The organism is Herpetosiphon geysericola (assembly GCF_001306135.1).
Classification (GTDB): Bacteria; Chloroflexota; Chloroflexia; order Chloroflexales; family Herpetosiphonaceae; genus Herpetosiphon; species Herpetosiphon geysericola.
On the sequence record NZ_LGKP01000022.1, the window covers coordinates 1 to 57,671 of the forward strand.

A 57,671-nucleotide genomic window follows, 5' to 3' on the forward strand; every position below is an offset into this window, starting at 1 on the left:
GGTCGCTACACGATTTGAGAAACTGGCGCTCAACTATCTCGGATTCGTCCATCTGGCCATGATTCAACGCGTGGTTCGGCTCCTTGCCCCATCCACACCAGTATCCTGAATTATCAGACAGAGCCTAAAAAAACATTTGTTGAATTCCCGTATGGGAAGCATATTGAATTTGATGAATTTAATGTATCAGATCGGATGTTTGTGGCAGTCGCTTTAACCCATCCTGAACATCCGCCAATTGTTAATGCAACTGATAGTGATTGGACTGAGATTGAAGACATTCTGCGTGATGATTATCAAGTGCAAGTCATTCAATTATGCCCTAAATCAACCGAAGAGCCTGCAATTAAGCAATCACGCGGTAGAAAGCCTAGACCTATTTTTGATGAAAGCTCTCCAATAATTGAACAAAAACCTAGAAAACGTAGACCCACTTTGGAATAAATAATATGCACCTAAGTGTTTGGTGAATCGCAGCTAATCATGCTATGGTTTGGCGTTGATTTCGATCGGCCAAATCTAGGCCTCAATCTGTAGAACAAGGAAGATCCAATAATTAGAAGTGGTTTGGCGCATCCTGAACATCCGCCAATTGTTAATGCAACTGATAGTGATTGGACTGAGATTGAAGACATTCTGCGTGATGATTATCAAGTGCAAGTCATTCAATTATGCTCATAAACTGTGAAATTTGGCTATGCTTAGCCTAAATTTTGAATCCTCGATCATTGAGAGAAACGAGAACTTCCATGAATTCATCAATTATTCACTTGCGCGTTTCACGGCGCTTACTAATCTTGGTTAGCTTGGTTTGGCCTCTGGGCTTAATGTTTGGCCTAGGAGCTTTGAGTCATTTTGCGTTTTGGGCAAAGCTCTGTTTTCTTGGCTGGTATTTGTTGATATTTGTGCGTTTTGGTTTATTAACCTGGCAACATGTCTATTTGAACGATCAGGGTATTCGTATCCAAACCTATCGCGCTGATTACACGTTTGCTTGGGATAAACTCCACGCGCTTGAATTGGTTGCAGAGCCAGCAGAGCCAAAATTTATGGATCGCGATTTACGCTATCTGGCGGGCAAATATCAAATGCGCTTTTCTGATGCCAAGCAATCAATGATTGTGCATACACGCTTTACTGAGCAACAGAGAGAATTATTTAAAACCAAGTTAGCTCACTATCACCAGCTGTATTCAATTCCCACCAAAACGATTGAAACTGTGCTTTATCCAACGATTTACCCTGAGCGGTTAAGCCTGTGGCAAAAAATGCTCCGCTTGCATCAGCCACCATTAACTAAAATTCCCGCTGCTTTGTGTCGGTTCGGCTTGCTGCTTTTAATCGGGACGCTTGGCTATCTGGCTTTCTCTCAATTGCCTTTTGTGTTTGGATTAGCAGCTTTTGTATTCTATCAAGCGTTCAAATTGAGTTTGGCGCTGCTACCTAATGCCATCAACCAACCTGAAGTATTACTCCATTCGCAAGTGCAGCAATTATATGTACCCAAGCTAGTTAATAAAATGCTATTTGGGCGATTGTTCGTATTGTATTTGGTGATTCTAATAGGTATCTCAATCTACTACCACTTTTTAGGTATTTAATAATGTATAAACAACGAAAAACTATCTATTTTCCATTGATCGTTGCTGTGGTTTTACTTAGCATTACGCTAATTCTATTAATTAATGGAATATCAAGTTTTGTAATATTTATAGGATTTATTACAATATTATGTTTGTATCTATTTTATCTACAAAAACGATCATTTATCACGATTGATGCTGAATATATTCGGTTTCGTTCATTAGTAAAGATAGTGACGATCCAATGGCAATGGATGCGATTAGTGACGATTGAATCGTACAATTATCATGAGCAATCAATACCTCAATCTGCAAATTATTTGAAATTCAAATTTATTTATAATAATGGCACAATTATTGAAGCAGGAATCTCTGGTATGCTCTTTAATCCAACGTATTGCATTGCAATTGAGCAAAAGTTGTATCAATACTGTCAACAATACAATATTAAATTACGCAAACAATTTTATAAGCATACAGGTAGAAATCAATTTAGCTTCGAGCGGGAAGAATTTTTAATTGGCAGTGAAGATTAATTAACCGAATGTGCTGATTGATTGACGTTTTAACCTCGTCGTATAGAGCAAAAAGCTTGGTTATGCACCTGTGTGTTTGGCAAATTGCTGCTCGCCATGCTATGGTTTGGTGTTGATTTTGAGCTGCTCAAATCACATTGCTTCAATTGGTAGAGTAAGGGAGTTTCTGTGATGATCAAACGTGGCTTGGTCGCTTTGGCGTGGCTTGGGGTATTGCCATGCAGTTTGTGGTCGCTATTGCGCTGGACAGAATTAGCAACCACGCCGCAAGGTATGTTGCTGTTAGTTTTTGATGCTTGGGTGTATGCGAGTTTGTTGCCAATCGCACTTTTCGCAAGCCTTGCCCGTCGTGGTCGCTTGTTGCTGTTGGTTGGCTTGAATTTATTAGTGGTTTTGGGCATTTATGGCGGGCGTTGGTGGCCCCAATCTACTAATCCAACTCCGCAGGACGTGCGGATTATGACTTGGAATGTCTATTACGATACCCGCGATATTGCTGGCTTGGTGGCTACAATTCGCACGCAACAAGCAGATATTGTGGTATTGCAGGAATATAATTTTCAACTTGACCCGCAACTGCCCGAAGCCTTGGCCGATTTGTATCCCTATGCGGCGCTTAATCCGCATTCGGGGGCTGGTGGTTTGGCGACGCTGAGCCGTTGGCCAGTGACCGAATTGGCTCCAGTGGCGCGTGGCGTTGATAGTTGTGGCTGCCAATATTTGGAAATTGCCACCCCAAGCGGCCCAACCCGCTTGATCAACACTCATCCGCATATTCCGTTGGCCAGTTTCAAGGGCGTTTATACCAAAACCCAACAAGACCCAACCTTTGATCAGTTGCTAAAATTGATTGCCGATCAGAGCCAGCCCTTGATTTTGGCAGGCGATTTGAATACGACCGAACGCCAGCCCAATTATTTGCGTTTGCGCCAACAACTTGGCGATGCCTACCAGCAAAAAGGTTGGGGCTTGGGCTATACCTTTCCAAGCAACTATACTATTCCCAAGGCAGTGCGTTTGGATTATATTATGCCCAACCTGCATTGGCAGCCCTTGCGAGCATGGACTGGCACGGCTAATTTGTCGGATCATGGTTTTGTCGTCGCCGATTTGCAGCGTTCAACCGAATAGTTTGAGGAGTACAGGGATGACGGTTTATAAATCTGCTGCTACAAAGTATGCAATTCCATTTGTGGTTATTTTGGTTGCGGCAACAATTGTCTTGATCAATGAGCAAAAATTTTTTGATGCAACGATTTGCTTTATCCTCGCGTTAATGCCAATTGGCTTTATAGGGTTGTCGTATAAATGGTGTTTTGTTACAGCTGATAATTATATGCAGATTGATTCGATTGTCCTAGGGAAAAAGATTAATTGGAATGATATTATCGCAATTGAAGATATGCAGTATGGAAATGGCCTCTATCTACTGCGAGCAATTACTCAAACTCAAATGTTTGAAATTCCTGTTTCAATGTTGAAACGTCAACATATTATTGAAATTGTACAATATATGCAACACAAAGCTGAACAATATAAGATACCGTTTAATCATAATATTCCATATTTAAAATCGATATACTATCAATATAATCCAAAGCCAATTACATTAATAAGCAGATTTTTGCCACTATTAAGCTCAAAAACTAGGATGCCAATTTTTGGCTCATTTGTTGCCTGTGTTATTGGTTTTCGTATCCTATTAAGGGCGATTGATCGAAATATTTCAGATAATGCTATGCTGGATTTATTGTTATTATTTATAATCATGCTATTAATGTATGGTTGGATATATTTGCTGTTTGCCCAATTTTCGCAAAATCTACGGGCAATTGAGCATAATCAGCGCGAGCAGCACGATCAGATGTTTGTGCCAACAGTCGCATCAGCCCAGCCCTACCGTTTGCCATTTGTGTTGGTTTCGGTGGCTTTGATGGTAGTGCTTACAGGAGCTTATTGGTATTTGACCAATTGAGGGAATGCAGCGCCAGCTTAATTTCAACTGGCGCTGCTGCTTATTTTAGCTGCGAATGCTGGCAAAGGCCGCTTGGGCAGCTTTGATAGTTTGGGCCACCAATTCATCGCTATGCGCAGTTGAGACAAAGGCGGCCTCGAATTGCGATGGCGCAAGATACACGCCCTGTTCAAGCATGGCATGGAAGAATTTGCCGAACATGACCGTATCCGCCCGTTTGGCCGACGTGAAATCGTAAACTTCATCGCCAGCGAAGAAGAAGCCCCACATGCTGCCTGCTTTGTGGGCTTGGAAGGGAATGCTATTTTTGAAAGCAGCCTTCCAAAAGCCTTGGCAGAGCGTCGAGGTTACGCCAGTCAAGCGCTCGAAAACTTCGGGCTTGGCAATTTCGCGCAGCGTTTGAATACCCGCAACCATCGCCAATGGGTTGCCCGAAAGCGTGCCTGCTTGATACATGTTGCCTGCTGGCGCGACCATTTGCATAATTTCACGCCGCCCCCCATAGGCTGCTGCTGGCAAACCACCACCAACCACCTTGCCCAAACAGGTCAAATCGGGCATCACGTTGAAATAGGCTTGTGCTCCACCGTAGGCTACACGAAAGCCCGTCATCACTTCGTCGAAAATTAATAACGCGCCATGCTGATCGCAGAGTTGGCGCAAGCCTACAAGATAGCCTTCGCGTGGTAGCACAAAGCCCATATTGCCTGCGACTGGTTCGATTACCAAAGCGGCAACTTGACCAGCATTGGCTTTAAACAAGGCTTCGACTGCATCAAGATCGTTGAATGGCGCGGTTAATGTGTTGCTGGTGGCGCTTTTCAACACGCCTGGGCTATCGGGCAAGCCAAGTGTCGCCACGCCCGAGCCTGCTTGAACCAAAAATGGATCGGCATGGCCATGATAGCAACCCTCGAATTTGATAATTTTCTCGCGTTGGGTGTAAGCCCGCGCCAAGCGAATTGCGCTCATTGTAGCTTCAGTACCCGACGAAACAAAGCGCACCATCTCAACACTGGGCACGGCAGCAATCACCAACTCGGCCAATTCGCTTTCAAGCTCGGTTGGTGCGCCAAAGCTTGTGCCACGTTGAGCTTGGGCACAAATTGCCTCAACGACCGCTGGATAGGCATGACCAAGAATCAACGGTCCCCACGACAAGACATAATCGATATATTGATTGCCATCAATGTCGTAGAGATAGGCTCCTGCGCCCCGATCGATAAAGCGTGGCACGCCGCCAACGCCGCGAAAAGCCCGCACTGGGCTATTAACTCCGCCTGGTAAAAGTGCTTGGGCGCGTTCAAAAGCCGCGCTGGAAGCATCATTGATCACGTTTTGTATCTCCATATGTCTTGGGGATCGGGGATCGGGGCTGGGGATCGGTTTTGAAATCACGAAGCCACGAGATTTTAACCACGAAGAACACGAAGAGCACGAAGGATGTTTGTATGTTCTATGCTCTATGTTCTATGGTCTACCTGCTGCGCTCAATCCAATCCCTAATCCCCAACAGCTGATCCCCAATCTTATGTTCTATGCTCTGCATCCCTAGCTATTTAACCACTTTGCGGCATCTTTGGCATAGTAGGTGATGATCATTGTTGCGCCAGCGCGTCGAATTGCCAACAAGCTTTCGAGTGCCACTCGTTGCTCGTCGATCCAGCCATTGGCGGCGGCAGCTTTGATCATCGCGTATTCGCCACTGACTTGGTAGGCAGCCAAGGGCAGATTAAATTCATCGTAGACTGCGCGAATAATATCCAAATAGGCTCCTGCTGGCTTGACCATCAGCCAATCGGCACCCTCGGCCACATCGAGCGCAACTTCGGCGATCGCCTCGCGCGCATTGGCCGCATCCATTTGGTAGGAGCGGCGGTCGCCAAATTGGGGCGTTGATTCGGCTGCTTCGCGGAACGGGCCATAGAATGCTGAGGCAAATTTGGCAGCATACGACAGAATAATCGTGTCGTGATAGCCTGCTTGGTCAAGGCCATGGCGAATTGCGGCAATTTGGCCATCCATCATGGCGCTTGGCGCAACCACATCAGCGCCTGCTTCTGCATAGGCAACCGAAGCGCGGGCTAATAATTCTAAGGTTGGGTCATTATCAACTGTGATTGTTTCTGGCTCGCCGCTGGTCAAAATACCACAATGGCCATGGTCGGTATATTCGCACATACACACATCGGCAATGACCACCAAATGCGGCGCTTGTTGCTTGATTGCTCGAATTGCGCTGGGCACAGGGCCATTTGCATCCCAGGCTGCGCTCCCTTGGGCATCTTTGTGCAAGGGAATGCCAAACAACAACACCGAAGGAATTTGGGCTGCGACCAATTCGTCGATTTCAGCACCAAGCTGATCGAGCGAAAGTTGAAATTGGCCAGGCATCGAGCTAATTGGCTTGCGAATGTTCTGGCCTTCAACAATAAACAACGGGGCAATTAAGTTATCGACAGTTAATTGGGTTTCGCGCACCATGCGCCGGAGGGTTGTGTTGCGTCGCCCACGACGTAAACGCCGATTGGGGATTGGCCCAGCTTCAAATTTACTCATGCCAGTTCCTTTTCGGCGTTGGCCCACTCAACCAGAGCTTCGACTAAGCCTTGAGTTGAATGTTCCGCTGCCTCAATATCAACATGCAAGCCCAAATCAAGCGCGGTTTGGCTGGTGATTGGGCCGATGCTTGCAATAATGGTTTGGTTCAAAAATTCTTGCGAATTGCGCATGCCTGCCGCATGCAAGGCCTCGATGGTGTAGCGCACGGTTGAGCTTGAGGTGAAGGTTACGACATCAACGTGTTGTTGGCGCAGCAGCTCAGCCAATTCAACCACCTGTGGATCAGGCACAGTTCGATAGGCGACCAACGCCGTGACTTCAGCGCCCCGCGCAGTTAATGACTCGCGCAACAGTGGGCGGGCAATATCAGCCTGCGGCAAAAAGATCCGTTGGCCTGCAACGTCTTGAAATTCGGCCAAAAATTGCTCAGCAACATAGGCATGGGGCACAAAATCGGGCGCATGGCCAAAATCGGTCAAAAGTTTGGCTGTTGCTTTGCCAATTGCTGCAATTTTCAATTGATCTAAGGCATTGCATGGCAAGCCCAAAACGCCATAGCGCTCGAACACGGCGCGAACTGCATTGGTGCTGGTGGCAAGCAACCAATCAAAGCGTTCGATTTGGCTCAGTGCCCGATCAAAGGCCTGCCAATCATCTGGTGGCAAGGTTTGAATTGCCGAACAATATAGAACTTCAGCTCCATTAGCTTCTAAGAGTTGAGCGAACTCGGTCATCTGTTCACGGGCGCGGGTCAATACAATTCGCTTGCCCGCTAAAGGTGTGCGCATCGTCATCGTTGCAATCCACAATCTGTTGCTAGCACATGGCTATGGGCGGCTATTCAATCTGCAATTAATCAATTGTCGGCCTTGGTAGTATACAAGATTATGGCTTGCATGGCCGAAATTCAAGCGTAATCGGCTATGCCAAAAGCGCTGCAAATCACCACCGATTTAGAGTAAATCACGCCCACCTTGATCAAGTAATTGCTGGGCTAAATTGGCTCCAAGTGTTTGGGCTTCGCTCGCCGCGCCAGTTAATTCGCCACGGACTAAGCGACCATCAAGCGCGCCAATCATGCCGATTAAGTGCAATTGACCAGCTCTATAGGTGGCAAACGCGCCAACTGCAACTTGGCAACCACCACCAATCGTGGCCAAAAATGCTTTTTCGGCTTCAGCAGTCGCTCGCGATTCAGCGTGATCGAGCACCTTGAGCAACTCGGCCACCCGTTGATCGCTCGCTCTGGCTTCGATGCCCAAAATGCCCTGCGAGACCGCCGGAGTCATTTCGTAGGGGTCGAAAAATTGGGTTACGCGATCCAATAATCCTAAGCGTTGCAAGCCTGCTGCTGCCAACACAATCGCCTCGTATTGGCCTTCGTCGAGCTTGCGTAGCCGCGTATCAACATTGCCGCGAATATCGATAATTGTGAGATCGGGGCGTAAGTTACGCAATTGCGCGGCGCGGCGTGGGCTGCTAGTGCCAACTTTTGCCCCATGGGCTAAATCTGCCAGCGTGCGGCCTTCTGCTCCAACCAAGACATCGCGTGGGTCGGCACGCTCTGGGTAAGCAGCAATCGTCATGTCGGGAGCCAAAATTGAAGGTAGATCTTTGGCGCTGTGCACTGCCAAATCGACCTTGCCACTGCGCATGGCATCCTCAATTTCGCTGACAAACAGGCCTTTATCGCCAATCGCCGCCAATGGGCGATCCAAAATCGCATCGCCTTTGGTCGTGATATGCTCAAGCTCAATCGTCAAGTGCGGATGCGCTGCCAACAAGGCGTCGCGCATGGCGTGAGTTTGCACCAAGGCCAATTGGCTTTTGCGGGTTCCAATGGTTAATCTATTCATGCTGTTCATTCTTGCTAGCGTAAGCGAATACTTAATGTAGGCCTTGAAGCCTGCTTGTTGATCAGCAGTTGCCGGAGCCTGATCCCTGATCCCTGACCGCTGGCCCCTCGGTTCTCCACCCTTCCGTCCCGCCAGCGGGAGACGCAGGGGGCTTTAATCCCCCTGCACCCCCTCAAGGACAATTTGGGCTTGGTAGGATACTCCCGATGAACCTGAGAATCAGAGGTTTTCAGCCGCAACTGATCCTTCGCAATCTTCGCGGTTGCTGAACCCTGAACCCTAATCCCTGGCTCTTTTTATTGGCCAGTCACAACGGTTTTGAGCAAATCGACAAAGGCAGGATCATCGTTGAGCAAGCGAATGCGCTCAAGTTGCAAGCCTAGTTCATTGGCTTTGTGTTTGCCCTCGATATCAATATCGTAGAGAATTTCGAGGTGATCGCAGACAAAGCCAAACGGCACTTGTAGCACATACTTTTTGCCTTCAGCAGCCAGTTCGGCCAAGGTATCGAGCACATCGGGCCCAAGCCATGGCTCACCGGTTTCGCCTTGGCTTTGGTAGGTAAAACGCCAATCATGCAATTCGAGCATTTCGGCGATGCCTTTGGCGCTGCCCAACAACTCCTCAGGATAGGGATCGCCCCAAGCCAGCACTCGTTGCGGCAAGCTGTGGGCGCTAAACAGCACCGTTACCTGATCGCGCACGTCGGCGGGAAATAATGCCAGGGCTTCGCTGATGCGACTGGCAATCAAATTGCGAAATTTTGGCTGTTCCTGCCAGCTATTGATCATCTGCAATTCGATGTTGGTGTTAAATTCTTCGTTGGCGCGATCAACTTGTTTTTGATAGCCGCCAATGCTGATTTTGGAATAATGGGGGGCGAGCGCCAGCCCAATCACTTTGCTAATGCCATCAGCATGAATTTGCTTAACCACATCGGGAATTAATGGATGCCAATATTTCATGCCAAAATACACTTGGTATTGGTCAGGAAATTCTGCATCAAGTTGGGCTTGCAGTTGGTCGGTTACCGATTTGGTTAGGGTCGTCAATGGAGTATGGCCCCCAACCGCCCGATAGCGAGCTGAAAGATTTTCGACTTGCTCAGGCGTTGGCATGCGGCCACCACGCACATTGATGTAGTATTGCTCAACTTCATCGATAGCGTTGGGCGTGCCATACGCCATCAGCAAGACCGCTGTTTCGGCTGACATGGATTACCTCTTATCTGTTAATGATCCACAAAGAAACCCGAAGGCTTAAAACCGCGAAGATCACGAAGATCGCGAAGGTTTCTCTTTCCAAAGCCTTACAATTCATCCCTCATCCTTCATTCTTTCGTGCTCTGCGTCTCTGCGTTAAAGCACGATTACGAAGGCTTGAAACTGCAAAGAGCACTTTAGCCACAGATTTCTGGGATTATGTTCTTATGCAAATGACCGATCCCTAGCTCCCGACCCCTATGCTCTCTGTTCTATGCTCTCTGTTCGTGAATAAACGCTACTAAACGTTCGAGATTGGCAACCGGAGTTTGTGGGTGAATGCCATGGCCAAGGTTGAAAATGTGGCCTGGCCGACCGTCGATCCGGCGCAAAATATCGGCTGCTTGTTCGCGCACATATTCCCAAGGCCCGAGCAATACAGCAGGGTCAAGATTGCCTTGGATCGCTTTGTCATCACCGATTAATTGCCAAGCTTCGTCGATTGGAATCCGCCAATCGGCCCCGAGAACCGAGCCACCATCGTTGCGCATCAATGGCAACAAATTGGTTGTGTTGGTGCCAAAGTGAATCAATGGAATATTGGTTTCTTCACGCAAGGTTTTGAGAATGCGCGCGGTGTAGGGCTGCACAAAGGTTGCATAATCGTGGGGGCTTAAACAACCAACCCAGCTATCGAATAGCTGCAAAGCATCAACCCCAGCTGCAAGTTTCACTCGCAAATAGCTAATCGTTAGGTCTGCCAAGCGTTCCATGAGCGCATGCCACACGTTGGGGCTGCCATACATCATGGCTTTGGTATTCAGAAAATTCTTCGAGCCTTTACCTTCGACCAAGTAGGCTGCCAAGGTAAAGGGTGCGCCAGCAAAGCCAATTAACGGAGTTTGGCCCAACTCTGCTTTGAGCAAATGAATCGATTTGCTAATGTAGGGCACATCAACTTCTGGCTCGATTGGGCGAATTCTGCTGACATCGGCCATCGTGCGAATCGGGTTGGCAACTACGGGGCCGATGCTTTCGACCAAATCAACGCCCACACCAGTGGCAATCAGCGGAGTCATAATATCGGCAAACATAATCGCTGCATCAACGCCCAAGCGGCGCACTGGCTGCAAGGTTACTTCAGCACATAATTCTGGCTGATAGCAAATATCCATAAAGCCATATTGCTCGCGGATGGCGCGATATTCGGGCAGCGCACGGCCTGCCTGTCGCATAAACCAAACTGGGGTCGTATCCACAGCTTCACGGCGACAAGCCCGTAAAAATCGATCTTGCATAATTTGTGTTCTATCCTTTGATGGTTGATGAATCGTTGCATTCACAAAGCCGAGCCAGCATTGCGCATTGCGCGCCAACGCTGACTCGGCTTACCCACTAAATCATTGCCAAGGCTTCGCGAATTGGCCGATTGACCCCGGTGATAATTGGCGTGTCGTTGAGCGTATAGCGGCGAGCTTCGGTCGAGCGCAGCGCAATTACCAATTCTTCAAAGCGGGGCAAGCTATCGGTTTCGTAGGCCACGATAAATTCATGGTCATCGATGCCAGTGGTGTAGAGCAACACTTGGCGCACATCTGCATACTCGTGACCAACCCGAATGTGCTCATTCATCATGCCTTGGCGGGCATCGCGGCTCATCAGATACCATTCTTTGGTTTTGCTGAAGGGATAAACAATCAAATATGGTTCACGATCTTCGAGGTCGATCGCTTGCTCTTGGGTAGTTGGGCGCTTGGTGTAATTGGAAGTACGGGTAAAGCCATAGTAGAGGTTGGTTTGCTCAAAATAGGCGCCGATGCCAGTTTGCAACAAGCGGCTGGTCATCTCTTGCATCGCAATTGGCGAAGTGCCTTTGCGCCACAGCAACAAATCGGAATTGAGCTTGAAGCCAATCGTGCTATACGCATAGGTCACAATTGAAGGATAGGCCTCTTCGACCACTTGGGCAAACTGTTCGCGCAAGTCTTCGCGGGCTGCTGCTGGCAAGCGTCGCCATTCTGGTGCAGCCTTGAAAGTGGTATATTGAACAAACAATTGGCCTTCGGTTGAATTTGGCAATTTAACGTCTTCCATGGAAGTTTAAATCCTTTATAACAGTGATGGCCCTAACCATCTGAAGCTTATGCGATTGCCTCAAAATCGAGGCGAAACAATTGCTGTGCGGCGTGTGCCAGCTGTGGGCTGGCAGCAGTATCTTTAATCGCTCGCATCGGCTGATGTAATAATTTATTGACAATTGCGCTGGTCAAGGCGGAAACCGCAGCCTGTTCTTGCTCGGAAAGATCCAAGCGTGCCAAAGCTCGTTCAAGCTCGGCCAGCCGAATTGCTTCGGCATGGGCGCGTAAGGCGCGAATCGTTGGCAAGACAGCTTGGGTTGACCACCACTCCTGCCATTTGACCAATTCGCGTTCGACGATTGTTTCTGCTCCGGCAACTTCTGCTGCTTTGCTGGCGCGATTGCGCTCGCAGATTGCCTGCATATCGTCGACATCGTAGAGCCACACATCGGCCAGCGCGCCAATATGGCGATCAATATCGCGAGGCACTGCCAAATCGAGCAATACCCATGGGCATTGACGTTGCGCTTGCAAGGCTTGGGCCTGTTCCAAATCAAGCATCAACTCAGGAGATGAAGTACAGCTAATCACCACATCGCTTGCTTGTAAGGTTGCCATCAGTTCGCTCATCGGTTTGGCAACAACCTTATGATGCTCAGCCAAACGGGCGGCGCGTTCAAAGGTGCGGCTGAGCACGGTGATGTTGCTGGTATGTTCGAGATAGTGCTTGAGTGCCAACTCGCCAGTGCGGCCAGCCCCAATAATTACCACCGACCGATTGCTAAGCTCGATGTGTTGGCGCGCTAGGCTAAGGCCAACTGAAACCACTGATAATTGAGCATGAGCTAATTGAGTTTCAGTGCGCACCAGCTTGCCGGTGGTCAGCGCTGCCTGAATCAAGCGATGCATGGTTGTGCCCAACAGCTCGGTTTGCTGAGCGGCGTTATAGGCAGTTTTGATTTGGCTTAAAATTTGAGCCTCGCCCAATGCCATTGAATCTAAGCCCGAAGCCACCCGAAACAGGTGGCGCACTGCATCGTCATCAATATAGGTATACAAATGGGGCATCAATTCATCAAGATCGATGAAACGTTGCTGGGCTAAAAATTGGCGCAACGAACGCCCGCCATCAGCCTCGGCCACCAGCGCATACAATTCAACCCGATTGCAGGTTGAAAGGATAAAGCCCTCAACGGCAATTTGGCCAAGGGTATTTAGGGCTTGAGCTAAATCGGCCTCGGCAAAGGCGATTCGCTCGCGAATTGAAATTGGGGCCGTGCGTTGATGTGCCCCCACAACCACCAGTTGCACAGTAAACTCCCAGTAAAAAGCAAAGCGCTAGTTGCATCGAGCGCAATCATCATAAAACGCTAGAACGTGAATCGATGCTCTATGACTTTGCACTTACGAGCCTGCTTGTTCAAAACCTTCGATTGTTCCGAGCAGCGTTGCATCCATAAACAAATCGAGGCGTGTCCGCAGTTCTACGACGGTTGCCACATCGATTGGACGGGTCGATTGTGGCTTGGCCAACTGGGCAAACGCCCGCCGAAAAAACAGAAAGGCCTCAACCGTATCGTGCATCGAAACCCCCATTTCGCGGGCTTCGCGCCCATAGGTGGCCCCGACCGCCTTGGCTTCAGCCAAAATCCGCTCATCAAGCTCATTGCTGTTGACATATTGCATCAACATCCCAAACAAGCGCTGGCCTAAGCCACGCATGCGCTCGGTGGTTGGGTTGGTGTCAAAGCGGGCATGCCAGCCTTGGCCCATCAACTCGCGCGTATCAAGATGCCAATGGCGGGTTTGGCCCAATTCGGGCACTGGCTGATGATCAGGCTGTTGCTGATTGACCATGCGTTCAACTGCTGCCCGCTGAAAACGGCGATGGCCGCCAAGCGTGCGTTTGGTTGGCACTAAACCAGCATCGCCCCAACGACGAACCGTTGAAGGCGCAACCCCCAGCAAATCGCTGGCCTCGCTCAGTGAGATCCATTCAGGATCGATGTCGATGCTTAATTCTGTCATGAATCTATAAAATCTACCAAATCTACCATTGAAAATCTATCACTGGTATTGTATCTAAAAGCCGCTTGAGTGTCTAGTTGACAAAACACGCAATTAACGACACATCACCCTTGCTAACAATTGTTGCAACCTTGGGCTAAGTAGCGCGTAAGGCTCTCAGCAATTGGGATGAGCGGAGTACTAGTAGGGGCTATAAATTTGGCATATTGTCGATTTGGCAGGCCTGCTGGTATAATAGACCCTTGTAGAGGAGAACCGACTCTCCCCACTTTTAACTGAAATGAGTGAGGCACCGTATGCAACGAACCGTTCGCATGGGGTTGCTGTTGCTGTTAGCGTTTGGATTCATGCCATTGATTCAACGCCCAGCCCAAGCAGCATCCTTCGATGATCAGATTATTGCCGATGAGATTTTGGTAACGTTTAATGATGGCTATCGCGTCAGTGCGAATGGTGCATTCTTTGAGGGTTCGAAGGCTTTAAAAAATGGGCTAGGCATTGGCCCATTATTGGCAACCAACCAGCTTGATGGCGTTGGCCAAGTTGCCATGCTGAAACTGCCTGCTGGCAGCAATGGCGATGCCAAAATCGCCCAATTGCTCAAAAATCCAGCAGTGCGCTATGCTGAATACAACGCAGTGCGCAAAACACTCGTCGACCCCAACGATGAATATTATTCAGAACAATGGGGCTTACCTAAAATTGGCGCCAATGGCGCTTGGGATATGACCCAAGGTAATGGCTTAGTGATTGCAATTATTGATACTGGGGTTTCAGTAACCCACCCCGATTTGGCAGGGCACGTATTGCCTGGCTATAACGCCTTAGAAAATAATGCCAATAGCCAAGATGATGAAGGCCACGGTACAGCTATGGCAGGGATTGCCGCCGCCGTAACCAATAATGGTCAAGGCGTGGCTGGGGTTTGCTGGAACTGTCAGATCTTGCCAGTAAAAGTGCTCAACAGCGATGGCGAAGGCACCGCAGCCGATATTATTGAAGGCATGTATTGGGCTGCTGATAATGGGGCGCGGATTATTAGCATGAGCTTGGGTGGCCCTCGGGCTGTGCAAGCAGAACAAGATGCTGTCAATTATATTTATAACAAAAATATTCCGCTGTTTGCTTCAGCTGGCAACTCAGGCAACCAAGGCAATCCAACGATCTATCCTGCGGCCTTCGACCATGTGATTGCGGTTGGGGCCACCAATACCCAAGATAAAGTTGCAAGTTTCTCCTCATATGGCAATTATGTTGATATTGCCGCTCCAGGCGTAAATATTGCCAGTACAGCCTTGGCTCGTGATGGCTACGAAATTGGTAGCGGTACTTCGCCTGCTTGTCCGTTTGTAGCTGGTACGGCTGCGCTCGCCTTGAGCGTTTGGCCTGAATTGACCGTTGATCAAATTGAAAAATTGATTACTGGCAGCGCAGTTGATATTCTGACTCCTGGCAAGGATGTGTATAGCGGGTATGGGCGGCTTGATACCTACAAGACCGTGCAAAACGCTGTGTTGCGCACCATTCCTGGTGAACCACAACCACAGCCACCAACCCCGCCAGCTCCACAGCCACCAACTCCAGAGCCACAACCAGGCAATCCTGCGTTTGTGCCCGTTGGTGCGCCACCGTTGCCAGCTCCAGTTGGTGAAGTATACTTCCCTGAAACCGGCCATAATTTGCGTGGTGAATTCAAAAACTATTGGGATCGCAACGGCGGTTTGGCTGTATTCGGCTACCCAATTAGCGAAGAATTTACCGAACAAACCCCTGAAGGCTCGTTTACAGTGCAATATTTCGAGCGCCAACGTTTTGAGTTTCACCCTGAAAAAGCTGCCCCATACAATGTATTGTTGGGTCGCTTAGGTGATTCAGTCTTGCGCGATCGCGGCGATGATTGGTTTAATTTTCCCAAAGGCCAACCAGAAGCTAGCTGTCTCTACTTTGAGCAAACCCAACACAAAGTTTGTGGCGAGTTCCGCAAATATTGGGAAAACAATGGGTTGAATGATCCTGCTTTGAGCAAATATGATCGCAGCTTACAATTGTTTGGTTTGCCATTATCTGAGCCAACCACCGAAACCAACCGCGATGGCGCAACCGTCACTACCCAGTGGTTTGAACGCGGGCGCTTCGAGTATCACGAAGGTAGCGGTGTGCTGCTTGGTTTGCTGGCCAAAGAATACGCCAACAATCGTAATTGGCGCTAAAGTAGCTTATAATGGCTGAAGCCAGCAGATCTCTTGGGCTGGCTTCAGCATCTCATCCATGGGAAACGCCACTCGATTCGGTTGTGAGAGAACAACTGCCAATGGCATACAACTTGATGAAGAGTTGCGTTAAGTAGGTTTTAGGCTGCCGAGAGCAGCATATTTGGAGGACTTTGTGGTTTTACGTCGGATTTTAGGAATCGTGACTGCAGCCCTTGCAGTGGTTACCCTCTCTGTTCAACCTCGCTCAACCGTCGCTGCCGAACCAATCAAGCTTGATACCCAATGCTTTGATGTCCCCGGCATCACCAACTGTCTCAGCGATACATTCCTGACCTATTGGAATGGCAATGGTGGCTTGCCAGTATTTGGCTATCCAATCACCGCTGCTGCTAATGAAGTTAATCCTGATACCCAGCAAAGCTACTTGACCCAATGGCTCGAACGCAATCGCTTTGAGTTGCACCCAGAAAATGCTGGTACGCCCTATGAAGTCTTGCTAGGTTTGTTGGGCAAAGAACGGCTTGCCCAATTGAATCGCCAAGTCGAGCCACGCGAAGCTGGTCCAGTTGATGGCTGTTTGTGGTTTGAAGAAACTGGCCACAATGTCTGTAATCAAGCAGGCGACTTGGGCTTCAAGAGCTACTGGCAATCGCATGGTTTGAAGATCGATGGCTTGGATACCTATGCTCGTTCGTTGCAATTGTTTGGTTTGCCCTTGACCAGCGCCCAAACCGAAACCAACGCCAACGGCGATACCGTGGTAACCCAATGGTTCGAGCGTGCTCGTCTCGAATGGCACCCAAGCAACCCTGATGAGTTTAAGGTGCTTTTGGGCTTGTTGGGCAAAGAAATCATTGATGGCCGCAGCCAACCAATGCCAACCCCAACCCCAGCGCCGATTCCAAGCCCAACTCCAACTCCAGCGCCAAGCCCAACCCCAACTGATCCTTGTGCTAGCACGCCTGATCCCGTTTCAGCCCGGATCAGCCCAGCCAAATGTGGCCCTGCTGGAACTGTCTTCAGCTTCGATTTGTATGGTTTCCAAGCAAATGAAGATGTTGGCTTCTGGTTTACTGATCCAGATGGGATTAACGTTGGAACAGCAGACACTTTGAATATTGGACCACAAGGTGCAATCAATGGCCTTCCATTCAACACCCGCGGTCTCTACCCTGGTACATGGCAATTTACCATGCAAGGTGTATCAAGTGGCCACGCTGCAGTCGTTTACTTCACGATTACCCAATAAGTTTAGTTGATTGAACTGCCTGGTTGGTTTAGAATCCCAGTTGATTGCTTGTAGCAATCAGCTGGGATTTTGTTATGATGAGCTAACCCCAGTGATTTAGATGCTGTTCGCAGCATGTTTGGAGGAATTTGTGAGTCTAATCCGTCGAATGTTTGGTTTGGCGACTGCAACCCTCGCAGTAGCAGCCTTGACTGTGCAGCCACGCCCAACCGCCGCCGCCGAACCGATCGTGCTTGAAACCCAATGTTTCGATGTGCCTGGCATTACCGAATGTTTGGCCGATGATTTCTTGGCATATTGGAAGAACAATGGTGGTTTGCCAGTTTTTGGCTATCCAATCACTGAAGCCGCTGATGAATATAATGTCGATAGTGATGCTGATTATTGGACCCAATGGCTCGAACGCAATCGCTTTGAGTTACATCCAGAAAATGCTGGCACGCCCTACGAAGTCTTGTTGGGTTTGTTGGGCAAAGAACGGCTGGCGCAACTTGGTCGCGACGCTGAACCACGCGAAGCTGGTCCAGTTGATGGCTGTTTGTGGTTTGAAGAAACTGGCCACAACGTTTGTGATCAAGCAAGTAACTTGGGCTTCAAGAGCTACTGGCAATCGCATGGCTTGAAGATTGATGGCTTGGATACCTACGCTCGTTCGTTGCAATTGTTTGGCTTGCCCTTGACCAGCGCCCAAACTGAAACCAATGCCAATGGCGATACTGTGGTAACCCAATGGTTCGAGCGCGCTCGGCTCGAATGGCACCCAAGCAACCCTGACGAGTTCAAGGTACTTTTGGGCTTGCTCGGCAAAGAAATCATTGATGAATGGTCGCAGCCAGTGACACCAGAACAACAATGTGAAAACACGCCTGACCCACGATCAGCCAATATTCGGCCTAGCAAATGTGTTCAAGCTGGCACGGTCTTATTCTTTGATTTTTATGGCTTCCAACCAAACGAAGAAGTTATTTTGTGGATTACTGATCCAGCAGGCGAAACCTATAAATTTGATGATGGTACATCAATTGGGGCAACCGGCTCGCTTGAAAACGCCGAGTGGCCAACCGATGGCTCAGAAACTGGGCTGTGGTTGATTTCGTTGGAAGGCAAAACCAGCAAGCATATTGCTGATGTCTTTTTCACGGTTCTGCCATAATCTGACCTCTTAGCCTCAAAAGCTCCACAGCTACTGAACGCTGTGGAGCTTTTTTTATTACTTTGCGTAGTACTAAGGTAGGCTAGCATTCGCGGTTGGTTGCTGCTAGGCTATCGGCCATGGTTTCGCGCAATTGGTGTTTACTCAACCACTCCTGATTCGATGCTGCCACCTGAGTGCTATCAATTTTTCAAGCATTAGAGTACCATCCTTTGACCTTCGATCTGCGTAGAAATGCTAGCGGTAGCTAAATCGACAGCGGAATGAGAGGTTTTGACAGCTTTTTGACTAGGTTTGCACTGCGTCACATGCTACACTTCAGCCGTCTACACCATGCTTACCTAATTTTGGCGCCAGAGGAGCTTCGTTCTGATGAAAGCAAAAAATAGCCGTTTACAAGGATTTTACCAACTTTCGCCGCTTGATCGGTTGCAAGCCGTAGGGGCTTTTGATGGCTTGAACAACGATGATTTGCGGGCGCTGCATGGCGCTGGCAGCTTAACGATTGAACGCGCCGATAAAATGATTGAAAATGTGGTTGGGACTTATAGCTTGCCTTTGGGCATTGCGACCAACTTTCAAATTAATGGCAAAGATACACTCGTGCCAATGGTTGTCGAGGAACCATCGATTGTGGCTGGCGCTTCGTTTGCGGCCAAACTGGCTCGCGAAGGCGGCGGTTTTACCACTAGCAGCACCGAATCGTTGATGATTGGCCAGATTCAATTAGTCCATATCGCCGATCATGCTGCTGCTAGCGAACTTATTTTGCAGCACAAGGCCGATTTGCTGGCAATTGCCAATCGCCAAAGCACTTCGTTGGTTGGCTTAGGTGGCGGGGCCAAAGATGTTGAAGTTCATTCCTTCGCTGCTAGCCCAATGGGACCAATGTTGGTTGTGCACCTGATTGTCGATTGTTTGGATGCAATGGGTGCTAACGCGATTAATGCGATGGCAGAAGCTGTTGCGCCACGCTTAGAAGCCCTAACTGGCGGTCGCGCCTATTTGCGAATTCTCTCCAACTTGAGCGATCGCCGTTTGGCAACTGCACGCTGTGTCGTTCCAGCCCGTGCGTTGGATCGCTCGGATCTGCGTGGCGAAGATGTGATCGAAGGGATTTTGTGGGCCTATGCCTTCGCCGCAGTTGATCCCTATCGCGCAACGACTCACAACAAAGGCATTTTGAATGGCATCGACCCAGTGTTGTTGGCAACTGGCCAAGATTGGCGCGCAATCGAGTCGGGAGCGCATGCCTATGCCGCCCGCGATGGCCGCTATACCTCGTTGACGACGTGGGAACAAGATGCTGAAGGTAATTTGGTTGGCACATTGACCATGCCATTGGCGGTTGGGATTGTTGGGGGCGCAGTTAAGGTGCATCCAACGGCGGCAGCGGCCTTGAAGTTATTGAATGTTCGATCCGCTCGCGAATTGGCTGAAGTCTGTGTTTGTGCTGGTTTGGCTTCAAATTTGGCAGCAATGCGGGCTTTGGCAACTGAAGGTATTCAACGCGGCCACATGAGCTTGCACGCTCGCCAAATTGCCATGAGTGCCGGTGCTCCACCAGCCTTGGTCGAGGAAGTGGCTGAACGTTTGATTGCTGAACGGTGTATCAAACCAGCGCGAGCAGCAGAAATTGTGCGCGAAATGCACGAAACCTATGCCTTGCAACGCATCGAGGTCGGCGTTCCCTGCTAAACAACCCGCTCCTTAAGCCAAAAAGGCCAGCACCTCGTAGACAAGGTGCTGGCCTAATTTTTTAAGCCTCGACAATTTCGGTTTGAGCTTGGCGAAAGCGCCCGATTGCCCGATATTTGGCGTAGCGTTGGTCGAGCAATTGATCGAGCGTGAGTGCGCTGAGCGTGCTAATTTGCTCGCGCAGGGCATTGCCAACCGCATGCACAATCGCTGGTACATCCATATGCGCGCCGCCCTCTGGCTCAGGAATAATCAGATCGGCAATGCCAAAGCTGTGCAAATCTTGGGCGGTGATTTTCATGGCTTTGGCTGCTTCCGAGGCTTTGCTCGAATCGCGCCAGAGAATTGCCGCGCTCGCTTCTGGCGAGGCAACTGAATAGACAGCATGTTCAAGCATCAACAAACGGTCGGCAACCCCGATAGCCAAAGCACCGCCAGAACCACCCTCGCCAATGACCGTGGCAATAATTGGCACTGGCAAATCGGCCATAACCAACAAATTACGGGCGATGGCTTCTGCTTGGCCACGCTCTTCGGCGGCCATGCTTGGGTGCGCGCCAGCAGTATCAATCAGGGTTAAGATGGGCATGTTGAATTTTTTGGCATGCTCCATCACTCGCAAGGCCTTGCGATAGCCCTCTGGATGCGGCGAGCCGAAGTTACGGCGCACGTTTTCTTTCGTATCGCTGCCCTTTTGATGGCCAATGATCGCAACGCTGCGGCCATCAATTTTGCTAATACCACAGACCAGCGCTTGATCGTCGCCATGATGGCGATCGCCACGGAGTTCAAAAAAATCTTCACACAGCACTCGAATATAATCAAGTGTGCGTGGGCGTTGGGGATTACGGGCAATTTGCACCTTATCCCAAGGCAATAATTCAGTTAACGTTGTCACGTTTTGACCTCTGCGTGGGGCTTATTGGTGGCCCGCTACGACATGTTCGCGATGATCAGCCGATGATGTGGGTCGTTCATAGAGGCGCAGCAAGCGCCCAATGGTGGCCCGCATGTCCGAGCGTGGCACAACTGCATCGATCATGCCATGTTCAAGGAAAAACTCTGCGGTTTGGAAGTGTGGTGGCAATTTCTGGCGAATGGTTTGCTCGATGACCCGTCGCCCAGCAAAGCCAATATTTGCGCCTGGCTCGGCCAAAATAATATCGGCAACCGAGGCATACGAGGCTGAAACGCCACCATAGCATGGGTCGACCAACAGCGAGATATGCGGTTGGCGGACGCGGGCCAAACGAGTGAGCGCCACCGAAACTTTGGCCATTTGCATTAACGCAAAAATGCCTTCGTGCATGCGCGCCCCGCCTGAAGCGTTGATCGTCAAGACGGGCACACCGCGATCGGCGGCACGTTCGACGGCACGGGCAACTTTTTCGCCAAAGACGCTGCCCATCGAACCGCCCATGAAATCGAAGTTACAGGCTGCAATTTCAAAGGGCAAGCCTTCAATGCTAGCGCTACCGCTCATCACTACGTCGTTGGTGCCGGTGCGTTCGCTGGTCGCAGCTAATTTGGCTTCGTAATTATCTTTGGGGCTAACAAAGCCCAAAATATCGATGCCTTGCAAATCTGCATCATACTCAACGAACGAATCTGCATCGGCCAAAATTTCGATCCATTCGCGTGAGCTAATCCGCGAGTGATAGCCACATTTTGGACAAACTTTTAATGCATCATTGAATTGTTTTTGATAGGTCAACTCGCCACAGTTGGCGCATTTGGTCCAGACATTATCTGGTATCTGTTGCTCACGCCGCGAAGACGTGAAGGGTAACGGCGCACGCCGAAAAAAATCTTTCAAATCATGAACCTCCACGGTCATTGTTGAGCCGTAGTGGGATTATAGCATAGCACGCAGTGCGTCATAGCCGTATATTTTTGAAGCGTTTCAGTTTCGGCCAAGGCAGCATAAAAATGAACAATGTTAACCCAAAAGCACCTAATGGTCGATAGATTAACCAGATTCCCAGCACAAGCTTGTGCTGCCAACCAACAAGCTGATTAACTGGAATTGAGCCTTGATTGGCAAAAAAACAGCTTTCAGGGCTATAGCGACTGGCTGGGCTATACCAGCTGGTGCCAAGGCCGTTGGCTTGGGCATGCACAGCGCAAATGCGCTCAAAATAGAAGTGCTGGATCAGCAATGCAGGAATCAGTAATAGCGCCACAAACAGGCCACAAAATCCCATGATCAAGCCAAGAATTCGTTTGTTGGAATACTGTTTCATCCCTGCTCCTTGATCGGGCTTGTTGCCGATGTGCGCCTGCCCGTTTTGTGCCACAATCGCTACGCTCTAGCGTTGAAAGGAGGCTCCAATGCAGCCTAACCGGATTAATCACCCTGAACTTGAAGCTGTTTTGGCCAGCTTAGTTGAACAATTACAAAACATCCTTGGCAATCAGCTGCTGGCCGTCTATCTGAGCGGCTCGATTGCGCTTAGCGATTGGGACGACGCCAGTGATGTCGATTTTATGGTTGTATTAAAAGACGAGCTTGATTCGACCCAACTTCCTGCATTACAAGCATTGCATGCAGCGATTTATGGGTTGCCCTCGCCGTGGGCGCAACATCTCGAAGGCTCGTATATTTCTCAAGCCTTAGTTCGCCGCGCCGACCCCAACAAAACCTCCTTGTGGTATTTGGATAATGGCAGTTCGCAGTTAATTCTATCGACCCACGATAACGAATTGGTGATGCGCTGGACGGTGCGCGAATGTGGCATTGCGTTGGTTGGGCCGCCAGCAACCAACTTAATTGATCCGATTGATCCAGCTGAGCTGCGCCAAGAAATTCGCAACACAATGCACGATTGGGCTGGGGAGATGCAAGCTGGAATGTATCAAATTACCAATCAATGGGCGCAAGCATTTACCGTGATAAGTTATTGCCGTATGTTGCAGAGCCTAGCAACAGGCCGAATTCACTCAAAACGGGCTGGGGTTGAATGGGCGCTTGCCAAGCTTGCCCCCAAATGGCATCCTTTAATTGAAGAAGCATGGGCCAATCGGCCAAATCCTAGCCTCAAATATCGCACAGCTGCTGACCCAGGCTTGGTTGCTGAAACTTTGGATTTTGTGCGCGCTTGTTTGGCGCGTGCGCCACGTTAGCAAAAGCTGCGCATGTACAAATTTTACTTAATTTAACATAATTGTTAACAATTCAATCGCAATTGATTAAAGCAAGCAGCCTAGGCTAGCGCTGTGACCCATCATCACAAAGGAGCCACCGCGATGACGCTTGCAACGATCAGCAGCACGACCCCACGCCTGACGGTTAAGTGTGCCACGACGAGCGCCGAAATTGAGCAAGCCTTGCGCTTGCGCTACCGCGTTTTTGTTGAAGAAGCCAATAACTCGCGGCTTTGGAACGAGCATGGGCTTGAATTCGATGTTTTCGACCAATGGTGCGACCATTTGTTGGTGATCGACCAAAATTCTGAGCAGGTTGTTGGCACCTATCGTTTGTTGCCTGGCGAACGCGCTTTGGCGCATCAAGGCTTTTACTCGCAAACCGAGTTTGAGCTTGCGCGCTTTGCGCACTTGCGCAACGCCTTGGAGCTTGGCCGCAGCTGCATTGCCACCGATTATCGCGGCACGCGGGCAATTCAAATGCTCTGGGGTGGAATTGCCAATTATCTGGCTGAGCGACCACATAGCCATTTGATTGGCTGCGCCAGCATCAACCACGATGAATTGCCTGATGTGAGCGCCTTGTATAGCATGCTACGTCAACATAACGTAATTACTGATCGCTATCACATTCAGCCATTAGCCAGCCATCGCATGGCCGATTTACGCTGCTTGCCGATGACTTGTAGCGAGCGCGAGATGGTACGGCGCTTGCCTCCATTGATCAAGGGCTATCGTTGGATGGGTGCTGAATTGGCGGGCGAGCCAGCCTACGATCCCCTATTTCATACCACCGATTTCTTTGTGGTTTTTGAAACCAACCAAATGACCAAGCGCTACCAACGCCATTTTGCCAGTTCGTATCAAGCAACGGCCTGAGGCTGCGATGTATCAACTGCTTGCTCAATTGACCACCAATCCGCAGCGTTTGGCGCGGGTTCAGCGCATTGGCGGCTGGTTGCCGCAACGCTTGGTTATTGGCCTTAGCTGGATGTTGGCCCTCGCTTTATATTGCTTCGTGCCGCGCTTGCGCCGCCATTTGCACGCCAATCTGGCCCATGTGCTGCTTGATAGCTCGTGGCTGTGGCGGACTGGGATTGGCCTGCGCTATCTCCAGCATTTGCTATTGTTGCTGTATGAAGTGCTGATTGGGATTGATCGTTTGAGCAGCGAGCATGTGCTGCTTGAAGGAATCGAACATATTGAGGCTGCCTTAGCTCAAGGGCGCGGCGTAATTCTCTACACGCCCCATCAAGGCAATTTCTTTTATAGCTACTGGCGTTTGGCGCAGCGCTACAATTGCTTGACGGTTGGCACGGCGGGCAGCCCTGAACTGCGGCCACTCTACGAGCAGTTTCATCGCCTTGGCTGTGCTGGCTTTGATTACGATGCGACCTCGCCACGCGAGTTGATTCGTGGATTGCGCCAGCATTTACAAGCCAATGGGGCAGTCTTCTTGTTGGGTGATTTTTGGCGACCGAATTTTCCTGAGGCCAGCTTTTTTGGCTTGCAATCGCGCACGCCCCAAGGCGCAGCAACCTTTGCGCTCGAAGATAATGTGCCGATTGTGCCGTGTTACAGTGTGCGAGAAGGCAAGCGCCATCGACTGATTTGCCAAGCTCCTGTGGATTTAGGTCGCAGCTTTGGCCGCAAACAACGCCGCGAGGCCACCGACGAACTCAACGAATGGATGGCCTCAATTATTAGCGAAAACCCTAGCCAATGGCTGTATTGGTTCAATTGCCAAGAACGTTGGGAAGGCGACGATCAGCGTTTGCCCGAGCAAAGCGTTGGCCAAGCGCTAGCCGCTTAGCGCAAAATATAATAGGTTGCCCGTTTTTGGCCAATCTTCAAAATCAAGCCCCGATCAACCAGATCCGAGAGATCACGGCGAATCGTTTCGGGTGAAACATCGGGGCTGAGGTCTTGCAGATCGCGGTTGGTAATTCGGCGATTCTCAGTTAAAAAGACCAAGGCTCCGATTTGGCGTTCGTTCAAGCCCAAGGCTTCCCATTTGGCGGTATCGATGATCGAGGTGTTGGCAACATTCATGCCTTTATTGCGCAGCGTTACCAAGAAGCCAGCGGCAGTTTCGCGAAATTCTGGTGGTGGCAAGCCTGCATCGGCCATTTGGCGCTGCATGCGGTCGATGCCATAGCCAAGCCGTTCGATCAAACCTAAATCGGCGAGCACTTGCACCAAGGTTTCGTTGCGGCTAAAGCGTTCAGCAGCAATGTTATCGATCGTGACGTGGCCCGGCAAGCGGCCTGGGCTATAGACTTCCAGCCGATCGACAAACATGGCGATTCGAATGCCCTCGCCACGTACGGTGTAATCGCGGTGGGCCACAGCGTTAACCAACGCTTCACGCACAGCAGCTGGTGGATATTCTGTCCAATCTTCACGTTCAAGGCCAACCATACGCGAGCCACGCCGCATGTGCTCGCCAAGCCAAAGCTCTGCCCTCCGCACTTGGTCGGGCAAGGTAGTACGAATATCGACTCGCTCGAATTCATCGCTCATTTCGTTGCCAGTGTAACGCACCAACGTCAACTCGCATTGCGGGTAATCGCGCTCGGTGGTGATGCTGAACAGCAACATTCCAGCATTGGTTGGTTGATAAACTGCTTGATTATCGCGGGTAAGACAACCACGGCGATACAGCCAACCTAAGGGATCACCATCGGCGGGCGGGCCAATCCGAGCCACATACGATTGAATTTTCATCTCGCTTAAATCGCCCATGCTAACATTTTCTGGGCGAACCCGTTCCCAGCCAACCTCGCCGCGCTCGATCAGCAATTGGCGCAGGGCATTGGGTGGAATTGGCGCATTGCTTGGGCCTTCACGGCGCAAATATTTGCCATGCAAGCTATACACATTCGGCAAGCCTGGCGGCACTTCAATGAGCAACACCGTTTGTTGGTTACTGGTAAGTTGTTGGGGCAATGGGAGCACTAAGGGCGGCGTACAGGCCAGTGCTGCCTCTAGCGCTGCTTCTTCTGCTGCCTGAATATCTTGAACACCTTCAACTTTGGGCCGAACCCGCCCACTGATGCCAATGACTGCGCTACCGCCATTGCCATTCGCAAAAGCCACCAACGTTTCAGCCAAATCCTCAGGCCGAAAGCGTTCGCGGAAGCAGGCTAGCATCTCACTTTCGCCGTTTTCAAGTAACTGTTCAAGCATACACAACCCCAAACATTCAATAGGGCTGCAATTATAGCATAGGGCTTGGTTCTTTGTCCGATCAATTGCTTAAGCTTGCTGCCTGCTGCACGTTACTAATTACTCAATCAACTTGCCCAGCTGGCGAAAATGTGCCTTGACTGCTTCGGCGATGATGGGATCGGGGTTGAGAAATGGATATGCTTGCGCAGTTTGAAGCACTGATCCATAGCGAAAACTATAGAAGATGTGATCTTGTCGGAAACTGGAATACAAAGCCGTTTCTTCAGGAGCGATAAAACGTGCTGTATCTTCCGAAAGCAGTGATCCAATCATAATGCGTTGCTGTTGAAATACCACGATGGCCTTACTGCCTTCATGCATAAAAAAAGGAGTTTCTCGCAATCTATCATGCCAAGGATTCGTAATTTTGAAGGTTTGTTCTGGCCAATCATAGGCAATAATCGCTGATTCAGGAATGACATAGGCAGCACGTTCTAAATCAATTGTTGCTAATAGGATGTTTGGATCTGTAATGTGCGGTTTATCATCTATTTCATGATTTATATCTTCATTCGTAAAGATATAAATTGTAAATTGACTATTATTCATGACAGTTTCCTCATTAGTACAAGAGATTAAAAATAGTATTATGATTAGTAAATGTATATATTTTTTCATTATAAACCTCTAATTACAATAACCTGAATCTTCACATCGTTTCATATACTCTATCATCGTTACTTCAGCAGAAATATCCAATTCCTCTTTCGTATGGGTATAATTTACTAGAAATTCATTTGGATGAGGATTTGCTGAATATTCATTAGACTTAAAACCTTTTCTTGGGCTATACCAATTATAAGGTACTAGGTTTAATATCGCATCGTTATCATTCATTTTGGCATGCCATGTTTCTAATGAAATAGGTTGACTAAAAAGAGATGGATCGATAACCATTCGTGTAATTGAACCATCATTATTTCTAACCTTAACTGTTGGTGCGACATGCCATCCCCAGTCCACAATCCCATCATATGAGCTTACATCATCATACTTTTGAGCAGAATAACGATACTCAGTAGGTACAGTAAGATGGGTATCAGGCGCTGTTCCAGTGGCTTGGATATAAGCTTTATCCAATGATTCAAGCGGTATACCATACCGTTTATAAATTCGAGTAGTCATAATGTGTGCCCTCGCATAACAACCATCATCAGCATATTTAAAGGGAATATCTGACTCATTGGCCATATCATTAAAAATAACTGCCGCTTCGGCCTCGCTGACTGACCCATCAGGATAGGGATTAACCTTAGAGCCATAATTCGCGTGCCATTCAGCAAATACTTGTTGCGCCCACTCGATCAGTTGCTGGAAGAATGGCAGTTTCAAGGGTGGTTCTGACAGAGTTGATGGCTCGCCATTTTCTTGGCTCAACAGTAGCTTGTTGCCACCCAAGCCGATTGTTCTAAAATCGTCGCGAAAGAGCGCGGCGGCTTCGGCTTCAGCAGCGGCCATGGTCTGCCGAATGGCCTTGGTAGTTTCAGTACTGCTTTGCAGAACCTGTAACAAACGCTGAAAGGCGGGATTAACGACATGCTCAAACTCTTGAAAACATGCGTTGGCAGCTGTGCCTTGCCATTGGCCGGCTTGTAACAAGGCCATCGTTTGACAGAGCGTTGCTTGAATAATTTGGCTTTGATCGTGGAGGTTTTGAAAGCGTTGGATGATTGTGTCTACCACTTCGTACTTGATCTGCACAAATGGAGCAGGCATTGCCTGAATCCTCGCAACGAGGAGGGCGCGTTGGGCTAGAATGTTGGAGACGATGGAAGCAGAACCCTCAATTCAACTCAGTGCGGCGGATTATAGCAAACTAGCGGTATGTTGGTATATAGCTCGATTGGTATTAAACGGCTCACCAATAGGCCTAGCTGCGATTAATCGATATGAAATAGGCTGATCATCCATAGCAGCTAATACCAGCTTTTATTTTTAAACGGCAATTAAGCCCTTCACCAGAGCTGTGAGTAGGGGGTGGCGTGAGAGAACATCTCGATGCTTAGTAGCCTTCTGGTTGGCGATAGGTCTCTAAATTGGCGAATTTGGTTGTTGAGCGAAAAAAGCGCAAGGGTACAATCCCAGTTGGGCCGTTGCGGTGCTTGGCAAGGTGAATTTCGGCGATCCCTTTCTTATCCGTTTCGGGATCATACAATTCTTCGCGATAAATGAACATCACAATATCCGCATCTTGCTCAATACTGTTATGCACAATAATGTTATTCGCGACAAAATTATGCAGCGTATCCACCGTTAAATCGTATACTGGCTCAACTCCATCAGGCTCGATGCTGAGAATGGTTTCCCATTCAATTGTTGCTTGGAGATTGTTGCTGCCAAGTTCTAGGGCAAGTTCTTGCGGGATGGCAATTTGGCTGGCATGATTTAATTCATCAAGGCGCTTCCAGCCATCAATGGTTAAGAATTTATGGTTAGCTGTGGCGCGAATGCTGCGGCCTAGTTTTGTGTGCAGTTTGAAAACAGGCTTTGTGCCCGTCGTAAAGGCATTGGTAACAGGCCGTGATTCGAGTTTCCAAGTTGCTTGATTGAGCGCTAGAACATTAAACCCTTGTTGACCAACCAATTGATCGATTCGAACATAATGACCTTGATCTGGCAAATAGATTTGGGTATCGCCTGTTAGACAGCCCGATTCTCTCAAGTCGGAGAGCATGGGGACGTGGGTTGTGCGGCTTTCGACGGCCCGCGAAAGCTGCGAAAGCGCAATGACTGGCACGTTGATTTCACGCGCCAAGGCTTTTAAACCACGGCTAATTTCGCTAATTTCCTGCACACGGTTGCCATCGCGCTTGCCGCCGCCCTGCATCAACTGCAAATAATCAATGATAATCAGATCGATGCCTGCTTCTGCTTGCAAGCGCCGACATTTGGAGCGCACATCCATAATGCTGGCTCCAGGCGAATCGTCGATATAAATTGACATGGTGGAGAGCTTACCAAGCGCCTCGGTGAGCAACTGCAAATCACTATCGCGAATTTGGCCGGTGCGCAGCTTTTGCATATCGACGCCAGTTTCGGTGGCCAAAATCCGCTGCATCAACTGGTCGCGGCTCATTTCGAGGCTAAAGATTGCCACGCAGGCTTCCGATTCTTTGGCAGCGTTGTAGGCAATATTCAAGGCCAAACTGGTTTTGCCGGTTGCAGGCCGCGCCGCCAAAATCAACAAGTCGGAGCGTTGCAAGCCACCAGTTAATTTATCAAAATCGTTAAAGCCAGTTTTGAGGCCAACGACTTCGCCGCCGCGTTCTTGCATCTGGCTAATTTGGTCGAAGAAACTATCGACGACTGCGCCGATATGAATAAAGCCATCGGTGGTGCGGCGCTGTGAAACGGCGAATAACTCCGATTCTGCCTGATCGAGCGCTGCTTCAAGCTCTTGGGTTTCGTCGTAACCGAGGGCTGCAATCTTACCGCCAGCGATGATCAAACGCCGCAAGAGCGCGGTACGTTCGACGATGCGGGCATAGTATTCGACGTGCACCGAGGTGGGCACGCTATTCGAAAGCTCAAGCAAATAGGGCACGCCGCCGACAGCTTCTAATTCATCCTTGCGGCGCAATTCATCGGTGACATTGACCAAATCGGGGGGCACACGGCGATTGTAGCAGGCCACTTGGGCATTAAAAATCAAACCATGTTTTTCAAGATAAAAATAGTCGCTAGCGAGCCATGGAGCAACCGGAATAATTGCATCACGATCAAGCAAAATCGAACCAAGCGTGGCACGTTCGGCATTAATATCGGCAGGTAACGACTTATCCATAGCGACCTCGATGTGGAAAATGTTGGGATAACGGGTGGATTCACAGGTGAAAAGCTGTGGATACCAGCGGCTAAAGCACTGATGCCGCGCTCATTGGCGCGGCATCAGCGGTTGGACAAAACGAATGAACTAGGCTTCGGTGCTCGCAACTTCGGCAGCTTCGGCTGCGGGCTGAACACTACCTTCACCATTTTCACCTTCGACCACGACATTGATGTGTGGCTCAAGCCCAGCGAGCAAACGCACGCCGATTGAATACACACCAGTGCGCTTGATTGGCTCGTCGAGTTGAATTTTGCGGCGATCAACTTCTTGACCGATGGCTGCTTGCAGTTTTTCAGCAATGTCTGAGCTAGTTACTGAACCGTACAAGCGATCTTGTTCGCCAACTTTGGTAACGAACTTCAAGGTTACGCCATTGATGCTGTCAGCCAAACCGCGTAATTCTTCGCGTTGTTTCGCTTCAAGTTTGCGTTGTTTGGCCAAGCGTTCTTCAGCTTGCTTGATCAAACCAGGTGTTGCAAACACAGCCAGCTTCTTGGGCAATAAATAGTTGCGACCGTAGCCACCAGATACTTCTTTGATGTCGCCCGCAGTACCAAGGTGTTCGACATCTTGAATCAACAGAACCTTCACGGAATAGCTCCTTTAGTTTAGCGGTGCTGGTGCCCGCCACATCTGCGGGCTTGTATTTACAACCCTCATCATGTGAGGGAGCATACCATGAGAATAGCCCCAAATTTGGGGCTGCGCGTTATCTTACCATAGATCATATTTTCTCGTCAAAGTCTTTTAGAAGGGCTGAAGTCAAAAATCAGAAGTCAAAATGTTAGTACCAACGGTGCAAATCAAAGCTAAGAAATTAAAATGTAATCTATGAACGCTTAATCATCTTCGCGTTTTAACTTAGGCGCTATAGTTTTGCCCGTTGCGTTTAAGAGTTTTTTGACTTTTGCCCTTTGCTTTCTGATTTTCTTGCTATTCCCTAGCCCAAACGTCTATGGTAAAATTAACCGACTTCCACGTTTTCGCCCATCGCCAAAGGATTTTAGGAGTGCAGCTATGGCACACGATCCATCTTCACCCGTTGATTTAGCTGCTCGGGTTGCTCAGCTTGAACAAGAAAATCGGATTTTGCAGGCTATGCTCGATACTGTGCCTGATGCGATTGTGTATAAAAACGCTGATCTGACGATTGAGTATGCCAATCGAGCCTTTCGCGAATGGTTTGGCCTGCCGCTTGAGCAGTTTCGGGTTACCGAAGATCGATCAAGTGATGATGTTTATGCCTCGGAATATCAAAGCCACGACCGCCAAGTGCTGCGCAGTGGTCTTGGCAGCGAGTTTGAAGAACGCTCGAATGCTCCCGATGGCTCGTTGATCACCACCCGCAGCATCAAGCAACCAGTTCGTGCTGCCAATCAGGTGATCGGCTTGGTAGCCGTTTTGCGCGATGTAACGAGTGCTGCCCAAGCCTCACGCTCGCTCTCCGAAACCCAAGCTCGGCTTTCGCGAATTATTTCGAATGTGCCAGGGATGGTCTTTCAGTTTGTGCTGCATCCTGATGGCTCTAGCGAATTTCCCTACGTGAGCGAAGGTATTCGTCAAGCCTTTGGCATCGAGCCAGAACGCCTCACCTCAGAGCGCGATGCGCTCTACAACTGGGTTCATCCCGAAGATCAGCCAGAATTTATCCGCTCGTTTGTTGAATCGGGCCAATTGCTCGAAGCTTGGCAATGGGAAGGCCGGGTGGTTCACGATGGCCTGGTGCGTTGGGTGCGTGGGGCTTCGCGGCCAACCCGCACCGAGGCTGGCGATATTCTGTGGGATGGCGTGTTGATGGATATTACGGCGCAACGCGAAAACGAAGCTGCCCTGCGGCGTTTGCAAAATCGCTTGCAACAGTTTCTTGATGCAACGCCAGTTGGCTTGTATGTGATCGATCCTGTCGGCAAGCCTTACTATGCCAATGCCAAAGCTCAAGAGTTGCTTGGCCAAAATGTCATGCTTCCAGTCAGCGAACAAACTGAAACCTATCGCACCTATAAAGTTGGCAGCGAAACGATCTATCCCCGCGAGGAATTGCCAACCCAACGTGCGCTCAGGGGCGAAATGGTGCACCTTGATGATTTGGAATTTCGCTATACTGGCAAGCCAGCCATTTCGATTGAAGTTTTTGCCCGCCCAATCTACGACACCAACAACGAAATTGAATATGCGATTGCGACCTTTTTCGATATTACCGAGCGCCGTAAGATTGCCCAAGAGCTTTTAGATTGGCAACAACGCTTCGATTTAATCATGTCGACGGTTGAGTTGGTGATGTACGATTACGATGTGCTCAACAATCGCATCGAATGGAGCGATTCGGTTACTAAGATTTTGGGTTATCCCAAGGCTGAATTTAGCGTGAGCGTCGATGCGTGGGCTGCTGGCATTCACCCAGAAGATGCTCCCGAAGCTTTGCGCTTGCTCGAAGTTGCCCAAAACGCCTGTAGCAGCTATGCGGTTGAATATCGCTTTTTGCACCATGCTGGCCATTACATTTGGCTCTTGGATCGCGGCTTCTTTATTCCAAACAAAGAAGGTGTAGCGGTGCGCATGTTGGGTTTGGTGCAAGATATGACCGAGCGTAAACAGGCAGAAGTGATGCGCGACCAAATGCAGGGCCAAATTATCGAAGCCCAAGCAGCTGCCTTGCGCGAGCTTTCAACCCCGTTAATTCCAATCAACGAGCGCACAGTGATTATGCCGCTGATTGGCTCAATCGATTCGGCGCGGGCCAGCCAGATCGTCGAATCGCTGCTGCAAGGCGTGAGCCAAATGAACGCTGGCGTGGTTATTTTGGATCTAACTGGCGTGCCAGTTGTCGATACCCAAGTGGCCGGAGCGTTGCTGCAAGCAGCGCGGGCGGTGCGCTTGCTCGGGGCCGAAGTCGTGCTGACCGGAATTCGCCCAGAAATTGCTCAAACCTTGGTTAGTTTGGGCATCAACCTGAACGATGTTGTGACCTTGAGCAATTTGCAAAGCGGGATTGAACGTGCGTTGAATCGCCGTTTAGCCTAAGCGAGGTGGCTTATCAACGCCGAAACTGAAGCCTGGGCAACGGAATTAGGCGCAGCGATTGCCCACACCATCCATGCGCATACCTTTCAAGCGCGCACGCCCCAAAACCAAGTACGCTTGTGGGATGGGCGCACGCCCTATGCCATGCACCCAATTTGGTGCGCTATGACGATTTTGGCCGAGCCATTGCTGCCCGAAACGACGCGTCGGGTTGGCTCGATTGTGCTGCTTTGGCACGATTTGCTTGAGGATACTAGCGCCGATTTGCTGGAAAACACGCCGCAACAGGTGCGCCAATTGGTGCAAGAAATGACCTTCGATAGCTTTGACCATGAAATGCGCGAGCTTTGGCAACGCAGCGATTTGACCAAATTATTTAAACTGTACGATAAAACCTCGCAATTTTTTGATGCAATCTGGCTACGCGATGCTCGCTATGCCCAATTACTCAACCATACTCAGCAGTTAATCAGATTTGTGCAACAAAGCTATGGCGAATTAAATATTGTGAAAATCGCTCAGGCGTTGGCTGTACCACGAACTACGCGCTAGGCTTGCTGAACTGTCGCCAACCCCATACTAAATGCACTGTAATGAGGATTATCGGAACCCGTGATAAATACAATTGAGCGAAATCTGCGCCAAACATAAACCAAAACAGCTTATCATTACCCACAATGATTAACAATAAATAGGTTACGCTATATAAGCGATGGCGTAATGATGTTGGCCTAATCATACTCAGCACAATCACGTTAATGAAAAACAACAGATTGCCCAGTACAATCATTATTGCATAGATTAAACTAATTCGTTGATGGCTTAAACTCCAGAAAATACCTTCGTGATGACGTGACCAAAAGAACAGATTCGTGATAAATCCATTGATTAGGGCAAAAATGCCAATTTGTAGCAGCAACTTCTTGACTGAAATTGCTTTTTGATTGAATGTTGGTACTTGATACATACAACCTCCTCATGTTCTACTTTTGCACTTGATTAAAGCATAAATTCTAGTTTAACATTGTACCAAATCAGTAACAAGTAGAAAGTGTGGCTATGCAGCAATATTTGCATGCAATAATTGACTATTTGGCGAATGAATCGTTAATTGCCCCAACTCAATGGAAAAGCTGGCAATTAACCCCAATTGCTGGTGGAGCAAATAATCGGGTCTATCGTGCTCAATCGGCAAGCAGCGATTATGCAATTAAATGGACAATTCGCGATGAGCGTCGGCGGGCGTGGCGTGAATATCAAGCGCTCCAGGCCTTGGCCCATGCTGATCGGGAGCTGGGACCGCAGGGGGTTTGGCTCGACGAAGCCAATTTTGCTCAGCCAGTCATTGTGCAAACGTGGCTCGATTATCCTGCATTATCGCAAGTGCCACAGGCTGCTGCCCAATGGCAAGGCTTGGTTGAACATTATTGGGCTGTGCGCCAAATCAGCCAAGCTACCAGCAAGCTCGAATTGCCGCTGGCAACGTTAAATATGCACAGCGTTGCTGTTGGCAAGCAGTTGATTGCCGAGCACTGCGCGAAATTGCCTGCTGCCCAATTGCCCGCTGAGCTTGAAGCCTTATTGGTTTGGCTTGAAACATGGACTGCACCGGAGTTTTCAACCGTGCCAATGAGCTTGTGTCGGGTCGATAGCAACTGGCGCAATTTCCTGCAAACGCCAACTGGGTTTGTTTCAGTCGATTGGGAAAATGCTGGCTGGGGCGATCCTGCTTTTGAAATTGTCGATCTCATGACGCATCCAGCCTATGCAACGGTTGCGCCGGAACAGTGGCAAGCGTTTGTGCAGGCCTATTGTCGCTTTGGCGATGATCCGAGCGCTGCTCAGCGGATTGAGGTTTATCATACCTTGATGCTGATTTGGTGGGTTGTACGTTGGCAGCGCTATCTGTATGAAGTGCCACGTGGCCTTGATGCACGGCTGGTCGAGCGCCAGCCAGCGTGGCTGACCACAGCCCAAGCCAAGTATCAACGCTATTTAGATTTAGCTCAACAGGCCATCAATCAATGGAGGTAGCTGATGAAAAGCAACACCACGACGGTTGAAGCATATCTGGCTGAACTTACCCCCGAACAGCGCAGCGTGATCGAGCCAGTGCGCCAAACGATTCTCCAGCATTTGCCAGCGGGCTTTGTAGAAAGCTTCGCTTGGGGCATGTTGAGTTATGAAGTGCCACTCGCCCGTTTTCCTGATACCTACAATCAGCAGCCTTTGAGCTATGTGGCTTTGGCGGCCCAGAAAAAGCACTACAGTTTGTATTTGATGTGCGTTGCCTACGATGAGCCAGCTGTCGCTTGGCTGCAAGCGCAATTTCGCCAAGCAGGCAAAAAATTCGATATGGGCAAATCATGTTTGCGCTTCCGCAAGCTCGACGATCTGCCGCTCGCTGTAGTTGCCGAGGTTATTCAACGCTATTCGGTCGATGAGTATATTGGCTATTATCAGGCGATGCGTAGAGAAGGATGAAGGATGAGGGATGAAAATCAGAAGGCAAAAATCAAAAGTCAAAAAGAACAGAGAACAGAAAGCATAAAACATAAGAATTAGGGATCGGGGTTTGGGAGCTGGGGATCGGATACACGAAGAGTTATTTTTAACGCAGAGGCGCAGAGAACAGATGGCTTGTGGCTGTAGGCTATAGGCTATGGGAAAATAATCCGTGGAATCTGTACCAATTTGTGTCTAAAATAATTCTTCGTGCGCTTCGTGTCTTCGTGCGCTTCGTGGATCGAATTTAGCGCAGAGAACCGATGGCTTGTGGCTGATGGCTATGGGCAAGCGGAACGTTTTGTGGTAAGTCAAGAATTCCCGAACGCCAAAAGCCAATAGCCCTTCGTGCTCTTCGTGTCCTTCGCGGTTTCGAACCTTCGTGCTCTTCGTGCGCTTCGTGGATCAGATTCGCTCGCTCAATTGGCCACCCAGCCAGCCTGCCAGCACAATTAACCCAATGCCAACCAGATGGCGGCGTTTTTGGGCCTCGGCAGGCAGTGGCTTGCCCAACACCAAACGCCAATAAACTGCCACCAAACTCAGGCTAACCACAGCATGGCTATTAATCCAGGTCAATTGCTGGCGAATTTGGTCGAAGGCCAAGGCTACGGCTAAAATTCCAGTTATTGCTGCCAGCAAACTGCTCCACCAGCCTATTTTCAAACACCAACGGGCGGTAATTGCTAGCTCATGATGCGGGCGGCGTTCGTTCCATAAGGTCAAAATTGAGCTAACCAGCAAGAGTGCAATTGGAAAATGGACTGCTTGAGGATGCAAACTCATGCTTAGTTCTCCATATTATTGGCCAATTTGGTGCGATTATTCAGCAAAAAGCCGATTGTTTCGCCCAAAACTTGCGATTCAAATGGTTTTGGCAGCACCGCATCGAACACATGGCGGCGGGTATCAAGATCAGGCGCATTCCAGACGGTTAGCAACATTGCCACCAACAATGGGTCGCGGGTTTTAAGCAGTTCAGTCAAATCCCAGGCATTGATGTCGGTCAAGCCGCTATCTGCAATCAAGGCATCAAAATCGCGGGCATAGGCTAAATCTAAGGCCAGCGTGCCGCTATCGGCGCAAACCACCGTATGGCCCAAACTTTCGAGCAAGCCTGCCAATGCCGATTGGACGCGCGTATCGCTTTCGACCACCAGAATTGTGCCGCGTTGCAAGGCTTGCGCACCACCAACGTGCATTGGGTCGTTCGAGGTTTCAGGGCGTGGAATTGGAAAGACCAGCGAGATGCTGCTGCCAACGCCTACCTCGCTTTGCACCGCAACCCGTCCACCATGATGTTGCACCACGATTGCGTGGGTCATCGAAAGCCCAAGCCCCGTACCATGCTCGCCTTTGGTGCTGAAAAACGGCTCCCACATGCGCACTTGGGTTTCTTCATTCATGCCAATGCCAGTATCGCTGATTTCCATAATCACGTCATCAGCAACTTGCTCGGTACGAATCGTCAAAATGCCGCCTTTGGGCATGGCATCGGTGGCGTTCAGCACCACGTTGGTGAGCACTTCGCGCAAGGCAAACGGCGAACCATAGATCAATGGAATTTGGCCTTTTTCAATTCTGGTTTGAATCATGGTGCTGGCTGGGCGGCTGCGCCAACGTGGCCGAATCAGCTTAATCACATCATTGATAATCGTATTCAAATCGACCATTTCGTGATCTTCTGGCTGCTGGGCGCGGGTAAATTGCTGAATTCGCTCGACCATATGCCGACCATCACGAGCGGCTTGCTCAATCACAACTAAGCCTTCGCGTTGCTCTTCTGGCGCTTCAATGAGTAATAATTGGGTGTGGCCCAAAATTCCAGCAATCAAATTGTTGAAATCATGGGCAATGCCACTCGACAATTCGCCCAAAGCTCGCAAACGCTCGGTTTGCAGCAACACATCTTGGGCCTCTTGTTTGGCGCGGTAGGCTTGCTCCAACTCCTGATACAGTTGGGCATTGGAGATTGCCAAGGCCATGTGGCGCGCCAGAATTTGCAACAAATGTTGGTGAGCTGGCGGAAAAGCATCAGGATCGAAGCTAGAAAGCACCAGCACGCCGAGCCAGCGATCATCGCGGCGCAAGGGCACGAGCAAGGCCACCGCCAAGCCAATTTGGCGTAGCTCAGCAGCGCGGCTAATTGGCGAGCTGTTCATAATCATGCGGTAGGGCGGTGCGTCGATTGGCCCAAAATCCTGCCAAATTTCAGGCGAAAGCACTAAAGTTTTATCAAGCAGGTCAACTTCGGCGCGGCCAGTTTTCATCAGCACGCTAAAGAAACGAGTTTGCTCGGTTGCCAAGGCCACACACGCCCAATCGTAGGGCACGACCCGCTCGATTTGCTGGGCGATGCGATGGCAGACGACTTCGAGATTGAGGGTGGCGTTGAGCGTGGCGGTGATATTTGAAACGGCGCTAAGTTGCTCGGTTTGTTGTTGCAGCGTGGTAATTAGGTCGCGTTGTTCGAGCGCAATCGCCGCTTGCGAACAAATTGCTTCTGCAAAGTTGATATTGCTGCGACCAAAATGGCGCTCAGGCCGTTGATCAAACAAGGCCATCAAGCCCAAAGTACCGTTGCGCCCGACCAAGGGCACTAACAGCGCAGCAACGAGACCAGTTTCAAGCCAAAAAGTGCTGGTTGTGGTGGCTGCATCGCGATCATTATGATGATAGGTGCTAGCGGTGGTTTGGGCCATATGCTGCAAACCGGGGAAATAGGTTAGCAGCGCATGTGAAATAACCTCAATCGAGCAATTTTTGGGCATTTGCCAGGCAAGCGGCTTGAGCGTTTGGCTGTGGGCATCATAATGAAACATAATGCCAACGTTGGTTTGCAGCGCTTCGCAGACCGTTTGCACCAATTGATCAAGCAAATCTTCTTGTTGGGCTTGATTGAAAATCCGATTGACATGGCTCAACATAGCGAGGCGCTGTTTTTCGGCGCGCTGAATATCAATTAATAAACCGCCGATCATGCTGATCAGGTAATACACGCCTAGCTCAAAGACGATGCTGGCAAAGGCGACCCGATCGTTGCCCAGCGTGCCAACCCTGCGCATACGGCTAGTTTCGTCGAGGAAAAATGAGAGTGCGATTAACATACTGCCAGTGGCCGAGAGCAACGCGCCATCGAAGCCATGGCGGGCGGTGAAGGCCACAATTGGCAAGAGGAACAAAACATTTAAAAATTGCACCGGAATATAGGCAACCCGATCAATGCCCCAGCCGATGAGGCCGACAATTGCCAGCATAAAGATTAATTGTAAGACATCGCTGCGGGTAATGGTTGTGCGATGGATACTACGTTGCAACGCTGCAGGCGTGCCAAACAGACCGCGCGTCGAAAGCCACGGCGTGCCTAAGCGCAACATTGGCAGCGTGATGATCAACGAACCCAAACTATTGGTCAGCCAAATTAAGGCAGTTGTGACCAATACTGCATGTTCTTCGATCCAACCGACTTGCCAACCAACGGCGCTCATACAAAAGGCGCTAATCGCTGTGTTAAACAGCACCCCGCTGGCCAAAAAACCATTCAGGGCCGATTCGCGCGACATATCGTAAGGATACCGATACAGGCGAAAAATGAGGGCTGGTAAGCCGCCTTGAGCCACCCACCCACCAACCAACAGGGCTAGCCACCCAACCTGATTAATGCCAGCAAACCATGCGATGAGCGCCATGCTGATGGCACTGCCAACAGCCCATGGAAGCTGCCACCACATAATGCCTGCTTGCACAACCCCTAAGGCCAAAATCCAAGGCATCGGAAGCTGGGCGAGCCAACCCAATCCAAACAAGAGCGCGGTTATGGTCGCACTGCAAAAACTCAGCAAGAGCGGCCTGGTCATGGTGAGCCTCGTCTCAGGAAGATGCTCCCTCATTCTATAGCGATGAGCATGCTAGCGTCAAGCGCAAAATCGGGCTTTGGCTTGTTGCTTTCGCCTTATTTTAGCGCAGATAGAGCTATGCTTCGTCAAGCCTTTTGGCTTGGTTTTTGTTAGCATTTTGTCATGTTGGGCCATGGCCTGCGGTTGAAAAAACATAATCCATGGCCTATAATGGCGATGGAAGTGGGGCAAAGTGGGGAAATGTGGGGCAGTTGCCAGACGAACATCTGAGCGTAAAAGCCTTGACACTGGGAGCAAGCTATGTTTTTGGGCGAATATGAACATGCGGTTGACGATAAAGGTCGCTTGGCGATTCCAGCCAAATTTCGGGCTGGCTTAGCCGAAGGTCTGGTGTTGACCCGTGGTTTTGACCAAAACTTGCTGCTTTACCCAATGCCTGTGTGGCGTGAATTGGCTGCGCGCATCAATGCCCTGCCAATTACCCAACCTTCGGCGCGAAATCTACGCCGTTTGATGTTTGCTGGCGCCAGCGATTTGGGCCTCGATAAACAGGGCCGGATCGTACTACCACCCAACTTACGCCAGTATGCCACAATTACCAGCCAAGCGGTAATTAGCGGTATGGATAGTTTTATTGAAATTTGGTCGGCTGAGCGCTGGCAAACGGTGCTCGATAGTTTTGCCGACGAAGCGCCGCTTTTGGCCGAGCACGTCGCGGCCTTTGGGATCTAGTTTGTATGGTGAGTAATGCATATTCCAGTTTTGTATGATGCCACGCTGGCAGCGCTCAATTTACGCCCTGCTGGGCGCTATATCGATGGCACCCTCGGTTGGGGCGGCCATAGCAGCGGCATCCTTGCTGACAGCGGCCCTTCCGGCCAATTACTCGCCATCGATCAAGACCCAATGGCTTTGGCTGCCGCTCGCGAACGCCTTGCCAGTTATGGCGAGCGGGTAACCTTGATGCATGGCAATTATCGCCAGATGGCGAGCCTTGCAGCCCAACATGGCTGGCAGCAAGTCGATGGCATTTTGCTCGATATTGGGGTTTCCTCGCCGCAGCTCGATCTGCCTGAACGGGGCTTTTCGTTTCAGTACGACGCGCCGCTGGATATGCGCATGAATCCAACTCATGGCGAAAGCGCCGCCGATTTGATTGCGCGGCTGAATGAAACTGATTTGGCGAATGTCATTTATGAATATGGCGAGGAACGGCTTTCGCGCCGGATTGCCCGCCGAATCGTTGAGCAACGGGCCAAAAGCCCAATTACCAGCACCGCGCAATTGGCAAGTTTGGTGCGCAGCGCCGTGGGTGGTCAAGCGGGCAAGACCCATCCAGCAACGCGCACCTTTCAAGCCTTGCGGATTGCAGTCAACGATGAATTGGGGGCGTTGCGCGAAGGCTTAGCCGCCGCAACCAAACTCTTAGCGCCAGGCGGGCGTTTAGCGGTTATCACCTTTCATTCCTTAGAAGATCGGATCGTCAAGGAATGGATGCGTGATCAAGCAAGCGAATGTTTGATTCCTGCTAAGCTCGAAATTTTGGCCTGCCCGCATAGTTGTGCCGCGAAAAGCGGCCCACGGGCATGCATTTATCCAGTTGGGCGCGATTGCGATTATGTGCCAACGCTTGAGGTGTTGAGCCGTAAGCCAATCGAGGCTACACCAGAAGAACTCAAGGCCAACCCACGCGCCCGCTCAGCCAAATTGCGGGTTGCCGAACGACGCTTAACGACGGCGCTTGCGCCCGAAGCATAGATACACCTGTCGGAGGATTCTTGATGGCGGTTCAATCTCAACCAATTGGTGGCCTGAGTGCCATCCGTAATCGCAGCACCAGCCAACCAACCAGCCAACGCCGCGCCAGCGTGTTAATTGCCCTCGCGGTTGTGGTGGCCTTGATGTGTATGCTTTATTTAGCCCAAACTGGCCGGATTGCCGCGCTTGGTTTTCGGCTAGAGCAACTTGAAGTGCAGCAAACTAAATTGGTGCGCGCCAATAACCAGTTGCTGTATGAGATTGAACAATCGCAATCGCTTGAGGTGATTCGCCAACGAGCAACTGCCTTGGGCTTTGCCCCGATTGCATCCAGCCAAGCAGAATATCTGATTATTGAACTACCACACCATCGTTGGACGGTTCAGGCTCGTTAGCGCCCGTTCCCGCTCTTGCGCTTTGGAGGAACTTGCATGGCCGCGCGTACCGCTCCAACACCCCAGCATCAACCCTTGCTCTCACGCTGGCGCATCAACGCCATTTTGTTGATCTGTGTGGTATTTGCCTTGGCAAATGCCCATAAATTGTTTGAAGTTCAAGTCCAGCGCCATGATCAGCTTTCGGGTTTGGCGCAAAGTGAGTTTCGCCAAAATCGCACAATTCAGCCAGCCCGCGGGATTATTCGCGATAGCACTGGCGGGGTGTTGGCGATGAATGTTGATCGCGATGTGCTGGGCGTGGCTCCACCGTTTATTGATGATGATGGAGCCGACCCCAACGAATCTGATCGTTTGGCCTTGTTGCTTTCGCCCTTGATCGGCAAAGCTCCCAGCGAAATCAAACAATTGTTGCAAACCAAAGATCGCGAGTATGTGGTGCTGGCGCGGCGCTTAACCCCTGAAGTGAGCGAGCAAATTCGGGCGCTCAAAAATACGGCGCTTTCGCTCACGCCTGAGCCAGTGCGGGTTTATCCCAAAGGCATGTTTGCCGCCAATATCGTTGGCGTAGCCAATTACGAAAATGTGGGCATTAGCGGGGTTGAGGGCTATAACAATTCGCTGTTGGCTGGGGTTGCTGGCTCGCTCGAAGCCGAAATCGACTCTGCTGCTAACTCGATTTGGATCGATCCGCCAACCGTGCAAGAGCCACGCGATGGCGCTGATATTACCCTGACAATCGACCCAACTGCTCAGCATATTGCCGAAGAAGAGTTGCAAAATGCGTTGATCAACCATGGCGCAAGCGGTGGCTCAATCACGGTGATGGATTCCAAAACTGGCGCAATTCTGGCCATGGCGACTTCTAACAAATTTGATCCCAATCGCTATACCGAATATCAGCCAGAAATCTACAACAAAAATGGCGCGATTACCGACCAGTATGAGCCAGGCTCAACTTTCAAGCCGATTAACTTGGCAATAGGCTTGCAAGCTAAGGCCTTCACGGTCAATAGCGTGGTCGATGACCCAGGCTTTATTGCCCGCGCACCTGGCTGTTGCGCCAACTTCGATTCCAACGGCCACTCGCCGATGACTCCCGAAAATGTGATTTTGTATTCATCAAATGTTGGTGCTTTGCAATATGCCGAAATGGCTGGCGAAGATGGTTTCTATCAAGGCTTGCGCGATTTTGGCTATGGCCAGCCAACTGGCATCGAATTGGGCGGCGAAGAGGCTGGGATTGTGCAATGGCCTGATACCACCGCCGATTGGCGGCCAATTGTGCTTTCGACCAATGGCTACGGCCAAGGCATCGCGGTTACGCCGCTGCAACACTTGCGGGCTATGTCGGCGATTGCCAATGGCGGCAACTTGATGAAGCCCTACATCATTCAAGAATGGTGTGAGCGCGGCGAGTGCCACAAGGTGGAGCCAAAAGTCTTGCGTAAAGTCATTAATAACGATGTTGCCATGGACGTAGCCAAGATGATGGTGCGCGCCGCCAACAACAACTATGCCTTTCAAGAAGATATGTGGTGGAAGCAGTGTAGCGCCTATTATGATCGCCAAGGTAATGGCGGCGTGCCCTTGGTGCCTGGCTACAATATTGCTGCCAAAACCGGCACCAGCTCGATTCCTGATGGTCGTGGCGGCTACGAAAATGCCACAATTGGCTCGGTGATGGGCTTTGGCCCAATTGAAGATTCACGCTTTACGGTCTTGGTCAAGCTTGATCGCACCCAAGAAATTTGGGGCACAAAGGCGATTCCGGTGTATGCTGCGGTGTTCAAGCGCTTGCTGACCCATTATCAAGTTCCGCCCAACCCAGAGTTGGTGCACGAATGCCAAATCGAACAATAACGAAATCTACTAGCGCCATGGATTCATGGCTTTGAGATATTGCCAATGCTAAGCTTACAAACGGTGGTTGATGGAGTGCGAATTGCCAGCGAACCAAGCTTGCAATTGCCCGCAGCGTTGGCCAATTTGCCAATAACGAGTGCTTGTATCGATTCGCGCGAAGCTGTCGATGATGGTTTGTTTGTGGCTCTGCAAGGCGAACGGGTCGATGGTCACGAGTTTATTGCTGCGGTCGCGGCGCGCGGCGTTCGCGCGGCCTTGGTGCAACGCGGACGTTTGGCTGATCCAACCCAATTGGGTTTGGATCGGCCTTTTGTTGAGCTTGACCCTGATTTGGGCCAAATTCCTGAAACTGCACCAGCCAATGCATTTTTTTTGATTAGCGTTGATCAGCCGTTGTTGGCCCTGCAACGCTTGGCCACTCGCCATCGCCAGCAACGCGATTTGGTGGTGGTTGGGATTACTGGCAGCGTTGGCAAAACCTCTACCAAAGAGGTGTTGGCGGCCATGCTTGCGCCAACCATGCGTACTCATAAAAGCCCACGCTCCTACAACAGCGAAAATACCTTGCCCTTGGTCGTGCTCGGGATTGAGCCAAACCATCAGATTGCAGTGCTCGAAATGGGCATCTACAACAAAGGCGATTTGGCCTTGCTCACGACGATTGCCCAGCCCCAAATTGGCATTGTGACCAACGTTGGTTTATCGCACTTGGAGCGCATGCATACGATCGAGAATGTGGCCGAAGCCAAAAGCGAATTGGTCCAAGCCTTGCCTGAAGATGGTTGGGCGATTCTCAACTACGACGATCAGCGGGTGCTGGCGATGCGCAACCGTACTAAAGCCCAAGTCTTTACCTATGGCCTTGACCCCCAAGCCGATTTGTGGGCCGATAACATCGAAAGCCGTGGCTTAGATGGCATTGGCTTTGATGCCCATTATCGTGGCGAAAAATGGCATATCAAATTGCCTTTGATTGGCTTACATAGCGTGCATACGGCCTTGGCGGCAGCGGCGGTGGGAATTGTACTCGGGCTTTCGTGGGATTCGCTGATTCAAGGGTTGCGCAGCAGCGCCCAATTGCGCTTGCTCTCGTATCCGGCGGTTGGCGGCGCAACCCTGATTGACGATACCTACAATGCTTCGCCAGTTTCGTGTATTGCAGCGCTGAATCTCTTGGCCGAGCTACAAGGCCGCCGGATTGCCGTGTTTGGCGATATGGCCGAGCTTGGCCCACAAGATGAAATTGGCCATCGTTCGGTTGGCGTGCGCGCTGCCGATGTGGTCGATGAATTATATGTTGTGGGCGAAAAAGCCTCTTGGATTGGCAAAGGAGCCATTGAATCAGGGCTGGCAGCAGAGCATGTGCATGTGCTACCCGACAAAGCTACGGTGATTGCGGCGTTGCAATCGACCCTCCAAGCGAACGATTACGTCCTTGTCAAAGGATCGCGTGCTGCCGCTATGGAAGATGTTGCGAATGCTTTGCAAGTTAGGCCGGAGGCTAAGGCGTGAATAACGAACAGGTCGTCGTCGAACTTCAGCGAGCGCTGGTGCTCAAGCTGGCTGAAGCGTTATTATTGGCTGGAGCCGCTTTTGTTTTGACGTTAGTCCTTGGTCGCTGGTGGATTCGCTGGCTCAAGGCGCATAATATTGGCAAGGCAATTCGGGTTGACGGCCCGCAAAGCCATATGATTAAAATTGGCACGCCAACCATGGGCGGGGTCATGATCATTGCCTCAGTCGTAATCATCACGGTAATTTTCAATTTGGTTAATCGTTGGTCGATGCTCTTGCCGTTGGCGGCCTTGGTTGGCTATGGCATTCTTGGCGCGTTCGATGATTATCTTTCGCTGACCAAAGTGCGCTCCAAAACCTTTGGCCTGACCGAACGCTTCAAAATGGTTTGGCTGGTGATGATTGCCTTTCTGGCATCGTTGGCCTTGTATCTGCCCAAGCCGTTTGGTTTGGCCAATGGCGGCGATGTGGTTGTGCCGTTTGTTGGTGTCATCGATATTGGCTACTGGTACATTCCGATTGCCACCTTTTTGATTGTGGCGATGGCCAATGCCGTTAATTTCTCCGATGGCATGGATGGCTTGGCAGGCTGGACTTCAGCGATTGCCTTTGCCGCCTTCGGCGTCATTGCCTTCGTCTATCGCTTCGATTACTTGGTGACCTACTCGTTTACGGTGTCGGGCGCGTGCGTAGCCTTCTTGTGGTTCAACGCCCATCCGGCCCAAGTGTTTATGGGCGATACTGGCTCGTTGGCCTTGGGCGCAACCTTGGCGATTGTGGCGCTGATTTCCAAAGCTTGGTTATTACTGCCCATCGTGGGGATTATTTATGTGCTCGAAGCTGCTTCGGTGGTGATTCAGCGCTACTATTTCAAATATACGCGAATCACGACTGGTACTGGCAAGCGGGTTTTTAAAATGACCCCAATCCACCATCACTTCGAACTGACTGGTTGGTCGGAGATGCAAGTTGTTCAGCGCTTTGTGATGATTGGAATTATTGCAGCGATGATCGGGATTTCGCTGGCCTTGAACCCAGCCTTACCTCAGCAGGTGAGTACAAGCTCAACCCAGCCGACGATTCCTGATAATCCCTTTACCACGACCGACGATCCGACCGCCACGCCCTATCCATCGCCGTTGGAAAACTAGGCCACAGCTCGTAAGCTTGCTGGTTGAGTTGGCTTGATTTAATCGCAGGGCATTTAGCAAAGTAAGGCATGGCATGCTCGATTTACGCAACAAACGAATAACCGTGATGGGTTTGGGTGTTCATGGTGGCGGCTTAGGCGTTACCCGCTTTTTGCTGGAGCAAGGCGCCCATGTAATTGTGACCGATCTGCGCAGTGCTGAAGTCTTGCAGCCATCGTTGGCAGCTTTGGCAGGTTTGCCCGTTGAGTTTGTGCTGGGCGAACATCGTGACCAAGATTTTGAGCTGGTCGATATGGTGATTCGCAACCCAGGCGTGCCGCGTGAATCGCGCTATTTGCAATTGGCTCGCGCCGCTGGCGTAGCAATTGAAATGGAGATGACGCTGTTCTTCCGGCTTTGCCCAGCCCCGATTATTGGCATTACTGGAACCAAGGGCAAAACCACCACCACCACTTTGACTGGGGCGATGTTGCGGGAGGTTTATCCCGATACGGTGGTTGCTGGCAACTTGCGGGTTTCGGCCTTGGAGCAATTGCCACGCATCACCGCCCAAACGCCGGTGGTGCTTGAGCTATCGTCGTGGCAGTTGGAAGGGCTAGGCGAAGCTGGGTTAAGCCCAGAGTATGCTTGTGTCACCAATTTGTCACCTGATCATCTCGACCGCTATGGCTCGATGGCCGATTATGGATTAGCCAAACAGCAAATTTTTCTCTATCAAAATCCTGATGATGTGGTGGTGCTGCCCAAGCACGATTTGATTGTTAATACCTGGGCGAACGAAGCCCCTGGGCGGGTGATTTGGTTTGATGGCAACGAAGGCTGGCCGTTGGGCCAATTGCAAGGCCAACACAATGCTTTGAATATCGCTGCTGCTGCGGCCTTGGCCCAAGCTTATGGCATTTCCGATGCAGCGATTCGCACGGCAATCGAGCACTTTGCTGGGGTTGAACATCGCATGGAGTTGGTGCGCGAAATCACTGGCGTGCGTTTCGTCAACGACACGGCGGCCACCACGCCAACCGCTGCCGCCGCTGCGCTCAATTCGATGAGTAGCTCAGTGATTTTGATTGCTGGCGGAGCTGATAAAAAGCTGGCTTGGAACCCGTTAGTTGACGCAATTCAACAATCGAGCCAATTAAAACAGCTCATTATCTTGGATGGCACTGGTTCGCCTGCGTTGGCTGCGGCGCTTGGCACCGAGCAAGAGCGTTATCAATCGTTTGAGCAAGCAATTCGGGCGGCTTTTGAGCTTGCCGAAGCTGGCGATACAATTTTGCTCTCGCCTGGAGCGGCAAGCTTTGGCATGTTTCGCAACGAATTCCATCGTGGCGAAGAATTCCGACGAATTGTCGGCCTGTTGGCGGAAGATTAAAAATTATTTAGGAAAATTGGGCTATAGCCAAAATTGGTGAAACCAGCCACGATAGTGAAGGTTCTGCAATTGCGGTTATTGCCAAAGGCCTAAGTTCTTGTTTCGTCGCTATTGAGCTCGATTGCTACAATTGGCTCAGAAATTGGCAAACTATGCAAGATCCCTATTCAGGTTATGAGCCTGAGCGTGTTGAATATTCTCCCAGCCAGCCTGTGATGGTGCAACTCCCGAGTGCGCCAGTACGGGCTACGTGGGTGTTTATGGCGATCAACGTCATCATGTTTGTGGTTTGTATCCTCAAAGGCATGAGCGTGATGGGCAGCAGCGATGGTGATGCGTTGGTGCTGATCGAATTGGGTGCCAAATGGTCGCCGTTGATGGATATTGGCGGCGAGTGGTGGCGCTTATTGACCGCAACCGTGCTCCATGGCGGGCTGGTGCATATTGGCTTTAATATGTATGCCCTGTATGCGCTTGGCCCAACTGTTGAGCGCTTTTATGGCAGCCTGAGCTTTAGCATCATTTACCTGATTGCCGGAATTGGCGGGGCTTGGGCTTCTTATACATTCGGCAAGTTGCCCAGCCCTTCAATTGGGGCTTCGGGCGCAATCTTCGGCCTGATTGGCTGTTTGATTGGCTTCTTTTTGACCGCCCGCAGCGTGCTAGGCGATTTTGCGCGCCAGAACTTGCGCCAAATGGTTGGCACGGCGGCAATTAACCTGATTATTGGCTTATCGCTCTCATCAGTGATCGATAATTATGCCCACATTGGTGGCATGGTGATGGGTTTGGCGCTAGGCTTTGCATTGGCCCCACGCTTGGCCTATATTGCCGATTGGTTTAAACCGCGAATTGAGGCCCGAGCGCCTGCGCCGATTCGTTGGCTGAGTGTGGTTGCGGCCTTAATCTTTGTGGTTGGCGCAACCTGGTTTGTGCATAACCAGCGGATGGCTGATGCAAACAGCAGAGCACTGCTCGAAAATTTCTATCAAGCATGGATCCAAAGTGCCCGTTAGACGGTTGGAGGTCGGCATGAACGATCGAGTTCCCCGAAAACCTGATGGAATGTTGCTAGCCCTCGTGGTTGGCCTAGTTGCGTTTGGGCTAGTGATGGTCTATAGCTCATCGTTCTATGTGGCCTATGCCGAGTACGATTCTTCGGTCTATTGGGTATTGCGCCAAACCATGTGGGCAATTGCTGGCGTTGTGGCAATGTTTATCACAATGCAGTTCGATTATCGCAAGTTACGGCGTTTTTCCTTGCCCTTGATGGCGCTGACGCTCTTTTTGCTGCTGTTGGTGTTGCTGTTGCCCGAACATATTACCAAGGTCAATGGAGCCAGCCGCTGGATTAATATTGGGCCAATTGGCATGCAGCCGAGCGAAATTGCCAAGTTTGCTGCAATTATTTATTTTGCCGACTGGCTTTCGCGGCGTGGCTCGAAAATTCGCCAATTTGTAACTGGGCTATTGCCGTTTGGGATTATGCTTGGGCTATTGGCAGGCTTGGTGCTGTTGCAACCAAATATGAGTACCACGATTGTGATTGTGGTGATCAGCGCCGCAATTTTGTTTACCTCTGGTGCAAGTTTGACTCACTTGGGCATCGCCGCCAGCATCACCACACTGGTTGGTTGGATGGCAATTCAATCGGCTGGCTATCGTGCGTTGCGGGTGTTGGTTTGGCAAGATCCGTTTAGCTATCCCCGTGACGGTGGCTACCAACCAATTCACGCCTTGTATGCGCTTGGCTCTGGTGGCTGGACTGGCGTTGGTTTAGGCCAAAGCCGCCAGAAATTTTTCTGGTTGCCCTTCGCCCATACTGATGCAATTTATGCGGTGATTGGCGAAGAACTAGGCATTATTGGCGCAGGCTTGGTGCTGGCAGCATTTATTGTGCTGGCGGTGCGCGGCTTCCGCATTGCCTCGCGTTCGCTCGACCCATTTGGCGCGCTGATTGCAGTTGGCGTGACAACATGGCTGGTGGTGCAAGCGCTGATTAATATTGCCGTGGTAACCACCGTAATTCCGTTTACTGGGATTACGCTGCCATTTATTTCCTATGGTGGCTCGTCGTTGATGATGACCATGATTGCGGCGGGCTTGCTGCTGAGTGTTACCCGTTATGCGCCGTTGAAACGGGCTGAGGAACAAACCAATGAACTCTCCATCCCCACAATTGGCCAACTCCGACCACGAGTGGTCGCCGCTGCTGATGCTGTGCGGCGGTGGCACGGGCGGCCACGTGTACCCAGCCTTGGCCGTAGCCAGCGCTCTGAAGAAGCTCAGCGAGCAAGCAGCTTCGCCATCGGCAATTCCCTCGGCGGCACATGGCGCAAATCAGCAGACGAATCCAAGCGGCTCATCGCTTGGCGCAAGCCCAAACAGCGCAAAACCTTGGTCAGCCAGCCAATCAACGGTAGCACCGCCCGCGAACGGATCGAGCAGCGGCGGCGGAATCAACGCCAACGTTAAACCGCAACTGCGCTATATTGGCTCGGTTGATGGCATGGAAGGCGATTTGGTGCAGCGCGAGAGCACGATTCCGTTTGTTGGCTTGCCTGCTGCGGCGATGCGTGGGCGTAATCCAATTCAAATGCTGAAAAATGCTGGTGTGTTGATCAAAGGTGTGCTTGCGGCGCGTAGTTTGTTGCGGCGCGAACGGCCAGCAGCAATTTTGGGCACTGGTGGCTATGTTTGTGTGCCGTTGTTTGTGGCGGCGGCGCTCGAACGCGTGCCAACGTTGCTCTATTTGCCCGATATTGTGCCTGGTTGGGCAGGGCGAGTTTTGGCGCGTTTAGCCACCCGTATTGCCGTAACCTTTGATGATTCCAAGCGCTATTTGCCAGCACATAAGGTGGTTGAAACTGGCTATCCGGTGCGCGGCGAGGTCTTTAATCAAGATAAAGCCGCCTGTCGGGCGCTGTTTGGGCTGAATGATCAATTGCCAGTGCTCTTGGTTTATGGTGGTAGCAGAGGCGCACGCTCGATCAATCAGGCTGTTGCCGCGCTCTTAAGCGATCTGTTAGAATTAGCGCAGGTCGTGCATGTTTGCGGACGGAATGGTGATGAAACATGGTTGCGTGAGGCTCAGGCCAAGCTCAGCCCTGAACAGGCCAGCCGTTATCATCTTTACCCATATCTGCATGCAGATGCTGAACGCTCGATGAGTGCAGCATTTGGCGCAGCAGATTTTGCGTTAAGTCGGGCTGGTGCTTCGACGATGGCCGAACTACCCGCCGCAGGCATTGGTTCGATTTTGGTGCCTTTGACGATGGTGAAGCAAGAATACAACGCTGCTGCCCTGGCCGACCGTGGCGCAGCAATTAGCATTCCCGATGAGGCAATGCTAGGCTCTGGAGAGCCAACCCAAGGCCGTTTGTGGCGCGAACTCTCGGCAGTGCTGAGTAGCCCTGAGCGTTTACAAACGATGGCGCAACGCAGTGCCAGCCTTGCCCAACCAGAAGCAGGGGCGCGGCTTGCCAGCGAATGGCTGGCGCTTGCCCGAGGAGGCTAAAGCGTATGTCGTTTCGAGTGATCCTCTTGCAACAATCGATCCAGTTTAGCTTTTTGCAGCTTTTGATGCTTGTGATTTTTCCAATCGCAGGCTTCTTTGGCTGGCGGCGCGGCTGGAAGGAAGAGGCCATTACCACGGTCGGGCTCATTTTCTCATTGGTGTTGTTTGCCAACCCAACGGTTGCCGAAAACATGGCCGGGCTGCTGAATCGGATTATCAATGCCTTTGCGGTGTTTATTAATGCGTTGTTTGGTGGCGAAAGTGGCGAACGATCCCCCTTTATTGATAGCGATAATTTTGAGAATTTTCGGGCAATTTCGTTTATCATCGGGGTGATTCTTTCATATGTGATTGGTTCGGCAATTGGCAGTCGCGATGAGGTAAGTCGCGGTGGACAGGTGATTGGGGTCGGCGTGGGCGTGTTGAATTCGTATATTGTGCTTTCACGCTTGCTCGATTTTTGGATTGCCTACGACAAAGAGGGCGCTAATTTGCCCTTTGATGAGGGTGTTGGCATCACCGTTTCGTCAATTTCGCAGCAAAATGCCCTCAAGGACAATTTGCCAACGATCTTTGCCCTGCTCTTTTTGGTCGTATTGATTGTAACCTTTTTTCGCCTCCCGAGAATGCGGGAGTAACTCCCAGAGCATAGAGCAAAGAACATAGAACATAGGATGAATCGATTATGCTCTATGCTCAATGTTCTATGTTCTAAAAAATCCTTGGGGACGCTGGGAATCATCGATCTCAGCGTTTCTGCTGTTTTTATCTGGCTTTTTTAAGGAGTCGCTGGTGCATACGCACATTGTTGGAATTGGTGGTTCAGGGATGAGTTCGATTGCGACGATCCTCGTGGAGCGTGGCGATCAGGTTTCAGGCTGCGATCGCGCTGCTAATGCTGCAACCAAGCGGCTCGCAGACCAAGGGGTTGCAATTGCGATCGGCCATGATGCGAGCCATATCGATGCCATCGATCGCCTGCTGGTTACTTCGGCCTTACCACTCGACCACGTTGAGATCGTGGCCGCCCAGCAAGCGGCGATTCCTGTGCTCACGCGCCACGATCTTTGGCGCGAATGGAGTGCCGAGCGCCCGACCTTGGCGGTTACTGGAACTCATGGCAAAACCACCACTACCGCAATGTTGGCAGTTATGTTCAAGCATTCTGGCTATAGCCCAGGCTTTTTGATTGGGGCCGAAGTGCCTGCCTTGGGAGCGAGCGCCGCGTGGGGCGAAGGGCCGTTGGTGCTTGAAGCCGATGAATATGCGCGCACTTTTTTGGCAGTCGATCCAGCAATCGGGATTATTACCAACCTCGATTGGGATCATGTTGATATTTACCCCAGCCAAGCTGAGTACGATGCAGCTTTTCTTGAGTTTGCCAGCAAGCCCAGCCTACAAGCCTTGGTGCTTTGCGGCGATGATGCTGGCACGCAACGGGTGCTGGCCGATTTGCCAGCGATTCGTTGCGGCTTGGCTGAGCACAACGCTTGGCGCGCAACTGCGGTTCAAGCTACGCCCGATGGCATGCTTTTTGAGCTGATTAGCCCTGTGGCCGAGCCAATTGCTGTTCAACTGGCGGTTGCTGGCTTGCACAATGTGCAAAATGCCCTGTTGGCCTTGGCTGCGGCCCACGCCTATGGGGTTGATCTCGTGGCGGCGGTCGCGGCAATTGCGCACTATCAAGGGGCGGCGCGGCGCTTCGAGCCAAAAGGCAAGGTTGGCAATGTGCGGGTGTTTGATGATTATGCCCATCATCCCGCCGAAATTCGGGCCACGCTTGCAGCAGCCAGAGCACGCTTCCCTGAGCAACGGATTGTGGCCTATTTTCAGCCGCACACCTTCAGCCGCTTGGAAGCATTTTTGGCTGAATTTCAGACAGCTTTTGTGCAGGCTGATGTGGTGCGAATTGGCGCAGTTTATGGGGCACGCGAAACTGGCAACGGCGATCCAACCGCCCAAATTGTGGCTGGGATGCAACATCCAAATGCGCTAGCCGTGGGCGATTTGAACCAAGCCTTTGAACAATTGTTGCACGATGTGCAAGCTGGCGATGTGGTATTGACCTTGGGCGCAGGTGACGGAGTTTCGGTTGGCGAGCGCTTGGTGGCGGCGCTGAGGTGATTCGATGATTGCTGATGCTGCGTATCGCCAATTTCATCGTGATGCAGCAGATCGGTTGCGTCAACTTTACGCCGAGCAAACTGGTCGGCCTGAAGGCTTGGATGGAATTATGGCATGGCATTTAGCATTGGCCTGCGAATGGCCCGATGCAATCAACGCAGCCCTTGATCAGGCTGAAAGCGTGATTGCGCAACATAATATTGCCGATGCGCGGGTTTGGTGCGAGCGGGCCTTGGATTATTTGAGCCGCTTGGCCGAGGAGCAACGGGCTAATTTTGCCCTGCGCGCCTATAGCCTCGCGTGGACAGTGCTCGATTGGGCGGGCAATCACGATGATGCTTTGTATTACGCGCAGCAGCTTTTGACCTTAGCGCGCGCCGCCCAATCGGTGCAGATTGAAGGCGGTTCGTTGGTAGCATTGGGCCGCTCGCAACGAGCATTGCGCGATTTTGCCAACGCCGAGCAAACGCTCAAACGCGCGCTTGATTTGGCCCGCACGACCAATAATCTGCCGCTTGAAGCAGAAGCGTTGTTGCACCTTGGCAAAACTGAGCAACTGCAAGGACGTCATACCGAGGCAATTCACCTGTATAACGCCGCCCAAGCACGCGGAGCGGTGATTGACGATCGGCTAACAATCGCTAAAATTATCACAAGTATTGGCGATGTCTATCGTTTGATTGGTTCAGGCCAACAGGCAGCCGATTATTACACCCGCGCCTTGGAAATCGAGGAGCATCTGCCTGGTACGTTGGGCGTGGCGATTGTGCACGAGAAATTGGCGCTTTCGTATCTCGAATTAAACGATTTGGATCAAGCGCTGCGTTGCCAAGCAGAAAGCCTGATGTTGCGCGAAAAATTGCATGATGCGGTGGGTACAGCCCGTGCCTACACCGTGATGGGCGTGATTCATCATGCTCGTGGCGATTATCAGACCGCAGTCGACTCGTTTTTGAAGGCCTTGCAATACGAAGATCGTCGCTCGCAGGGCGTTGGCCAAATTATGCTGCACAATCGTTTGGGCGATGCCTATCGAGCGCAAGCAGATTATGGCTCGGCGAGCACTAGCTACAATGTTGCGCTGACCAATGCCCAGCAATTAGGCGACACGGTTGGAATTGCCTTGGCTAGCGAGCGTTTGGGCGATTTGGCCTACGAATGGAACGATCGGCACGACGCGGGCAAACATTGGCATACCGCCTTTTTGCTGCGCCAAGGGCTTGGCCACTACGATGAACAAAAACGCTTGCGTGAACGCTTGCGCAGTTTAGGAATGCAGGTTTAAGCATGATCGACCTACGCGAAAACGAGCCACTTGCGCCATATACCGCGTGGCGGATTGGTGGCCCAGCGCGGTACTTTGTTAATGTCAGCAGCCCTGAGCAACAAATTGAGGCTGTGCAATGGGCCGAACTTCAGCGCGTGCCAATTTTTATGCTTGGCGGCGGCTCGAATCTGCTGATGAGCGATGCTGGCTGGAATGGCTTGGTGATTCGTAATCGGGCGACTGGCTTTGAGATTCAGGAGCATGGTGAACAACTGACGATTCATGTGCAAGCTGGCGCGCCGACTGCTGGCACGGTGCGACGCTTGGCGGCTCAAGGCATTGCTGGGCTTGAATGGGCCGAAGGGTTGCCTGGCACAATCGGCGGGGCAATCTATGGCAATGCTGGCTGCTACGGCGGCGAAACTGCGAAACATCTGCAATCGGCACGCTTATTGTTGCCCGATAATCAAATTGTTGAGTGGTCGGCAGCTGATTTTCAATTTGACTATCGCACGAGCCAGCTCAAGCGCCTGGCAGCTAATCGGCCAACCACGCGCATTCCGTATGTGCTCGATGCGGTATTAACTGCGTGGCGCGACGATCCGGCGCGGATTGCTGGCAGAATGGCCAAGATTGCGGAAGGCCGCAAGCAACGCACGCCTGCTGGTTCCTCGTGTGGCTCGGTGTTTAAAAACCCAGCCAACACGACCGCTGGCCGCTTGATCGATGCTGCTGGCTTGAAAGGCTTTCGCATGGGCGCGGCTCAAATTGCCGAAAAACATGCCAACTACATCTTGAATCTTGGCGGGGCAACAGCCAGCGATATTTTGCGGGTTGCCGAATATGCCCAAACTGAAGTATTAAAACAATTTGGCATCGAACTTGAATTAGAAGTTCGCGTGATCTCCAGTGAGGATCAATCGTTATGACAAAACGGCGGGTTGGAATTGTCTTTGGCGGCAAATCGGGCGAGCACGAAGTCTCGTTAAAATCGGCGCGGGCAGTGATGAATGCGCTTGATCCTGCAAAATATACGGTTGTGCCAATTGGCATCAGCCGCAACGGCCAATGGCTCAGCGGTGGCGATCCATTGTTGGCTTTGGAGCAACAGGCCGATCAAAAGATGCTTGGGCGTGCGCCGCAAGCTGGCTTGGTCAGCGAAACCGCCATTGTGCAAAGCGCTGGCAGCTTGCCCGAACACACCAACATGGCTGCGCTCGATGTGATTATTCCGGTCTTGCATGGCCCGTTTGGCGAGGATGGCACGATTCAAGGCGTGTTTGAATTAGCCAATCTGCCCTACGTTGGTTGTGGCGTGTTGGCGGCCTCAGTGGGCATGGATAAAGGCTTGATGAAATCGGCCTTTGCTGCTGCTGGCTTGCCCCAAGTACCATGGCAATTGGTGTTGCGCCGCGATTGGCAACAACAGCCCGAAGCAGTCTACGAGCGGCTTGAAGCTATTTTGCACTATCCAATGTTCGTTAAGCCAGCTAACCTTGGCAGCAGCGTTGGCATTAGCAAAGTCAGCAATCGGGCTGAACTAGCGGCTGGTATAGCCGAGGCTGCTGGCTACGACCGCCGGATTGTGATTGAGCAAGGCATCAATGCCCGCGAAATTGAAGTGGCGATTTTGGGCAACGATGATCCAGCGCCTTCAGTGCCAGGCGAAGTGCTGCCAGCCAACGATTTTTACGATTACGCCGACAAATATCTTGAAGGCCAGACCCAATTTGCGATTCCGGCGGAGCTTGAGGCTGCGACCAGCGAGCAATTGCGGGCCATGGCCGTGACCGCCTTCAAAGCGATTGATGGTGCTGGCTTGGCGCGGGTCGATTTCTTTGTCGAACGCGAAACTGGCGCGATCTATATCAACGAAATTAACACCTTTCCTGGCTTCACGGCGATGAGCCAATATCCCAAATTATGGGAAGCCACGGGAGTCAGCTATAGCGAATTGCTTGATCGCTTGATCGACTTGGCAATTGAGCGCTATCACGAGCGAGGCCGATGAGTAATCCACGTCGGACAGGCCGCATAATCAGCCGCAAGCCACGTGGGCGGACTGCGCTTGGGGTGCGTACCAGCACGCCCATGGTGCGGCCAACTGTGCGCACGGTTCTGCGCAGCATGCTCATGAACGGCAAATTATTGGCTTTGGTTTTACTGTTAGCGAGCATTGGCTGCTTGATTTTTGTTTTTCGTTCGCCAGCCTTTGTGGTTGACAACTTAGAGATCGAGGGCAACCGCTCAGTCGACGCGACCACCATTAGCCAATTGGCCGACCTACAAGGCCGCTCGATTTGGGATATTGATCCGGCGGCGGTGGCTGCGCGGATTGGCCAAAATCCCTATGTTGCCACCGCCACGGTGCAATTGCGCATTCCGGCGCGGGTTTTGGTGCGGGTGCAAGAGCGGCAGGCAGCGGTTGTTTGGAATGTTGGTGGTACAAATTACGAAGTGACTGCTGGCGGCGAAGTGTTGGGCTTGGCCACCTCGATAACCACCGCAACCTTAATTATTTACGATACCCGCACGATTCCAATTTCGGCGGGTAGTTATATTGACACCGATGCCTTGAATTTGGCCCAAACGCTCTATTTGCGTATACCCAAAGAGCTTGGTTGGCAACCGACGCGCTACGAGTGGGACCCATACTACGGGCTTTCGGTTTACAATGACACCAAGCAAGCTGTGTTTGGGCGTTTGGCAGGCGAACCGATTAGCCTTGATCGCAAACTTGCGACCTTGCAACAAGTCCAAACCAGTGATACTGCTTGGATATTTATTGATTTACGACCGGAAAAACCCTACTATCGACCGCAGGCGACTCCAACGCCAACTGAAGGGTCGCAATAAGGAGCACATGGGTGGAGCAGCGACAAGCTATGTGGATTCCGCTGGCGGGGCTTGGAGTTGGGGTGGCGATTGGGCTTGTTTCCGGCCTAACGATTCCCTCACAATTTGCCCGTTATACAGCGGTGGCAGT

General features: G+C 50.8%; 52 protein-coding genes and 1 pseudogene (1 of these 53 running past the window's edge). 33 read left to right on the forward strand and 20 right to left on the reverse strand.

The features are described 5' to 3' along the window. Window positions 1-201 precede the first annotated feature (201 nt). From SE18_RS27180 to SE18_RS12875, 5 genes are all read left to right on the forward strand, one after another. Window positions 202-444: a hypothetical protein gene (locus SE18_RS27180; RefSeq protein WP_152976644.1), complete on the forward strand. Its 243-nt coding sequence runs from the start codon at window positions 202-204 to the stop codon at window positions 442-444. A 305-nt stretch (window positions 445-749) separates the two neighbouring features. After that, the gene (locus SE18_RS12860; protein WP_054534873.1) at window positions 750-1,601 is read left to right on the forward strand and encodes a hypothetical protein; all 852 of its coding nucleotides are present in this window, start codon (window positions 750-752) and stop codon (window positions 1,599-1,601) included. 245 nt (window positions 1,602-1,846) lie between these two features. Next, window positions 1,847-2,119, forward strand: coding sequence for a hypothetical protein (locus tag SE18_RS12865; protein ID WP_054534874.1), 273 nt, complete (start codon window positions 1,847-1,849; stop codon window positions 2,117-2,119). Between the two features lie 171 nt (window positions 2,120-2,290). Then, complete coding sequence (locus SE18_RS12870) at window positions 2,291-3,250, forward strand: endonuclease/exonuclease/phosphatase family protein (protein WP_054534875.1); 960 nt, start codon at window positions 2,291-2,293, stop codon at window positions 3,248-3,250. A 16-nt stretch (window positions 3,251-3,266) separates the two neighbouring features. Continuing rightward, window positions 3,267-4,094 carry a hypothetical protein gene (locus tag SE18_RS12875; protein WP_054534876.1) on the forward strand — a complete coding sequence of 276 codons (828 nt, stop codon included), beginning with the start codon at window positions 3,267-3,269 and terminating at the stop codon, window positions 4,092-4,094. 45 nt (window positions 4,095-4,139) lie between these two features. Here the strand turns inward: SE18_RS12875 and hemL are convergent, their stop codons facing one another. From hemL to SE18_RS12920, 9 genes are all read right to left on the reverse strand, one after another. After that, window positions 4,140-5,444: a glutamate-1-semialdehyde 2,1-aminomutase gene (gene hemL, locus SE18_RS12880; RefSeq protein WP_054534877.1), complete on the reverse strand. Its 1,305-nt coding sequence runs from the start codon at window positions 5,442-5,444 to the stop codon at window positions 4,140-4,142. A gap of 201 nt (window positions 5,445-5,645) precedes the next feature. Beyond that, window positions 5,646-6,653: a porphobilinogen synthase gene (gene hemB, locus SE18_RS12885; protein ID WP_054534878.1), complete on the reverse strand. Its 1,008-nt coding sequence runs from the start codon at window positions 6,651-6,653 to the stop codon at window positions 5,646-5,648. Then, complete coding sequence (locus SE18_RS12890; protein WP_054534879.1) at window positions 6,650-7,450, reverse strand: uroporphyrinogen-III synthase; 801 nt, start codon at window positions 7,448-7,450, stop codon at window positions 6,650-6,652. Before SE18_RS12890 ends, hemB begins: the two co-directional genes overlap by 4 nt. Window positions 7,451-7,609: 159 nt before the next feature. Next, window positions 7,610-8,512: a hydroxymethylbilane synthase gene (hemC, locus tag SE18_RS12895; RefSeq protein WP_054534880.1), complete on the reverse strand. Its 903-nt coding sequence runs from the start codon at window positions 8,510-8,512 to the stop codon at window positions 7,610-7,612. Window positions 8,513-8,808: 296 nt separating this feature from the next. Then, a complete protein-coding gene (gene hemH, locus SE18_RS12900) occupies window positions 8,809-9,726 on the reverse strand; it encodes a ferrochelatase (protein WP_054534881.1) in 918 nt (305 codons plus the stop codon). Window positions 9,727-9,986: 260 nt separating this feature from the next. After that, window positions 9,987-11,012: a uroporphyrinogen decarboxylase gene (gene hemE / locus SE18_RS12905; RefSeq protein ID WP_054534882.1), complete on the reverse strand. Its 1,026-nt coding sequence runs from the start codon at window positions 11,010-11,012 to the stop codon at window positions 9,987-9,989. Window positions 11,013-11,109: 97 nt separating this feature from the next. Next, the gene (locus SE18_RS12910; protein ID WP_054534883.1) at window positions 11,110-11,808 is read right to left on the reverse strand and encodes a chlorite dismutase family protein; all 699 of its coding nucleotides are present in this window, start codon (window positions 11,806-11,808) and stop codon (window positions 11,110-11,112) included. Window positions 11,809-11,855: 47 nt separating this feature from the next. Continuing rightward, a complete protein-coding gene (hemA, locus tag SE18_RS12915; protein ID WP_054534884.1) occupies window positions 11,856-13,103 on the reverse strand; it encodes a glutamyl-tRNA reductase in 1,248 nt (415 codons plus the stop codon). A 93-nt stretch (window positions 13,104-13,196) separates the two neighbouring features. Continuing rightward, the gene (locus SE18_RS12920; RefSeq protein ID WP_054534885.1) at window positions 13,197-13,820 is read right to left on the reverse strand and encodes a MerR family transcriptional regulator; all 624 of its coding nucleotides are present in this window, start codon (window positions 13,818-13,820) and stop codon (window positions 13,197-13,199) included. A 296-nt stretch (window positions 13,821-14,116) separates the two neighbouring features. On the opposite strand from SE18_RS12920, the gene SE18_RS12925 reads away from it, so the two are divergent. The 4 genes from SE18_RS12925 to SE18_RS12940 all read left to right on the forward strand — a co-directional run bounded on the left by SE18_RS12925 (window position 14,117) and on the right by SE18_RS12940 (window position 20,133). Next, complete coding sequence (locus SE18_RS12925; RefSeq protein ID WP_054534886.1) at window positions 14,117-16,030, forward strand: S8 family peptidase; 1,914 nt, start codon at window positions 14,117-14,119, stop codon at window positions 16,028-16,030. 175 nt (window positions 16,031-16,205) lie between these two features. Continuing rightward, a complete protein-coding gene (locus SE18_RS12930; protein WP_054534887.1) occupies window positions 16,206-17,282 on the forward strand; it encodes a hypothetical protein in 1,077 nt (358 codons plus the stop codon). Between the two features lie 130 nt (window positions 17,283-17,412). Then, on the forward strand, window positions 17,413-18,435 hold the full coding sequence (locus SE18_RS12935) for a hypothetical protein (protein ID WP_236706868.1): 1,023 nt from the start codon (window positions 17,413-17,415) through the stop codon (window positions 18,433-18,435). Window positions 18,436-18,807: 372 nt separating this feature from the next. Next, window positions 18,808-20,133 carry a hydroxymethylglutaryl-CoA reductase, degradative gene (locus tag SE18_RS12940; protein ID WP_054534889.1) on the forward strand — a complete coding sequence of 442 codons (1,326 nt, stop codon included), beginning with the start codon at window positions 18,808-18,810 and terminating at the stop codon, window positions 20,131-20,133. Between the two features lie 61 nt (window positions 20,134-20,194). Here SE18_RS12940 and SE18_RS12945 read toward each other — a convergent pair whose 3' ends face one another. The 3 genes from SE18_RS12945 to SE18_RS12955 all read right to left on the reverse strand — a co-directional run bounded on the left by SE18_RS12945 (window position 20,195) and on the right by SE18_RS12955 (window position 22,376). Further along, window positions 20,195-21,031 carry an acetyl-CoA carboxylase carboxyltransferase subunit alpha gene (locus SE18_RS12945; protein WP_054534890.1) on the reverse strand — a complete coding sequence of 279 codons (837 nt, stop codon included), beginning with the start codon at window positions 21,029-21,031 and terminating at the stop codon, window positions 20,195-20,197. A 21-nt stretch (window positions 21,032-21,052) separates the two neighbouring features. Next, entirely contained in the window at window positions 21,053-21,949 is an 897-nt protein-coding gene (gene accD, locus SE18_RS12950) for an acetyl-CoA carboxylase, carboxyltransferase subunit beta (protein ID WP_054535346.1), read from the reverse strand. A 61-nt stretch (window positions 21,950-22,010) separates the two neighbouring features. Beyond that, entirely contained in the window at window positions 22,011-22,376 is a 366-nt protein-coding gene (locus SE18_RS12955) for a hypothetical protein (RefSeq protein WP_054534891.1), read from the reverse strand. 88 nt (window positions 22,377-22,464) lie between these two features. Between SE18_RS12955 and SE18_RS12960 the strand changes: the two genes are divergently transcribed. The 3 genes from SE18_RS12960 to SE18_RS12970 all read left to right on the forward strand — a co-directional run bounded on the left by SE18_RS12960 (window position 22,465) and on the right by SE18_RS12970 (window position 25,090). Continuing rightward, on the forward strand, window positions 22,465-23,256 hold the full coding sequence (locus SE18_RS12960; protein WP_054534892.1) for an aminoglycoside adenylyltransferase domain-containing protein: 792 nt from the start codon (window positions 22,465-22,467) through the stop codon (window positions 23,254-23,256). Window positions 23,257-23,379: 123 nt separating this feature from the next. Then, a complete protein-coding gene (locus tag SE18_RS12965) occupies window positions 23,380-24,156 on the forward strand; it encodes a GNAT family N-acetyltransferase (protein ID WP_054534893.1) in 777 nt (258 codons plus the stop codon). Window positions 24,157-24,163: 7 nt separating this feature from the next. Beyond that, complete coding sequence (locus SE18_RS12970) at window positions 24,164-25,090, forward strand: lysophospholipid acyltransferase family protein (RefSeq protein WP_054534894.1); 927 nt, start codon at window positions 24,164-24,166, stop codon at window positions 25,088-25,090. On the opposite strand, the gene SE18_RS12975 is transcribed toward SE18_RS12970, so the two are convergent. From SE18_RS12975 to rplI, 5 genes are all read right to left on the reverse strand, one after another. Next, complete coding sequence (locus tag SE18_RS12975) at window positions 25,087-26,466, reverse strand: ATP-binding protein (RefSeq protein WP_054534895.1); 1,380 nt, start codon at window positions 26,464-26,466, stop codon at window positions 25,087-25,089. The two genes, SE18_RS12970 and SE18_RS12975, sit on opposite strands and share 4 nt — an antisense overlap. A gap of 99 nt (window positions 26,467-26,565) precedes the next feature. Then, a complete protein-coding gene (locus tag SE18_RS12980; protein ID WP_054534896.1) occupies window positions 26,566-27,057 on the reverse strand; it encodes a hypothetical protein in 492 nt (163 codons plus the stop codon). Between the two features lie 78 nt (window positions 27,058-27,135). Further along, window positions 27,136-28,224, reverse strand: a complete 1,089-nt coding sequence (locus SE18_RS12985) for a WXG100 family type VII secretion target (RefSeq protein ID WP_054534897.1) — start codon at window positions 28,222-28,224, stop codon at window positions 27,136-27,138. 286 nt (window positions 28,225-28,510) lie between these two features. After that, the gene (dnaB, locus tag SE18_RS12990) at window positions 28,511-30,292 is read right to left on the reverse strand and encodes a replicative DNA helicase (protein ID WP_054534898.1); all 1,782 of its coding nucleotides are present in this window, start codon (window positions 30,290-30,292) and stop codon (window positions 28,511-28,513) included. A 129-nt stretch (window positions 30,293-30,421) separates the two neighbouring features. Beyond that, window positions 30,422-30,928 (reverse strand): 50S ribosomal protein L9, encoded by a 507-nt coding sequence (rplI, locus tag SE18_RS12995; RefSeq protein ID WP_012191060.1) that lies wholly within the window; start codon window positions 30,926-30,928, stop codon window positions 30,422-30,424. Between the two features lie 426 nt (window positions 30,929-31,354). Between rplI and SE18_RS26760 the strand changes: the two genes are divergently transcribed. Together SE18_RS26760 and SE18_RS13005 are read left to right on the forward strand one after the other, a co-directional pair. Further along, window positions 31,355-33,358 (forward strand): PAS domain S-box protein, encoded by a 2,004-nt coding sequence (locus tag SE18_RS26760; RefSeq protein WP_083469889.1) that lies wholly within the window; start codon window positions 31,355-31,357, stop codon window positions 33,356-33,358. Between the two features lie 165 nt (window positions 33,359-33,523). Further along, window positions 33,524-33,910 carry a hypothetical protein gene (locus SE18_RS13005; RefSeq protein WP_054534899.1) on the forward strand — a complete coding sequence of 129 codons (387 nt, stop codon included), beginning with the start codon at window positions 33,524-33,526 and terminating at the stop codon, window positions 33,908-33,910. Here the strand turns inward: SE18_RS13005 and SE18_RS13010 are convergent. Further along, a complete protein-coding gene (locus SE18_RS13010; protein WP_054534900.1) occupies window positions 33,900-34,325 on the reverse strand; it encodes a hypothetical protein in 426 nt (141 codons plus the stop codon). The genes SE18_RS13005 and SE18_RS13010 overlap by 11 nt on opposite strands. A gap of 92 nt (window positions 34,326-34,417) precedes the next feature. Between SE18_RS13010 and SE18_RS13015 the strand changes: the two genes are divergently transcribed. Together SE18_RS13015 and SE18_RS13020 are read left to right on the forward strand one after the other, a co-directional pair. Further along, window positions 34,418-35,392 (forward strand): aminoglycoside phosphotransferase family protein, encoded by a 975-nt coding sequence (locus SE18_RS13015; protein ID WP_054534901.1) that lies wholly within the window; start codon window positions 34,418-34,420, stop codon window positions 35,390-35,392. A gap of 3 nt (window positions 35,393-35,395) precedes the next feature. Continuing rightward, window positions 35,396-35,842 carry an iron chaperone gene (locus SE18_RS13020; RefSeq protein WP_054534902.1) on the forward strand — a complete coding sequence of 149 codons (447 nt, stop codon included), beginning with the start codon at window positions 35,396-35,398 and terminating at the stop codon, window positions 35,840-35,842. A gap of 426 nt (window positions 35,843-36,268) precedes the next feature. On the opposite strand, the gene SE18_RS13025 is transcribed toward SE18_RS13020, so the two are convergent. Continuing rightward, a complete protein-coding gene (locus SE18_RS13025; RefSeq protein WP_054534903.1) occupies window positions 36,269-36,649 on the reverse strand; it encodes a DUF2231 domain-containing protein in 381 nt (126 codons plus the stop codon). Between the two features lie 2 nt (window positions 36,650-36,651). Further along, on the reverse strand, window positions 36,652-39,720 hold the full coding sequence (locus SE18_RS13030) for a GAF domain-containing protein (RefSeq protein WP_054534904.1): 3,069 nt from the start codon (window positions 39,718-39,720) through the stop codon (window positions 36,652-36,654). 300 nt (window positions 39,721-40,020) lie between these two features. Here SE18_RS13030 and mraZ point away from each other — a divergent pair, with 300 nt between their 5' ends. From mraZ to SE18_RS13115, 17 genes and pseudogenes are all read left to right on the forward strand, one after another. After that, window positions 40,021-40,452: a division/cell wall cluster transcriptional repressor MraZ gene (gene mraZ / locus SE18_RS13035; protein ID WP_054534905.1), complete on the forward strand. Its 432-nt coding sequence runs from the start codon at window positions 40,021-40,023 to the stop codon at window positions 40,450-40,452. A gap of 15 nt (window positions 40,453-40,467) precedes the next feature. Beyond that, entirely contained in the window at window positions 40,468-41,478 is a 1,011-nt protein-coding gene (gene rsmH / locus SE18_RS13040) for a 16S rRNA (cytosine(1402)-N(4))-methyltransferase RsmH (RefSeq protein WP_054534906.1), read from the forward strand. 23 nt (window positions 41,479-41,501) lie between these two features. Further along, the gene (locus tag SE18_RS13045) at window positions 41,502-41,873 is read left to right on the forward strand and encodes a hypothetical protein (protein ID WP_054534907.1); all 372 of its coding nucleotides are present in this window, start codon (window positions 41,502-41,504) and stop codon (window positions 41,871-41,873) included. Window positions 41,874-41,909: 36 nt separating this feature from the next. Then, complete coding sequence (locus SE18_RS13050; protein ID WP_054534908.1) at window positions 41,910-43,736, forward strand: peptidoglycan D,D-transpeptidase FtsI family protein; 1,827 nt, start codon at window positions 41,910-41,912, stop codon at window positions 43,734-43,736. 45 nt (window positions 43,737-43,781) lie between these two features. Next, window positions 43,782-45,251 (forward strand): UDP-N-acetylmuramoyl-tripeptide--D-alanyl-D-alanine ligase, encoded by a 1,470-nt coding sequence (locus SE18_RS13055; RefSeq protein ID WP_054534909.1) that lies wholly within the window; start codon window positions 43,782-43,784, stop codon window positions 45,249-45,251. Beyond that, window positions 45,248-46,405: a phospho-N-acetylmuramoyl-pentapeptide-transferase gene (mraY, locus tag SE18_RS13060; protein WP_054534910.1), complete on the forward strand. Its 1,158-nt coding sequence runs from the start codon at window positions 45,248-45,250 to the stop codon at window positions 46,403-46,405. The genes SE18_RS13055 and mraY overlap by 4 nt, the downstream gene beginning before the upstream one ends. 73 nt (window positions 46,406-46,478) lie before the next feature. Next, entirely contained in the window at window positions 46,479-47,777 is a 1,299-nt protein-coding gene (gene murD, locus SE18_RS13065; RefSeq protein ID WP_054534911.1) for a UDP-N-acetylmuramoyl-L-alanine--D-glutamate ligase, read from the forward strand. Window positions 47,778-47,929: 152 nt separating this feature from the next. Further along, on the forward strand, window positions 47,930-48,793 hold the full coding sequence (locus SE18_RS13070; protein ID WP_054534912.1) for a rhomboid family intramembrane serine protease: 864 nt from the start codon (window positions 47,930-47,932) through the stop codon (window positions 48,791-48,793). 49 nt (window positions 48,794-48,842) lie between these two features. Further along, window positions 48,843-49,892: pseudogene (gene ftsW / locus SE18_RS13075) on the forward strand (putative lipid II flippase FtsW); the annotation flags it as partial. A 367-nt stretch (window positions 49,893-50,259) separates the two neighbouring features. After that, window positions 50,260-51,294 carry a UDP-N-acetylglucosamine--N-acetylmuramyl-(pentapeptide) pyrophosphoryl-undecaprenol N-acetylglucosamine transferase gene (locus SE18_RS13080; RefSeq protein ID WP_269083555.1) on the forward strand — a complete coding sequence of 345 codons (1,035 nt, stop codon included), beginning with the start codon at window positions 50,260-50,262 and terminating at the stop codon, window positions 51,292-51,294. Between the two features lie 5 nt (window positions 51,295-51,299). Further along, window positions 51,300-51,932 (forward strand): hypothetical protein, encoded by a 633-nt coding sequence (locus SE18_RS13085; RefSeq protein WP_054534915.1) that lies wholly within the window; start codon window positions 51,300-51,302, stop codon window positions 51,930-51,932. 154 nt (window positions 51,933-52,086) lie between these two features. After that, window positions 52,087-53,418: a UDP-N-acetylmuramate--L-alanine ligase gene (gene murC / locus SE18_RS13090; protein WP_054534916.1), complete on the forward strand. Its 1,332-nt coding sequence runs from the start codon at window positions 52,087-52,089 to the stop codon at window positions 53,416-53,418. 4 nt (window positions 53,419-53,422) lie between these two features. After that, complete coding sequence (locus tag SE18_RS13095) at window positions 53,423-54,703, forward strand: tetratricopeptide repeat protein (protein ID WP_054534917.1); 1,281 nt, start codon at window positions 53,423-53,425, stop codon at window positions 54,701-54,703. Between the two features lie 2 nt (window positions 54,704-54,705). Then, the gene (gene murB / locus SE18_RS13100) at window positions 54,706-55,614 is read left to right on the forward strand and encodes a UDP-N-acetylmuramate dehydrogenase (RefSeq protein ID WP_054534918.1); all 909 of its coding nucleotides are present in this window, start codon (window positions 54,706-54,708) and stop codon (window positions 55,612-55,614) included. After that, window positions 55,611-56,696, forward strand: coding sequence for a D-alanine--D-alanine ligase (locus tag SE18_RS13105; RefSeq protein WP_054534919.1), 1,086 nt, complete (start codon window positions 55,611-55,613; stop codon window positions 56,694-56,696). The genes murB and SE18_RS13105 overlap by 4 nt, the downstream gene beginning before the upstream one ends. Beyond that, window positions 56,693-57,541, forward strand: coding sequence for a cell division protein FtsQ/DivIB (locus SE18_RS13110; protein WP_054534920.1), 849 nt, complete (start codon window positions 56,693-56,695; stop codon window positions 57,539-57,541). Before SE18_RS13105 ends, SE18_RS13110 begins: the two co-directional genes overlap by 4 nt. A gap of 11 nt (window positions 57,542-57,552) precedes the next feature. Continuing rightward, window positions 57,553-57,671, forward strand: the start of a protein-coding gene (locus SE18_RS13115; RefSeq protein WP_201783493.1) for a small basic family protein. It continues 226 nt past the right edge of the window; only the first 119 of its 345 coding nucleotides appear in the window; it begins with the start codon at window positions 57,553-57,555; its stop codon lies beyond the right edge, outside the window.

Bases quoted from the DNA above. Each gene is read 5' to 3' on its own strand.
- SE18_RS12860 (WP_054534873.1), top strand. From the start codon at position 750: ATGAATTCATCAATTATTCACTTGCGCGTTTCACGGCGCTTACTAATC.
- SE18_RS12870 (WP_054534875.1), top strand. From the start codon at position 2,291: ATGATCAAACGTGGCTTGGTCGCTTTGGCGTGGCTTGGGGTATTGCCA.
- SE18_RS12875 (WP_054534876.1), top strand. From the start codon at position 3,267: ATGACGGTTTATAAATCTGCTGCTACAAAGTATGCAATTCCATTTGTG.
- hemL (WP_054534877.1), bottom strand. From the start codon at position 5,444: ATGGAGATACAAAACGTGATCAATGATGCTTCCAGCGCGGCTTTTGAA.
- hemB (WP_054534878.1), bottom strand. From the start codon at position 6,653: ATGAGTAAATTTGAAGCTGGGCCAATCCCCAATCGGCGTTTACGTCGT.
- SE18_RS12890 (WP_054534879.1), bottom strand. From the start codon at position 7,450: ATGACGATGCGCACACCTTTAGCGGGCAAGCGAATTGTATTGACCCGC.
- hemC (WP_054534880.1), bottom strand. From the start codon at position 8,512: ATGAATAGATTAACCATTGGAACCCGCAAAAGCCAATTGGCCTTGGTG.
- hemH (WP_054534881.1), bottom strand. From the start codon at position 9,726: ATGTCAGCCGAAACAGCGGTCTTGCTGATGGCGTATGGCACGCCCAAC.
- hemE (WP_054534882.1), bottom strand. From the start codon at position 11,012: ATGCAAGATCGATTTTTACGGGCTTGTCGCCGTGAAGCTGTGGATACG.
- SE18_RS12910 (WP_054534883.1), bottom strand. From the start codon at position 11,808: ATGGAAGACGTTAAATTGCCAAATTCAACCGAAGGCCAATTGTTTGTT.
- SE18_RS12920 (WP_054534885.1), bottom strand. From the start codon at position 13,820: ATGACAGAATTAAGCATCGACATCGATCCTGAATGGATCTCACTGAGC.
- SE18_RS12925 (WP_054534886.1), top strand. From the start codon at position 14,117: ATGCAACGAACCGTTCGCATGGGGTTGCTGTTGCTGTTAGCGTTTGGA.
- SE18_RS12940 (WP_054534889.1), top strand. From the start codon at position 18,808: ATGAAAGCAAAAAATAGCCGTTTACAAGGATTTTACCAACTTTCGCCG.
- SE18_RS12955 (WP_054534891.1), bottom strand. From the start codon at position 22,376: ATGAAACAGTATTCCAACAAACGAATTCTTGGCTTGATCATGGGATTT.
- SE18_RS12960 (WP_054534892.1), top strand. From the start codon at position 22,465: ATGCAGCCTAACCGGATTAATCACCCTGAACTTGAAGCTGTTTTGGCC.
- SE18_RS12965 (WP_054534893.1), top strand. From the start codon at position 23,380: ATGACGCTTGCAACGATCAGCAGCACGACCCCACGCCTGACGGTTAAG.
- SE18_RS12970 (WP_054534894.1), top strand. From the start codon at position 24,164: ATGTATCAACTGCTTGCTCAATTGACCACCAATCCGCAGCGTTTGGCG.
- SE18_RS12975 (WP_054534895.1), bottom strand. From the start codon at position 26,466: ATGCTTGAACAGTTACTTGAAAACGGCGAAAGTGAGATGCTAGCCTGC.
- SE18_RS12980 (WP_054534896.1), bottom strand. From the start codon at position 27,057: ATGAATAATAGTCAATTTACAATTTATATCTTTACGAATGAAGATATA.
- SE18_RS12985 (WP_054534897.1), bottom strand. From the start codon at position 28,224: ATGCCTGCTCCATTTGTGCAGATCAAGTACGAAGTGGTAGACACAATC.
- dnaB (WP_054534898.1), bottom strand. From the start codon at position 30,292: ATGGATAAGTCGTTACCTGCCGATATTAATGCCGAACGTGCCACGCTT.
- SE18_RS26760 (WP_083469889.1), top strand. From the start codon at position 31,355: ATGGCACACGATCCATCTTCACCCGTTGATTTAGCTGCTCGGGTTGCT.
- SE18_RS13005 (WP_054534899.1), top strand. From the start codon at position 33,524: ATGACGATTTTGGCCGAGCCATTGCTGCCCGAAACGACGCGTCGGGTT.
- SE18_RS13010 (WP_054534900.1), bottom strand. From the start codon at position 34,325: ATGTATCAAGTACCAACATTCAATCAAAAAGCAATTTCAGTCAAGAAG.
- SE18_RS13015 (WP_054534901.1), top strand. From the start codon at position 34,418: ATGCAGCAATATTTGCATGCAATAATTGACTATTTGGCGAATGAATCG.
- SE18_RS13020 (WP_054534902.1), top strand. From the start codon at position 35,396: ATGAAAAGCAACACCACGACGGTTGAAGCATATCTGGCTGAACTTACC.
- SE18_RS13025 (WP_054534903.1), bottom strand. From the start codon at position 36,649: ATGAGTTTGCATCCTCAAGCAGTCCATTTTCCAATTGCACTCTTGCTG.
- SE18_RS13030 (WP_054534904.1), bottom strand. From the start codon at position 39,720: ATGACCAGGCCGCTCTTGCTGAGTTTTTGCAGTGCGACCATAACCGCG.
- mraZ (WP_054534905.1), top strand. From the start codon at position 40,021: ATGTTTTTGGGCGAATATGAACATGCGGTTGACGATAAAGGTCGCTTG.
- rsmH (WP_054534906.1), top strand. From the start codon at position 40,468: ATGCATATTCCAGTTTTGTATGATGCCACGCTGGCAGCGCTCAATTTA.
- SE18_RS13045 (WP_054534907.1), top strand. From the start codon at position 41,502: ATGGCGGTTCAATCTCAACCAATTGGTGGCCTGAGTGCCATCCGTAAT.
- SE18_RS13050 (WP_054534908.1), top strand. From the start codon at position 41,910: ATGGCCGCGCGTACCGCTCCAACACCCCAGCATCAACCCTTGCTCTCA.
- SE18_RS13055 (WP_054534909.1), top strand. From the start codon at position 43,782: ATGCTAAGCTTACAAACGGTGGTTGATGGAGTGCGAATTGCCAGCGAA.
- murD (WP_054534911.1), top strand. From the start codon at position 46,479: ATGCTCGATTTACGCAACAAACGAATAACCGTGATGGGTTTGGGTGTT.
- SE18_RS13070 (WP_054534912.1), top strand. From the start codon at position 47,930: ATGCAAGATCCCTATTCAGGTTATGAGCCTGAGCGTGTTGAATATTCT.
- SE18_RS13085 (WP_054534915.1), top strand. From the start codon at position 51,300: ATGTCGTTTCGAGTGATCCTCTTGCAACAATCGATCCAGTTTAGCTTT.
- SE18_RS13095 (WP_054534917.1), top strand. From the start codon at position 53,423: ATGATTGCTGATGCTGCGTATCGCCAATTTCATCGTGATGCAGCAGAT.
- murB (WP_054534918.1), top strand. From the start codon at position 54,706: ATGATCGACCTACGCGAAAACGAGCCACTTGCGCCATATACCGCGTGG.
- SE18_RS13105 (WP_054534919.1), top strand. From the start codon at position 55,611: ATGACAAAACGGCGGGTTGGAATTGTCTTTGGCGGCAAATCGGGCGAG.
- SE18_RS13110 (WP_054534920.1), top strand. From the start codon at position 56,693: ATGAGTAATCCACGTCGGACAGGCCGCATAATCAGCCGCAAGCCACGT.